Here is a 57,671-nt window from a genome sequence, read left to right on the forward strand (position 1 = left end):
ATAGCAAATGAGTACGCCGAAATAGCAAATGCGTTCGCCGAAATAGCAAATGCGTTCGCCGAAATAGCAAATGAGTACGCCGAAATAGCAAATGAGTACGCCGAAATAGCAAATGCGTTCGCCGAAATAGCAAATGCGTAGGCGCAGCCAGCCGTAGGCATCGCCAGAAATAGCTTACTCACTTGGTTTTCGCGTCAGTTTTACCCCACCCTAACCCTCCCCTTGCAAAGGGGAGGGAACAAGATTTCCGGTCTCCCCCCTTTACAAGGGGGGATTAAGGGGGGTAATAGTGCGATCAAAATCACAGCCAACTACTTTTTAAACAACCTCTTAAGCTGAGTGAGCGCTAAAAACGAAAAATCAAAGTTTTTAAGCATATTTTACAAGAAGAATTAGGGATTTTTAGATAGTAGGATAGGTTCATTGTGTTGCTCATGGAAAAAGCAACAGTTGCAGGTAATCAGGATTATTTTATCCCTGAATCAGTTGTAAAATTCGCACAACAACTGACAAAGCTAATAAGCATGTAGTATGTATATAAACTATATATCTCAAGCAATATGAGTGCAGAGTTATTAACTATTGCTGGCTCAGTAGGAAAAGCAGTATTTCCAGAACTTGTTAAGAAAATCAATAGTGCATTAAATCCTACAGACTTAGAAAAAGCTTTGAAAGCAGGCGTACAATCCGCTGAGGAGTGGGATTCCGATCGAGATTCTCATCAGCATTTCTTTTTTCATTGTACTCCAAAGGATGCGAGAGAACTTTTAGAGAGGTTTTTCAAAGATACAGGAGTTCAAGAAGAATTACAGAAGCCTTTTACAGAGAAAACAACCCCCAATCTACAAGTTTTAATTCAAATATTCCACAAAATTAAATCAGACAAGCCAAACTTAAAGTTTCACGATAAAAGTATTGAACATTGGCTGAAAAAGTTTGCAGATGCTTATTTTGAACACACTAATACATATTTAAAGTTTCAAATCGCTAAATCAGATTACCTTAAACAACTGTTAGGCTATTTTGATGGTGTTGAATTTGTCGGAATAAAGGTAAAAACAAAAGAAGAAGAAAAATTTGCTAAACTACCACAAATTTTTGTGATGCCTAATGTAGTTGAGCAGGTGGAAGTTAGAGAAAGCATCGGTTTAAAATTGAATCTAGATTTGGCTTTGGAAGAGACAGCCAACCACCAACCCCAGCAAAATTTACTTTGGGAACAACAAAGTAGTGGCAAGAAATTCTCAGCAAAAGAACTGCTGAAAGAAAGTACACGCAATAAATTTGTTGTGTTGGGAGAACCAGGAATTGGTAAAACAACTTTGATGAGTTACTTTGCTGTGATGCTGGCTGAACAGCAAACTGAAAAACTCGGTTTATCAGCAGACTTAGAGTTACTGCCAATTTTGATTAGAATTAGAGACTTAGGCAAAGCTTCAACGAAGAATATTTTAGAATATGTACGCAATTTTGCCAAAAGTATTCATGTTAAAGAATTGCCCAAAGGTTTCTTTGAACATTGGTTAGAAGATGGGAGAGCGTTAATTTTACTTGATGGCTTAGATGAAATCGCTAAAGCAAGCGATCGCTATGAATTTGTAAAGATAATTCACAGCTTTCTCGGACAATATTCTCAAAATCGGGCAATTATAACTTCGCGTCCAGCAGGTTATAGTCGAGAGTTTTTTGGTACAGATGAATTCCCTCATTATCATCTGGAAAAATTTGATGATAGTCAAATTGATTTATTTATTCAGCAATGGTATAACAGCAGACTGCCAAACAACCCAGAAAAAGCACAACAGCTTCAAGAAAGTTTAAAAAAAGCATTAGCAGCACAAGAACGCATTAAATTATTAGCACGCAATCCTTTATTAATGAAAATTATTGCTTTGATTCATTGCGGCGATAAGACACATTTGCCTAGATACCGATATGAACTTTATAACCAGGCAGTTGATAGGCTATTGAAGGGAGATGAAAACAATGATATTAAGTCTTGGAAGCTGAATTATATTCAATTGGACGATATCAAAATATTGATGCAACGCCTCGCTTACTGGATTCATTCTCAAAGGGAAAGTGGCGATAAAGAAGGCGGTACGCTGATTGATAGAGATGAGCTAATTACGCAATTAAGCAAATATATTCGTGAATTTCATTATCAAGTTCAAAAACATCAAGCTCAAGAGGAAGCAAAACGCTTAGTTGACCATATTACAGAACGCTGTGGTTTATTAAACGAACAAGGTCAAGATAGATATGCGTTTGTGCATAAGACATTTCAGGAATATTTGGCAGGTGAAGAAATACGCGATCGCCAATCAGGAGACTTTAACGAAGTACTAAATCATATTCGAGATTATCTACACAATTCCCACTGGCGAGAGGTGTTGTTGCTGTTAATAGCTCAACAAAATCAAAATAAATCGAAAAGAATTATTGAAGCAATTCTGCAACAAAAGACTCCTTATGAAGAATGGTTGCACCGCAATCTTTTATTTGCAGGGACTTGTTTAGCAGAAGATTTAGAATTATCTGATGGTAATTTGATTACAGATATTTTGCAGAAATTAGTTGAGCTTGAAGTTAGCGATTCTCAACGAATAGGTTACAAAGTTAAAGCACAGGTTTTTCAAATTTTTTGCAATTTAAATGAAACCAAGTTTCAAGCTCAAGCACTACAACTGTTGAAAGCATCAGCAAATTTGATAGATGAATGGCGACTGCGAGAATATCGGGCAGCTTTAGGTGAACAACAGGAAGTATTGGCAGAACTGCTGGGTTTACTCAAACATGAAAGTGATGGTATGAGTTACTTTGCTGCTTTTGCATTCGGCAACTTGGACAACGCCTTACCACAGGTAATTGAAGGACTGCTGAGTTTACTCAAACATGAGAGTCAGAGAGTGCGTGACTCTGCTGCTAAAGCATTAGGTAACTTGGGCAAAGCCTTGCCACAGGTAGTTGAAGCACTGCTAGGTTTACTCAAAGATGAGAGTCACAGAGTGCGTGACTCTGCTGCTTGGGGATTGGGCAAGTTGGGTAACGCCTCACCACAGGTAGTTGAAACACTGCTGGCTTTACTCAAAGATGAAAGTCACATAGTGCGTTTCTCTGCTGCCGAAGCATTAGGTAAGTTGGGCAACACCTCGCCACAGGTAGTTGAAGCATTGCTGGGTTTACTCAAACATGAGAGTAATGATGTACGTTACTCTGCTGCTTGGGCATTGGGTAACTTGGGCAACGCCTCACCGCAGGTAGTTGAAGCACTGCTGGGTTTACTCAAACATGAGAGTGATGATGTGCGTTACTTTGTTGCTATGGCATTGAGCAAGTTGGGTAACGCCTCGCCACAGGTAATTGAAGCACTGCTGGGTTTACTCAAAGATGAAAATCATACAGTGCGTTTCTCTGCTGCTGCGGCATTCGGCAACTTGAGCAACGCCTTGCCACAGGTAATTGAAGCACTGCTGGGTTTACTCAAAGATGAGAATTATAGTGTACGTGACTTTGCTGCTGAGGCATTGGGCAAGTTGGGTAACACTTCGCCACAGGTAATTGAAGCACTGCTGGGTTTACTCAAAGATGAGAATAAGTTTGTGCGTGACTCTGCTACTGAGGCATTGGGCAAGTTGGGCAACGCCTCGCCACAGGTAATGGAAGCACTGGTGGGTTTACTCAAAGATGATAATGGGAGTGTGCGTAACTCTGCTGCTCAAGCATTGGGCAAGCTGGGCAAAAACTCCAGCAATGTTACTGTTACTGTAGCCGAATGGATTTCACAACACCAGGATTCAGAATATGTAGGAAATGGGATTGATGCGCTGTGGAATTTGGTAGTAACAAAACAATAATTTTTGTTTTTTCACTGTAAGTCCCTAAAGAGTGCTGAGTATTCAGCACTCTGTCCATCAAGCAAACCATTCATATTCAGTTAAAAATCGAAGGTTGTGCGAAGCACACCCACATACTGCGTATCATTTCTGCTGTCGTTTTCCGGGTTGAGGATCACCCAAAAACCAGGAGTCACTGAGATGTTGTCATTTAGTCGGTAACGATAAAATGCTTCGATATGATAAGCGTTGTCTCGCTCTTGACGGATATCACTGTTAGAGACATGGGGGGGTATACCAAAGAGAATTCCTGGCAGATTGCCTCTACCACCCACATCGGGAAACGACACACCAACCGCCCCAAACCAGACATTGGCATTGTCACCACTGTTCACAAATAGAGAATCTGTTCCACCCCTGCCATTGGAAATATCACTCAAACCAGAACTCTTAGCATTTGCCCAAATATATCCACCCCAAGCGTGGACTTGGAAATTTGGGGAGAAGCGATAGTATCCCTGTGTGCCGACAATATCGTTGGAAGTAGCAATGTTGTTGCCAAAAGGAGCGTTTGACAAGACGCTACCCGTCCCAGCGGAGATATCGGGTACTCCACCAGGGCTATAGCCATGAGAGTAGGCAACACCGATCGCTCCTTGCTTACCATAATAGGCTAAGTGCGCCAGGGCATTGTAGCCACCATCAAACAAGCCGTTGCTCCCCGATGGCACATTGGGACTGTTTGCTAAATAGCCCAAGGTGAGAACCAAGTCTTTGGTAATGTTCCAGTTAGCGGCTGCACCACCGCCACCTCGCCGGAATAAGGGACTGTACGACCCAAATAGTGAGGGAACCCCATTACCGTCGTCAGCAATTGTGGGAGGAGTGACGGTAGTTGAAATGTCGGTGTAACCAATGCCTGTAGGCCCAACAACGAAGTTAAGGGATTCACTGACTGGGAAGTAATAACGGATGTGGGGGACAAAAAGTGTCTCGTTGCTGTCATAATCGAAGTTCAGGCGTGTCATCCCTGTGCCTGTGGCTGCGGCAATTTGGCTGACACCATTAGAATTGGCAAAGTTACCAAATTCTAGCCGGACTCGCAATAAATCTTTGCCAGTGAAACTGCTTTCAAAGTTGAGACGACCCCGATTTGAAAAGTAGAGATTAGATTCATCGCGATCGCCACCTACTCGATCGCCAAAGGTATCACTAATAGCGGTAATAATTTGAGCATTCAACCTAGTAGTTGTGGAAAACTGCTGCGCCTCTAATGTTGCTGTATGTGCCTCTACGGTATCTACTCGTCCGCGCAGAGTTGTCAGTTCTGTGGCAAAGTCTTGCTGCAACTTTTGCATCACTGCCAAATCTTGCTTATTAACTAAATCGCTAGTAGCTGTGGAAATTAACTCATTAATCCGATCCAAACAAGCATTTAAACCTGCGGCAAACTCATAACGGGTTAAGGCACGGTTCCCGCGATAGGTAGAATTGGGATAACCTGCAATACAACCGTAGCGTTCTACTAGTGATTGCAATGCACCAAATGCCCAATCGGTTGGTTGTACATCAGAAAACTGGGAAACAGAAGTGACTTGTCCCTGCAAACTCCTATTAGCATCTGCTGCATTCGGATCGTCTTCTGGAGGTGCTGCCCAAACTGCTGGAATTGCCAAAAATAGAAGAAAAAAGCTAGGAAAAATAATTTTTAGCATTGACTTATTAATTGAAAATGGTTGAATTATGATCTTGTAACGAAAGAAGTTACACTCGGAGCAAAGTATGAGCTAGTCAACATTAAAGTTAGATATTTTAAGTTAGGTTTTAGCTCACTCAAAGCAACGCTATGAGTTTTTGCTCATTGCTGCTTTTCATAGCCGCTTCTATAATTCTCATTACATTAATTCCGTCTTCGGCAGTAACAGCAATTGGCTGATTATTAACAATAGATTGGTACACCGCATCGTAATAGCCTAAATAGCTACCTTGTGAACTTTTGACTTTTTCCCGAATTATTTTTGTGTCTTTTTCAGTATGAAGTAAGCCATATTCACTTTCCGGCTCTGTATACCAATCAAGTGTGTTAGGCTTCATACCCGCCACTAAATACTCTTCTTGTTTATCGGCTCTGCTTTTAACAAAAGAACCCTTAGTGCCATGTATGATGTAGGCAGGCGCAGGCTCACGCACAAGGAAACTTGCTTTTAATTTGACGCGCAGTTTGTCGTAGTATAGTATCAACTCAAAACAATCATCTACCTGCGATCGCAACCTAGTTATGCGGATGTCTGCAAAAATAGCATCAGGCATCCCAAATAGATGCAAAGCTTGGTCTATTAAGTGCGGCCCTAAATTATTTAATGTTCCTGCCCCAGGACTTGGAGCTTCTACGTGTTGTTTATGGCTGAGGGTTGGTTTGTATTTTTGAAACTGAAATTCTGCTTCAATAATATCACCCAGCAAGCCTTCTTGGACAATTTTTTTGACTGTTTTAAAATCACTATCCCACCTGCGGTTTTGATATACAGATAATTTTTTGCCCTGTTTTTGCGCCAATTCTTTCAGGTTTTGGGCTTCTGCTACCGTTGTGGTGAATGCTTTTTCTACCACTATATGTTTATCTGCAAGCAATGCTTGTTTAGCATAATCGTAATGGGTATAAGTGGGTGTATTTACTACCACTAAGATTACTCGATCGTCTGCTAGCAATGCTTCCAAAGAAGGATAGCTTTTTACATGAGGATAATGTTGCTGTATCAGCTTTTTGCTTCTTTCCCAAGAACCTGCTAATTTAAATCCGGGATGTAAATCAATAAACGGCGCATGAAATACCATGCCGGACAAACCAGATGAACAAAGAGCCGTATTGATAGTTTCCATCTTTTTAGTGATTGACTGAAGCCAAAGTTTGTATTTAATTGTTGTCTGATATTTTTCTCCGCGATGGAGGATCATAAATGGGAATGCAGACTCATTAGACAAATTAGGAAATGCATAAAATCAGGCTTGGTGAGGCAAGGGGCTTAAGCCCGCAAGTTTTGCAAATGTATCCTAAATTGACCCCCTTAGTCCCCCCAAAGCATCGGAGGGAAACAAGATTTTTGCTCCCTCTCCTTAGTAAGGAGAGGGTTGGGGTGAGGTTTAAAGGGCTTTCTACAAAAGTGAGATTCTCTTCTTAAGCCCCTTGTTCTATACAACCTCACAGGTAATTGATATAAGGCTAAAACTATTTGTCAAAGTTATTTTTTTAAGGAACCGCAGAGGCGCAGAGGACACAGAGATCCGAATTACGCGCGGCGGTACTAGATGGATGCTAATTACATGTCTTCTAACTCAATTCCTTTGGTTTCTTTAATAAAAAAGAGAATGAAAAAGAATGAGGTAGCTGCTGCAATTGTATAGAGTCCATAGGCAGAACCTAGACCGAAATATTGCAGTATAGGAGGAAATGTTGTGGAAATGACGAAATTAGCAACCCATTGCATAGCAGCAGCAATCGAAAGTGCGGCGGCTCGAATTTTGTTATTAAACATTTCTCCCAACAGTACCCAAACCACTGGCCCCCAGGAAAAGCCGAAGCAAAATACATAGAGGTTGGCTGCAATGAGAGCCATAGTCCCGGCGCTTCCAGTGAGATTGGGGTTTCCAGCAGCATCGAGGGGAGCATTGCCAAAGAGATAAGCCATCGTCCCCAAGGTCAAGGTCATGCCGATTGACCCGATTATGAGTAAGGGTTTGCGGCCAAATTTATCTACGAAGGCGATCGCAATCAATGTTGTAATAATGTTGACGGCTCCTGTAATCACCGTGATTGACAAAGAATCTTTTTCGGAGAAGCCGACAGCACGCCACAAAACGCTGCTGTAGTAGAAGATTACATTAATCCCAACAAATTGCTGTAATACAGATAAGCCTATTCCTATCCAAACAATTGGGAGGAGTCCGCCACTTCTGCTTAAGAGGTCAGAAAACCTGGGTTGGCGTTCGCGAAGCACTGTCTGCCGAATTTCTTCGATTTTTGGCAGTACGTCACCTCCTAAAATCTTGGTCAAAACGTTAGCAGCTTCTGATTCTCGTCCTTTGGCAACCAAATAACGGGGAGATTCAGGAATTGTTAAAGCTACCATCCCGTAGAATACTGCTGGTGGGACTGCTGTCCAAAACATCCAGCGCCAAGCTGCAACCCCAAACAAAAACGGCGAGTCTGCTGAACCTGCTGACGTAGCGATAAAGTAGTCGCTCAATAAGGCAACGAAAATTCCCACTACGATCGCTAATTGTTGCAGAGATCCTAACCTTCCCCGCAAATGGGTGGGAGAACATTCGGCAATGTAAGCTGGGGCGATGACGCTAGCAACGCCGATGCCAATCCCACCCAATAATCGCCAAAAAATAAAATCCCAGATAGTGAAGGCCATCCCAGAGCCAATGGCACTGATAGTAAACAACGCCGAAGCAACCACCATTGCATTGACTCGACCATAACGGTCTGCAATCTGTCCAGCAAAGAAGGCTCCTACCGCAGACCCCAGCAATGCTAGGGACACTGCCAGCCCTGTCACCCAACTACTGGTATTAAAAGCTTTTGCTAGAGATAAAACCGCGCCGTTGATTACAGCAGTATCAAAACCGAATAAAAACCCGCCGAGTGCGGCAGCACCAGCAATCAAAATTACATAAAACGTGTTGGCTTTACGACGAATAGTAGTAGAAGACATAGTTTATATATTGGGAATTGGGAATTGGGAATTGGGGATTGGGGACTGGGCATTAGTTAGTTATTATGATGTCCGGGCAATTAAGCATAATACCCCCAAGCCCACCCCGCAAAAGCTGCGCTTTAGCTCCCCTCCCCGCCGGCGGGGAGGGGTTGGGGGTGGGGTTCTTTTATGATCGGTAATTTGGCGGACATGATATTATTTATTCTCCGCGTCCCCCAGTCCCATCTTCAACGTCTAGAACGTCTGCGTAACCGATCGATCATTACTGCCAAAATAATTACTAGTCCTTTGACGACTAGTTGCCAGAAGTAAGATAGGTTCAACAAGGTTAAACCGTTGTTGAGAATAGCAATAATCAATGCACCAAGAAGAGTACCGCCAATGGTGCCAATACCACCTGTAAAGCTGGTTCCACCTAGAATAACAGCTGCGATCGCATCTAATTCATAACCTTGACCCAATACGCCACTGGCACTATAAAGACGGCTGGCGCTCATGATTCCTCCTAAGCCTGCCAGTAATCCGCTAATACCATAGACGAATAGCAGCACCCGATTAACTTTAATCCCTGTTAATCTGGCTGCCCGTTCGTTACCACCCACAGCATATATCTGCACTCCTAAAACAGTTTGCCGCAGGATAAACCAGCTAGCTATCACAGTCAGTAGCGCAATTATCACTAGCCAAGGAATGGGGCCGATATATGTGTTACCCACCCAAGCAAAATTTATGTCCCGGTTAATCAGGGTTGTACCCTTGGCGATTAAAAAGGCAACACCCCGCAAGGCTGTAAGTGAACCCAGCGTGACAATAAAAGGTGGCACATCCAAGAAGGTAATGAGCGCACCGTTGAGTAAGCCTAACAGCAATCCTGCAAGCAACGCAGCAGGTACAGCCGCCCAACTTAAAGCCGGTAGTAGCGATACTAGCAATGCAACTACGGCAGAAACAGCCAATATTGACCCAACTGAAAGGTCAATACCGCCGGTGAGAATTACAAAGGTCATTCCTGTCGCCAGCACAATATTGATTGATGCCTGACGCAAGATATTGACGATGTTACCACCGGTGAGGAAGTTGGGAGAAAGGAATGCAAATAAGATGCAGATAATTACTAGAATTGGCAAAATACCTGCAACTTCCAACAGAGTGCTGATTGATTTCCGGTTGCGGGCTGCGGGATTGTTGGCTGATTTATTGATAGGCGGTCTGACTGTCTGACTCATAATGCTGATACCTCCGATGCTCCAGTTGCGTAGTGCATAATCTTTTCTTGGGTGATTTCTTTGCCAAGACTGCCATCCAGTTCGCCTACCAGCTGTCCTTCTCGCATCACCAAGACGCGATCGCTCATGCCGACAATCTCCGATAGTTCGCTGGAAACCATTAAAATAGCAACACCTTGTGCTGCTAATTCGCTCATTATTCGGTAAATTTCACTTTTAGCACCGATATCTACGCCGCGTGTCGGTTCATCTAACATCAACACTCTCGGTTTAATGGCTAACCAACGCGCTAGCAGTAGCTTCTGCTGATTACCACCAGAAAGATCCAATGCTCTAATTTCCAAATTGGCTAGACGGATATTAAAGTTTTCCACTGCGTCTGTTGACAACCGATTCACTGAAGGCCAGTTAACAATTCCACCCCTTGCATCCTGCTTGAGTGTATTGATAGCAATATTCTTGCGGGCGCTCATCTCCAGAAATAAACCTTGGTCTTTGCGGTCTTCTGGAACGTAACCAATTCCCGCTTCAATGGCATCACTGGGCGTATTAATTTCCAGTTTTTTGCCATTCAAGAATACTTCACCACTAGCTTTGCGGTCTGCACCAAAAATCAGCCGCGATAGTTCTGTGCGTCCGGCACCAACCAACCCCGCTAAACCCAGAATTTCTCCAGCATGAAGTTCAAAACTAGCCGGCTCAATCTTCTTGCGGGCGTCGCTCATATTTCTGACTGACAGCACCACTGGGCCAGGATTCATTTGCCGTTGATGTTCGTAAAAATCTTGCATGGAACGACCAACCATCATCTGCACCAATCGCTGTGGAGAAATTTCACTGCGTGTCAGACTGCCAATATATTGACCATCGCGCAACACGCTAATCCGGTCAGCTAACGCATAGATTTCTTCCATGCGATGACTGATGTAAATAATAGCAATGCCATCATTCCGCAGTTTGCGAATAACCTCAAATAAATGGTCGCTCTCGCGGTCAGACAATGCTGCTGTTGGTTCATCCATCACCAAAACGCGGCTTTTATCCTTCAGCGCCCTGGCAATTTCTACTTGCTGCTGTTCGGCGATGGACAAAGTACCAACTATAGTCTGCGCGGTAAAATTAGCTCCCAGGCTTTCCAACACTTCCTCTGCTTCTAGTTGCATCGCTTTGCGGTCTAAAAGCTGACCTCGCCGCAACTCGCTACCCATAAACATATTTTCGGTAACGGTTAAATTAGGTGCAACATTCAGTTCTTGATAAATCAGATTAATACCCGATTTGCGTGCTGTCGCCGGATCGGTAATTTTCAAGGGTTGACCATTGATGCGAATTTCTCCTTCATCGGCAATGTAAGCCCCTGCCAGGATTTTCATCAATGTGCTTTTGCCTGCTCCGTTTTCACCCATGAGGGCATGAACTTCTCCTGGGTAAATCGTGAGATTAACATTTTGGAGCGCAGATACACCATGAAACCGTTTTGTAATTCCTTGCATTTCTAACACTGGGGTGCTAGTTGGTGTATCAGAAAGTGAGGTTTCAATATTTGTTGTCATGAGCAAAACCTGTAAAAAATATTTAAAATTTGCGAACCGGAATTAGAAATTAATAATTTCATATTTGATGGAGCGCAAAATCATGTTTTAAAAGCTGATTAGGAGTGGAAAAGAGATATTTTCATCCTTTGTTGTTAACGTTATTTTATAAAGATTGTTGTGAAAGTCTGAGTGCTATAAATTGGACACTCAGACTCTTCGCTGATGCACATACATAGCGTTTTTTGATTTGGTACAGCAGAGTTTTAACCTCTTTCTAAACCCATCTTTTTATTAAATAAAAGACAGGCATAAAGATGAGGTTTGGTATTAATTTAAATTAAAACTGCCGGACATTCTAGGTATGTGCAAAAACTTTACAAATGCACCAAAGGACTTATATCAAAAGACATAATTTCCCATTGCACATTCACAATTTTTATTACTTCCAGCCTTTTTCTGTGCTGACGTTATCTTTTGTGATCAACTTAACTGGAATCAAAATGGTGGAACTGCTAGGTTTTTTCCCATTTAAAATGTCATTGCCAACTTGAACTGCTTTTTCGGCCATACCTCGCGGATTTTGAGTAGCAGTTGCTGCATATATACCATCTTTATTGGCGATCGCAGTTATTGCTTCTGGCGCACCATCAACCCCGACAATAAAGAAATCTTTACGTTGTGCTTGGTTAGCTGCTAGTTCTGCACCGACTCCACTGGGATCGTTGATGGCAAAAACCGCATCAATTTTCGGAAAGGTGGTGAGCAAATCAGTCATAACTCTGAGTCCTCCATCCCGACTACCCTCTGCATTTTGGTTTTTGGAGAGTATTTTGATATCGGGATATTTAGACAATACGTTCTCGCAGCCACTAACTCGCTGAGTCACCGAGTCCACTGGCGGCCCGTTAACTATGACAACATTACCTTTACCTTTGAGGCGGTCAGCAATATACTTGCAACTAACTTCTCCAGCTTGGACATTATTAGTCGTAATGGTGGCATCTACACCTCCTTCCGCACCTGTATCTACCGCAATGACAATTCTACCTGCTTGTTTCGCTTTTTCAATTGCTGGCTTAATGCCACTTTTATCAGCAGCATTGACGATAATGATGTCAGTATTGGAAGCCGTGAAATTTTCAATTTGATTAGCTTGTTGATTGAGGTCATAGGCACTGGAAACTACGGTAACATTGACATCCTTACCGCCGATTTTCTTGGCTTCTGCTTCAGTTGCTTGTCCCATGAGGACGAAGAAGGGATTACTTAAATCACCAACGGTAAAGGCAACTGATTTTAATTTTCCATTGCCAGTGGCAGTTTGAGTCTCTGCACTGGTATTGGTAGCAGGTTTAGTATCAGTGTTAGTAGCTGTGTTGCCATCGGGAGAACCATTTGTACAGCTGATAAGACTGCCACTGATGATACCTATTAGGCTAGCTGCGATTACGCTTCGCGTAACACCAGAAGTGAACGCAATCTTTTTCACATTCATATATCTCCTACAAGTCATTCTTACTTACACAAATTTGAAAACGATGTATTAAAAAAACAAGGTAAAATGTTCTAACCCTCCTGTATCAAGCCTTTTTCTGTGTTTTATAATTACGAATTACGAATTACGAATTACGAATTACAAATCACCAGCCTTGATAGCTGCTGAGGTTCTCTCTAGTAACCAACTTGACTGGAATCAGGATATTTGGTGACTCAGGTTTTTTACCCTGGATGATATCGTTGCCAATCTGAACCGCTTTTTGAGCCATTCCTGCGGGATTTTGAGCCGCAGTTGCAGCAAATACACCATCTTTATCTTCCATTGCTTTGGTTGCATCAGGCGATCCGTCAACCCCAACAATAAAAAATTCTTTACGTCTTGCTTGTTTAGCTGCTAAATCTGCGCCGACACCGCTTTGGTCATTAGTGGCAAAAACGGCATCAATTTTCGGAAAGGTTGTCAGCAAATCGCTCATGACTCTCAGTCCTCCATCCCTTGTCCCTTCAGCGTTTTGCTCTTTAGAGATGAGTTTAATATTCGGATATTTAGACAATGATTTCTCACAGCCACTCACTCGCTGATTGATTGAGTCCATCGGAGTACCGTTGAGGATGACTACACTACCTTGACCTTTGAGGCGATCGGCAATATATTGGCAACCAATCTCACCAGCTTGGGTATTGTTGGAACTAATCATCGCATCCACATCTGCATCAACGGCTGAATCTAATGCAATAACAACCCTACCTGCAAGCCTTGCTTGATCGATAACTGGTTTAACTCCTTTTTTGTCAACAGCACTGAGGATAATTAGGTCAGTATTGGCAGCCGTAAAATTTTCGATTTGATTGCTTTGTTGGTTCAAATCAAAGGCACTAGAAACTGCATTAACTCTGATATTACCCCCGATTTTTTGAGCTTCTGTCTCAGCTCCCTTCTGCACTGCATTATAGAAGGGATTGCCTAAATCACCCAAAGCTACGCCGATTGTTTGCAATTTTCTATTTGGCGTATTAAGACTCTCTGCACTTATATTAGTAGCCTTGTTAGTAGTATTAGTAGCGGTGTTGCCATTTTGAGCGCCATTTGTGCAACCAACAACCGCGAAACCTAATATGCCAACTATGAGCAAAATTCTCTTCATATTCATCTGTTTTTAACAACTGATTTAAATTTGATAAAGGTCATAACAAGATAAACTAGGTCTGAAAAAGTTAGACCTAACCTAGCGTTAATACTAGGTAACTTAAACTCCAAAGATTTTGTAATTTGACGTGATTGGAGTTGTTGCTATTAGCTTCACAAAAAAATGGTTTATCCTTCAAGCACAATTATGAACATTACACTACTTGAAATAATCACATTCTTTTTAGTAAAATTACTTCGTAGTGCATAGCCTGATAAAACCTTTTAAGTGCAACCTCGAAAAATTAGTTTTATTAAGCTTGTAAAACTTTATTTGTTTTGACTTTTTTCATTTTATCCCGACTGAGTACAAAAATTATTTTTGTTTATTGAACTTTACAAATGAAAAAGATTTTAAATCTTGCGAGATAGTCCAAACTCTTATTTACAAAGCATTCGCATAAATGAGCCTATTCCATATTAGGCTCAATGTAAAAAGCGTTAACATTTCTCAATCAATATCCCTCAAAAAAGATGCTGTTAAAGTAGAGAACTTTTTGATTTTAATGCTAGATTTTAAAAAATGTACACATCCTTTGGTTAGATTTTCAAATCAACTACAATCAGCCTGAAAAGCGTATTTATTTGTTATTCCTCCTCCATCACTTGAAGGCAATAGAGGAGTAAACAAGATAATATTTTTAAGCCTGATTAGGGATAAAGAACATTTGCATATCAATATTTTGTTCTTACTTTATCCCTTGAGAGAGAGAATTCTGAATTCTGACTCCTGAATTCTTCTCCAAGCAGTTTAAAACTTTAATGTTGCGGGTAAATATTTAGCCACCAAATCTTCATAGTATGGTTTTAATTTCTGCCAATCAGGAGGAATAGGGTTTTTTGAATACAAATCGTAGGGATTGAATAAACGTACCCATTTAAACATTTCTTTATCATGTTTATCCATCAAATGCTCATACGCATTCTCACGATGTTGAGGATAAAATGAGTGATAGCGAAACATATACAATGCAGGTTCGGGCAAATAGTTTTTCATGATCTGATAAAAATACTCATCATGCCCCCATGACATGTGTACATTACTTAATCCACAGTTAGGCTCATAAATGCCATATTTAGTGTTGTAATCGGGGTTATTATAATCAGGGTTTTCTTTGAAGAATTCTGAGAAAACAATTTTATCAGAAAATGCACAACCTACAGGATAAGTATCGCCTACAGTAGCCCATTGAGGTTCACCAAATAGACAAAGGACTTTCCCCATATCGTGAAAGAAGCCAGTAAGTACCATCCAGTCAGGATGACCATCGGCGCGAATGGCTTCTGATGTTTGCAATAGATGCTGTAACTGACCCATATCTGTATCAGGATCAGAATCATCTACTAATTGATTCAAAAATTCGACCGCATCCCAAACGGACATTTCTTTTTTATCAAACTTCAAAAATTCTTTTTCTTTTTGAAGTACAAAATTATATGTTTGATTAATATGATTTAACCGATAAAACTCTTTCACCGTATCTCTGATAGTCGTTTCGTAATTTCTATACTCTTCGGTGGTTTTACCTTCTTTAACTATGCTATCTGGATCGGGATAACGATTAAGTAAGTCTTCTTCCCATTCTTCTAGTGAGTGTAAGGGATTGTTTTCAACCTGAAGAATGGCATTATTTAGAGTTTGAGACATATCTTCCTACTTGTCGATATTGTATTTGTTAAATGGTACTTTCACGCTCTATTATGCACAGGTATGCAAGGCTGTATTGGACTTATTATTTATTTTTGCACACGTGTGCAAAAATGTGTGTTAACTTTCATTTCGTCTTTCAGACCTATTGTCTCATCCGATCTGTTTGCTTCAGATTAAAAACAGTGCTTTTATTTTTTGCACAACCGTGCATGAATTTACTAAATATAAGCTAATCTTTTAGTTTAAACACGTGTGCAAAAGATATGATTATGAATTTTTATGCCTGACTCAACCAGCCTAGTATCAATTTGTCAATTGTACAGTCGTGGCATACTTAACAAGATTAGCCAACTCTTGTAACTGGTTTATCGCTTCTGCACCCTCCAACTTCATTAATTCGCGATCGTCCCACAATTCCATCCAAGTAATACCGTAATCAGACACTAAAAACCGAATCAGGTGCTTTTCTCTTAGAGTAACCATAAATGAAGCACTCTTCATTTGGTCGCCGCATGTATAACAAGACGCAGTATAGCCACGCCGCTCAAGTATAATTGTCAAGGCTTGCAGGTTCATTACCAAGTCTTGGACGAATTCCTGATGCTGTTGCGCTAATCTTAGAAACACGAGTTTTCTCCTACCATTACAGTTATCTGCTTGCTTTGATATTTCTTGAGACTTACATATGTGATTTAGTTGCCAAAAGTTTGTGTTTTCCTAAATACGTGATTAATCTTAATATTCCGGTTGTCACCAGTAAGCTAAATTTCCAAAGCAGTTCTAATGTTTTGGACAATTATCTGGGGCGGCTGTGCAACATCCATACATAGAGTATCTACTGGTTCTTCAAGGGTATAAAACTGGCTAGCGAGAAGTTTTTCGCTCATGTAATGATTGCTACGCTCTTGTAAGCGCATTTGAATCAACTCATAAGACCCTTTGAGGTAAACTAATTTGGTGCGTTCGCTATCCACTACCAAAAATTGCCGATAGCTATCTTTTAAAGCCGAACACGCCAGCACAACATTTTTATTTTCTTGTAGCCAGTGTTTAATAGCTGTTTGCAAATCTTGTAACCAAGGCATTCTGTCATCTTCACTCAGAGGGATACCGCGCCGCATTTTCTCAACATTCTCTGGCGAATGGAAAGTATCAGCGTCGCTAAATTCCCATTCTAAGGAGTCTGCTAGTAGTTTTCCGATGGTGGTTTTTCCAGAACCAGATACACCCATGACGATAATAATCATTTTTTTCTTAATAAAAGTTCAACTAATTTGTAATTTGTAATTTGTAGTTGTAATCATGAATGGAGGTAAAAGCCAGGACTATTAACTCCTTTTCATGAGAAATGTGAGTTGTATTAAAATCTCTTGACAAATAACGATTATTTTCTATAATACATACAATTGCACACGTGTGCAATATTTAAAAGCTAAGATAAAATAATGAATAAACGAAGAATTTCAATTGAAGATATTGCCCGCAGAGCAGGCGTTTCTCATTCTACAGTTTCACGTGCTTTGCGAGATAATGCTCTCATTAGCCCGAAAGTGCGAGAAGAAATTAAGCGACTGGCAGAGGAAATGAGCTATGTGCCGAATGCTATTGCTCAAAGCTTGCAAAATAAACGTACTAATACTATTGGTGTAGTCGTAACTTCAATTTCAGATCCTTTTTATGGTGAGGTGGTAGAGGGAATCGAGAAGATAGCCAGACCCGCAAGTTTGAGTGTTTTATTGAGTGCTTCACACCGAGATTTTGAGCAGGAAATGGCAGCTATTGATACTTTTCATCGCCGTAGGGTGGACGGGATATTAATAGCCGACTCACGAATTAGTAAACAGCATACTAAACAACTCACACAAATTGCTGTGCCAACAGTTTTAATTAATAGTCAGACTGAAGACCAATCAGAAATATTTCACTCAGTAGCAATAAACGATCGCTTAGGTGCTAAATTAGCGACAGAGCATCTAATTAGTCTGGGACACACTGCTATTGGTTATTTGGGTGTAGGCGATCGCAGCAGGTCAAATAAGCAGCGCCTAGAAGGATATCAAATGGCCCTTGCGGAAGCTGGTATTCCCCAAAATACTGATTGGGTTTCAATTAGTGACGAATATGATACCAGAACCAGCGATGTTATCACTGGGCAAAAGATGCTATCTAAATTATTGGCTGCGGAAGTTACAGGCATTTTTTGTTACAACGATATGGTAGCGGTTGGCGCTTTGTTAGCTTGTCAAGAATTAGGTATTTTAGTACCGCGAAATTTAAGTCTCGTCGGATTTGATGGTATTGCTCTGGGTTGTTACGTTACGCCGGCGCTGACCACAATTAGTCAGCCAATGTTGGAAATTGGTGGCTATGCCATGCAAATGTTACTCGATTTAATAGAAGAAAAAACTGTGGAAAACCGCGTTTTATCTCCTTTTCTAGTACAGCGTGGAAGTAGTACCGAATTAATCAAATAATTTCATACCAATTTGTTGTAAAGATGGACTTAATTATTAAACAAACTGCCAAGTACGCCAAGTACGCCAAGAGAGAAAGAGTAGGCTGTTCAATATCATTCTTATTTGCACTCAGCAACACTAAAAATTTTAATCGGACAAAAATATGTTAACTAAAAAACCGAGTTTATCTCCCGATCGTTGCTTTTCTCCAGAACCAGTTCAAAGACGACTAGCCCATCAATTTTTTGATAGCATATCTGCGTTACCTCTAGTTTGTCCACACGGACACGTAGATCCAGCTTTGTTGGCTAATCCCGCAGCCCGTTTTGGTTCGCCCACGGAATTACTGATTATCCCTGACCACTACCTTTTGCGGATGCTCTATAGTCGGGGCGTATCTCTGCAAGCTTTGGGCATACCAAGCAATGATGGTTCACCAGGAGAGACTGACCACCGCAAAATCTGGCAATTGTTCGCTGACCATTTTTATCTATTCCAGGGTACTCCGTCTGGGTTGTGGTTGAAAGAGGAACTAACTAACGTCTTTGGGGTGGATGAACCTTTAAACTCTCGCAATGCCGGACGTATCTATGATTATCTGGAAGGTTTATTAGCCTCACCGGAGTTTTCCCCCCGTGCTTTATTCAAACGCTTTAACATCGAAGTACTTTGTACTACCGATGCCGCCAGTGATAACCTAGAGAATCAGCGATCGCTCCACGAAGAAGGTTTCACTCAAATTAGACCAACTTTTCGCCCAGATGCGGTAGTTAATCTGGATGCTCCTGGTTGGCGGGAAAATCTTAGCAAGTTGGAAAGCACTATCGGTAGAGAAATTAATACTTACGCCAATTTTGTGCAAGCGTTAGAAGAACGTCGAGCTTTCTTTAAAAAAATGGGTGCGACAGCTACCGATCAAGGTGCAGCCACACCTTATACTACACGTCTTTCTGACCAGGAAGCCGAAGCTATCTTTGCGAGAGCATTAGCCAGCAAGCTGAATTCAGGTGATGTCGAAAATTTTACCGCTCATATCTTCATGGAAATGGCGCGGATGAGTGTGGAAGATGGCTTGGTGATGCAAATGCATTGTGGTGTGATGCGTAACCATAACCCAGCTTTATTTGAGAAATTTGGAGCTGATAAAGGTGCTGATATTCCCGTAAAAATAGAGTGGACTCACAATCTGCACCCGTTGTTATCAGCTTACGGTAATGATCCGCGCTTCCATTTAATCATTTTTGGTATGGATGAAAGCGCTTATAGCCGCGAGATGGCTCCGTTAGCTGGTCATTATCCCAGTGTATTGCTTGGGCCGCCTTGGTGGTTTCACGACAGCGTAAATGGTATGGAGCGTTATTTCAATCAGGTAATGGAAACTGCGGGAATTTATAATACTGCTGGGTTTAATGATGATACGCGGGCTTTTGTTTCGATTCCGGCTCGTCATAATGTCTGGCGGCGGGTAGCTTGTAATTGGTTGGCTGGATTGGTAGCACGGGGATTGGTTGAGGAGGAGGAAGGGTATGAGATGGCTCGTGCTTTGGCTTATGACCTCGCTAAGGTTGCTTATAAGTTTGAGGGGGAAATTTAAACGTAAAGGGGCGCGGAGATACGTAGAGAATTCTACTAAGTGGGGGAATCATTTTGATTTTAAGTAAACTTTTTAGCTTGAAGGAGCGGGTAGCGGTAGTTACTGGTGGTTCTGGTGTGCTTGGTGGGTCTATGGCAAGGGGTTTGGCTCTGGCTGGAGCGCGAGTTGTGGTTTTGGGTCGTAATGAAGTCAGGGCGGGGGCGGTGGTGGCTGAGATTACTGCTGGTGGTGGAGAAAGTATGGCGGTGGTGGCAGATGTTAGCGATCGCTCGCAATTAGAAATCGCTAGGGATGTTATTATACAGCGTTGGGGTGAGATAGATATCTTGGTAAATATGGCTGGCGGTAATATTCCGGCTGCCACAATTACTCCTGATGGGAATATTTTTGATATGCCACATACAGCCTTTGAGGAAGTAGTTAGCCTCAACTTAGTTGGCACTCTCCTACCTTGTCAGGTTTTCGGTCAAGCAATGGTGGAAAGAAGTCAGCCCCACGGCTGCATTGTGAATATTTCTTCTATGTCTGCCATTCGGGTGATTAGTCGGGTGGTTGGCTACTCAGCAGCGAAAGCGGGGATAGATAACTTTACTCGCTGGTTAGCGGTAGAACTCGCCCAAAAGTATGGTGATGGAATGCGAGTAAATGCGATCGCACCAGGTTTTTTTATTGGCGAACAAAATCGAGATTTACTCTTAAATTCTGATGGTAGTTTGACCGAACGTGGGCAAAAAATTATTGACCATACCCCCGCCGGACGTTTCGGAAAACCAGATGAATTACTCAGCACCTTGATTTGGTTATGTAGTTCTGGTTCTAGTTTTGTTAACGGGGTAGTTGTGCCGGTAGACGGTGGATTTAGTATCTACAGTGGAGTTTAATAATGTCATGTATTCACTGGCTGTAAATAACGGAATACTTTCAGATGAGCAAGTTTCCGAGCTAGTTCATCAAGCTTTGGCAGACCGTAAGTTGGATGGACAGCGCATCTTGGTGTTAATTCCAGATAGTACGCGCACTGCTCCCATGCCTCAAATGTTTCGATTGCTTCATCAGGAGTTGAGTCAAAGAGTAGCGGCTTTGGATTTTTTAATTGCTCTGGGTACACATAATCCGATGAGTGAAGAACAAATCAATCACTTGGTAGGAGTGACACCAGAGGAACGAAAGACAATTTTTAAAAAAGTTCGCATCTTTAACCACCTTTGGAATGAGCCAGATACCTTTATTTCTTGTGGAGTGATTTCGGCAGACGAAATAGCAGAGATTAGCGGTGGAATGCTACATCAGTCAGTTGATGTACGTGTTAATAAGCTTGTAAAAGAATATGATTTAATTGTGATTTGTGGCCCAGTTTTTCCCCACGAAGTTGTCGGTTTCTCTGGTGGCAATAAATATTTTTTTCCTGGTATTGGTGGTCAAGAAGTAATTAATCTCTCCCACTGGTTAGGTGCTTTAATTACTTGTTACGAAATTATTGGTACGCTAGGAATCACACCAGTCCGGCGTTTGATTAACCGAGCCGCTAACCTGATTTCTACCCCAAAACTTTGTTTGGCGATGGTAGTCGCACCCAAAACCAATCAGCTAGCTGGACTTTATATAGATCAACCAGAGTTAGCCTGGGAAGACGCTGCAAAATTATCAGCTAAACTGCATATTAAATATGTAGATCGGCCTTTTAAACAAGTGCTTTCAGTGATGCCCCAAATGTATGATGATATTTGGACTGCGGCAAAAGGAATGTACAAGTTAGAGCCAGTAGTTGCTGACGGAGGTGAATTAATTATATATGCGCCTCACATTACTGAGTTTAGCTATACACACGGCGAAATCCTATCCCAAATTGGCTATCATGTCCGGGATTACTTTCTCAAACAGTGGCATAAATTCCAAGACTATCCTGCTGGAGTGCTGGCCCATAGTACTCATTTAAAAGGGATGGGTACTTTTGATCCGATAAAAGGAGAACAAGCACGGATTCGCGTGACTTTAGCGACTGGGATTTCTGCTGAACGCTGTGCTGCTCATAACTTAAACTATCGTGACCCGGCGACTATTCGACCTACTGAATGGGCTAACCGAGAAGATGAAGGCATTTTACTTGTGCCAAAGGCTGGCGAGATACTGTACCGTATAAGTTACGGCAATTTTCAGGCAACTAAATCGTAGGTTTCGAGTTTTAAAGACGCGATAAATCGCCGTCTCTACAAGTGTTTTGGTCTTATCTGAACTGTATTGAATCATAAACTGCGATATCTACGATGGGCTACGCCTACGCAATTGCAGTTTATAATTTTACACTTCGCGCTATTCTTGATCTGATGAAACGTCAGCGAATCAGTTTATAGCAGCGAACAAAAAAGCATGGGTGGGAAATTAATTGTATTTGAAGGGGTGGAAGGCTGTGGCAAAACCAGCCAAATGCAGCTTTGTTCTGAGTGGTTGGAAAGTCTCGGTGTTTCTGTGGTGGTAACTCGTGAACCAGGGGGAACAGAGTTAGGTTTACATCTTCGCCGCTTGCTACTAGAAAAGTCAGAGGATAAACCAGTTGCAGAAGTGACAGAACTCTTATTGTATGCTGCTGACCGATCGCAACACGTTGAACAAGAACTCAAACCAAATCTCGCAGCTGGGAAATATATTTTATGCGATCGCTACACTGACTCTACCATTGCCTACCAAGGATATGGTCGCGGTCTGAACATGAGTTTAATCAATCAGCTTAATAATATTGCTACTGCTGGTTTAGAAAGTGACCTAACTATTTGGCTAGATGTCGATGTCGAAGTGGGACTTTCCCGCAAACTCTCAGACCAAGTAGGACTAGACCGCATTGAACAAGAGACAATCGCTTTTCATCGCCGCGTTCAGCAAGGATACGCAGAGTTAGCAGCATCCTATCCCTCAAGAATTGTGCGGGTAGATGGCAGCTTGAGTAAAGAAGCTGTACAACAGGTAATTCAAGGAATTTTACGCGTACACCTGCACCTGTAGAGCTAAGGGACTTCCTGTGAAAAAAACATCCCATCCCTGCGGGACGCTTTGCGAACTTAAGGGCGCACAGATGTGCTTCCCTACAAATATAAAAATAATTTGGGATAAATTATTTTTTGTCAGTCCCTAATATAATGTCCCGATTTTTCCTCATTATGTAATCTTGTAATAAATAATACAATAATTTTCTATAGCGTAATTGGCGAGGATGGAACTTTTGCCGTTACGGGGCTTGCCAACTATGATAAAGTATCGGCTATGCCTATAGCGGCAAGCTACTTAATACTGAATAATTTTTAGTATTACAAGGAATTAATACTTAGAGCAAACAAGTTGTGTTTGAAATAACGTGATGCTGGAATTTGGGAAAAGCCTTTTTGCTTATAAACAGTTTATTCCCCACGGACATTGCTATCTTTGGAAACCGGAATTAGTGGGGTTGCATATTGTATCTGATAGTTTAATTGCCCTTGCTTATTATTCCATTCCCATCACCCTACTTTATTTTGTCCGCAAGCGCCAAGATTTGCCCTTCAACTGGGTATTTCTACTATTTGCAACATTTATTGTTACTTGTGGCACTACCCACCTAATGGAGATTTGGACGCTCTGGTATCCAACTTATTGGTTGAGTGGTTGCCTTAAAGCTATTACAGCCATAGTTTCATTGTATACAGCTTGTGAACTTATACCTTTAATACCAAAAGCACTTGCTCTCCCTAGTTCTGCACAACTGGAGGCAGCCAATCGAGAACTGGAGAGGGAAATTAGTGAACGCAAACAGGCAGAACTTGCACTACAAGAGCGGGAAGCGATGTTGCGGCGAATTAGCGATAATCTGCCCAATGGGGCAATTTATAAGGTAATTCGCGAAATGGATGGTAGCGATCGCTTTTCTTATATCAGTGCAGGCATTGAAAAACTGATGGAAGTCAAGGCAGAAGATGCACTCAAAGATGCAAGTTTGCTCTATCGCCAATTTATCCCAGAGGATGTACCACTTCTGTTGGCAGCAGTCGATGAATCCCTGCGGAATCTCTCAGTGTTTGATATAAAACTGCAAATCCAAACGCCCAGCGCTCGGCTTAAATGTTTACATTTTCGTTCGACGCCACGCCAGTTGCAGGATGGCCGCATGGTTTGGGATGGGCTGGTAGTGGATGTCTCCGATCTCAAATGTGCTGAAGAAACACTACGCAAGAATGAAGCCTTATTAGAAGAATCTCAGCGAGTTGCTCGTCTCGGTAATTGGGAGTTTGATATTGTCACTGGCAAAATTACCTGGTCAAAGCAACTATTCGACCTCTTAAATCGAGATCCTGCACTTCTTGAGCCGAACTACCAAGAAAATCTGCAACTGTACTGGTCAGAAGATGCAAGAAAATTAGCCCAAGCAATTGAGCGGGCAATGTCAACTGGCGAATACTACAAACTCATTCTGCGCGCATCTCCAACTTACGGGTCTACTATTTATATTGAGGGGATTGGACATGCAGAATTCAACGCGGCTGGAAAAGTAATTCGCCTCTATGGAACTGCCCAAGATGTTACAGAACGGCAAGTCGCAATCAACGAACGCAAACAAGCCGAGGAAGAACTCCAACGCAGTGAAACGCTGCTAGCTACTGCTCAAAAGATTGCCCATCTGGGCAGTTGGGAATGGTATTTAGAGTCTCAAAAACAAATTTGGTCAGCCGAAACCTTCCGCATCTTTGGTCTAAATCTTACTCAATCAGCACCGACACAGACTGCATTTCTTCAGATGCTTCACCCAGAAGACCGACCGGTGTTGCAGAGGCATCTACTACAAGCGATCGCCAACGGAAACCCTTTCAATCTTGAATATCGCATTATCCGACCTGATGGCTCATTGCGCTACCTGGAGTCGAGAGCAGAGGTAGCTTATGATACTCAAGGTAAGACTATTAGACTGTATGGAGCTATTCTAGACATTACAGAACGCAAGCAAGCAGAAATTACTCTCAAACAAAGCGAGATTCGCTACCGTGCCATTGTCGAAGATCAGACTGAACTCATTGCCCGATATTTAGCAGACGGTACACTCACCTTTGTCAACCAAGCTTTTGCAGTTTATTTTGGGCGATCGGCAGAGGAATTGATCGGCAGCCGCTATGAACCGATTATCTTTGAGGAAGATCGGCAGCGAGTTGCTCAATTAATCGGTTCAATTAGTGTCGATAATCCGGTTGTGATCGTTGAGAATCGCGTCGTTGTGGCTTCGGAGGTGCGTTGGACTCAGTGGCATAACCGAATGCTGTTGGACGAGCAAGGATGCTTTATCGAATTTCAATCGGTGGGACGCGATATCACAACTCTTAAGCAAATAGAAGAAAAACTTTTTCAAGAAAAAGAATTAGCTCAGGTGACGTTGCAATCGATTGGAGATGCAGTTATAACCACAGATTCCTTTAGCAGGATTCAATACCTCAATCCCATTGCAGAATCTCTGACTGGATGTACTGAAGCATCGGCACAAGGGTTGCCGTTAGTAGAAGTCTTTAGAATTGTGCATGAAATTACACGCGAACCAGTTCAGAACCCAATTGACCTAGCTTTACAGTCAAATCGATTTGTCGGTTTAACAAACAATGCCGTCTTAATTAATCAGAATAATCAAGAGATTGCAATTGAAAATTCAGCCGCGCCCATTCGCAATCGTCAGGGACAAATAATTGGCGCGGTTATAGTGTTTCATGACGTGACTCAGAACCGTAAGATTTCGCATCAGCTATCCTGGCAGGCAAATCATGATGCCTTAACCGGATTAGTGAATCGTCAGGAGTTTGAGCGGCGGGTTGAACAAGCATTGCACTCTGCCAAGTTAGACTACCAAGTTCATGCATTGTGCTACTTGGATCTCGATCACTTCAAAATCGTCAATGATACCTGTGGTCATCTGGCTGGAGACCAATTACTGCGTCAAATTACTGCCCTATTGCAGGAGAAGATTCGGAAAACTGACACATTGGCAAGGTTAGGGGGCGATGAATTTGGCCTATTGCTCATTCAGTGTATGCCAGAGCAAGCTTTACGAGTTACCAATGATCTACTTTCGTGTGTTCAAGAGTTCCGGTTTATTTGGCAAAAGCAGGTATTCTCAATTGGAGCAAGTATTGGCTTGATCGGTATTGACAAGAATAGCGAGAGCCTTACAGAGATTTTCAGCACGGCTGATGCAGCTTGTTATACCGCGAAGAGGCGGGGGCGCAATCGCGTATATGTTGCTGAGGCTGACGACTAGGAGCGACTGCAACAGCGCGGGGAGATGCAGTAAGCTAACCGCATTTCTCAAGCTTTGGAAAGCGATCGGTTTTGTCTCTATGCTCAACCGATTGTAGAGTCATCTGTAGTGCGATCGCTAACTTATATTGACTCACTAGCGATCGCTACTTTCTTTTCCATCACTTTGAATATACAAGCAGTTCTTGTCAACATTGCAATGTTTGGGAGAAACATTGCAATATTCCTCATCAACATTACAACATCTATAAGGAATGTTGTAATATTTCTCATCAACATTACAATAATCCTTATTAATACTGTAATATTCCTCATCAACATTACGCCATCCATAAGGAGTGTTGTAATATTTCTCATCAACATTACAATATTCCTTATAAATACTGCAATATTTCTCATCAACATTAGAATATTTCGGTATAACCTATTTCCCAGCCGGACACACTGACTGTACTTTTTGGGGAAGTTGCCGACACATCTGCTGGAATCCTTGAGGATTAACTTGCCACCAAGCAAATAATCCCAGACTTGTACCCCCTACAAGTAACGCCAACACTCCCCCCAGCATTACCAAACGTTTATCCCACTTCGGTTTTGTAATTAAAGTTGGTGGAATTTCTGGGTTGAGAGGTGGTTCCTCTAAAAGATCCAAATCTAAATTTAAATCTAGATCCAAATCTAACAAAGCTTGCGAACTTTCTGTAAAAGAAGTTGGTTCTTCTAGTTCCTCTAGTTCTTCTAATTCCTCTTCCTGTATTTCTGCTTCTATAATCTCTTCTGGCAACGCCGGAGTCACAGGTACTAAGTATTCTGGAGAGACACGGCAATAAGTGAGAACAACCGAAGTATTATCACGTCCATTTTTTTCGTTTGCCAAGTTAATCCAGTTGCGGACAGCATCTTCAACTGTCATTTGCCCTGTTAACACTGGTATTGCGTAATCCTGCCAAGATTGCTCTACCCAGTTATTATCACTTAAACCATCAGAACAAAGTAGCAAAATGCCATCTTCTTCCACAATAAATCGCTGAACTTTGAGACGCAAAGATTCTGAATCTCTTGTTCCCAAAGCTTGAGTTAAGGCACTCGCATCTGGTCTAAAAAGTGCCTTTCGATACAAGCTTTTAGCAAGGCGTGCTTCTCGCGTTGCCACATCATCATCTACTGTCAGTAGCTGGCAATAATTGCGAGTAATCCAATAGGCGCGGCTATCGCCAACATTAGCCAAGTAAAGCTCATGGGTATTATTTGATTGCCACCCAGTACTTGTTTGGACTCGTTGTGGAACTTGCAACGCCATGACAATAGTTGTAGCCATGCGTTCTTTGCCCTGGCGTTTTTGTTCGTTATTGCGGGCACAAATTACATTATTTACCACCCGTAAACTCGCTTCTAATTGTTCCTGCAACAACTCAGGTGGTACAAGTGCAGTTTGTTCTGTCACCTCAGTTAATAAAGCGCGAATTTGCAACTTTACAGACTGCACTGCCATCTGACTCGCAACCTCACCGCCTTCATGTCCGCCAATGCCATCGCAAACAATCGACAAGTGGCGCAATAAAGGTTCATCGAAAGCGGCGGGAAACTCTATCCCCTTGTGGGTGGAGAGAGGCAGTCGCCCCGCAGCTTGGGGCATTGGGGATTGGGCATTGGTAACTTCTTCCCCATTCCCCATTCCCCATTCCCCATGCCCAAAAACTCCATCCACAAGGGGATGGAGTTTTTCATCTAAATCACTCAAACTATTGGGATAGCAAGCATCTTCATTTTGCGCCATCATTGGGCCAATATCTGTAGAACCTGCCACCTTCAAGACTAATGGCAATTCTGCCGCAGCTGCTAGTAATAAATTATTGAGTTGAATATTAATCGCCTCTAACTCAATCTCAGTTTCACACATCTCCTGGACAATGTTCTGTAACCCCTTAGCTACTGATGGCTTTGCAGAAGCTACCCAAAACTGCCAACACTCCCCCAGATTTTGTAAACTCAACTTTTCATCATTTGGTGTTTGGTAGAGTTCCAAAAGTCGCACACACCAACCTTCGACTCTCAAGTTCTCTATTACTAGTAAACTGTGGCTAAGTCCCAATTCTGCTAGAGGTGTCCAAAGTTGGAGAATTTGCCACAACCAATAAACTTGTCGTACTGCCGTGGCTTCCTCCCAAACCTCAACAATAGTTGGATAGATATTTCCTGTCTTATCTATCGGTGCATTTTCCAATAAGAGAATATCAGTTGTATCTTGCTCAAGATTACTAACAAATCCATAAGCCTGGGGTAGATGTAACCGCTCTTGATATAACTGTAAATAAGGAATTACTTCGGTTGGCAATTCTTCAGGTACATCTGGGGGTAGTCCCGGTTGAGTATCCAGCCAAATCTGTTGTTTAATTACCTCATACCTATCTGCAACCTTTGTGCCTGGTGGAATGTAAGCAGACAATGAGCCAGTCGCCCAAAGATAGCGGTGAACTAAAGGAGTTTGGCAACTGGCACAAACGTTATCTCCCATAGGATTAATGGGGCTATTACAGCGTGGATTTATACAAAAAATTATCAGTTGAGTAGAAATCATAAAACAAGAGTCAGGAGTCAGAATTCAGGAGTCAGAATTCAGGAGTTAGAATTTAGAATACTCTACCCAAAAAGGGATAGAGTTTGAGAATTGTAATATCTAATTACTTGTTTTGCGCTACCGCTGCGCTATCAAACAGTCTACAGAATTTATACTGGCTCCTGAGTTCTGAATTCTTCTTGATACATAAACTTCGATTAACTTTAGCTGGCAATGAATTGAAGGCTAGAATAAACTGGACTTATGTACCGCTAGCTACACCTTGTTACTGAAATCAATCAAAATTGTTGGTATAAATACTCAGTTTTGTTTTCTGTAAATAACTTATGTCTGGCTGTATCTAATCGTAGAAATGCATTTACGTCAATGTAGAGACTAGGATGGCGCTATGCCAAGTTTTACCTTAATCTGGCTTCTGGCAGGAGCAGTTTTGTGTTTAACAGAACTGTTTTTACCATCGGCGTTTGTCGCCTTCATGATGGGAATTAGCGCTTTTGTGGTGGCGCTGCTGTCTGGAGTGGGTATGGGAAGTGTATGGTTGCAAATTGTGGTTTGGCTCTTGCTTTCCACAGTTCTAATCGTACTTTCTCGTCGGTTTTTGCAACCAAGACAACGCAAATCAAAAATTCGGGATGCAGTCACAGCTGAAACCTTAACAGAAATTCTGCCTGGGAAAACAGGGCGGGTGCGGTATGAGGGAAATTCTTGGCAAGCAAGATGTGACGATGACAAATTTACCATACCACCACATCAAAGAGTTTATGTGGTTAGGAGGGAAGGTACTACTTTGATTGTTGTACCAGAAAATTTGTTGAATTCTTAAGTATTTGTTATTTGTCATTTGTCATTTGTCAAAATTCAATAGTTTTTCTGACTCTACTTCCTCATTCACCTTCTCCACTCCGCACTCCCTTTATTAAAAATTAGGAGATTTACAATGGAACAGTTCTTTTTACTAGTATTTTTAGCTCTTGGTGGTTCTGCTGTGGCAGGTTCTGTGAAAGTCATCAATCAGGGCAATCAAGCTTTGGTTGAAAGATTGGGTAGTTATAACAAAAAACTGGAACCAGGACTAAATTTTGTTGTTCCTTTCCTAGATAAAGTTGTTTACCGAGAAACTATCAAAGAAAAAGTCTTAGATATTCCTCCTCAACAGTGCATCACCCGTGACAACGTTGGTATTGAGGTAGATGCAGTGTTTTACTGGCGCATTGTGGATATGGAAAAAGCCTGGTATAGGGTAGAAAATCTCCAATCGGCAATGGTAAATATGGTGCTGACTCAAATTCGCGCCGAAATGGGACAACTAGAGTTGGATCAAACCTTTACTGCTCGTTCCCACATCAGTGAGCTTTTATTACAGGATTTGGATGTTGCTACCGATCCTTGGGGTGTGAAAGTGACACGGGTAGAACTGCGAGATATTATTCCGTCTCAGGCAGTGCGAGAATCGATGGAATTGCAAATGTCAGCAGAACGACGCAAACGGGCAGCAATTTTAACTTCTGAGGGTGAACGCGAAGCTGCTGTCAATAGCGCCAGAGGTAAAGCTGAGGCGCAAATATTGGATGCGGAAGCTCGTCAAAAATCGACAATTTTGCAAGCAGAAGCTGAACAAAAGTCGCTCGTTCTGAAAGCTCAAGCAGAACGTCAGCAGCAGGTTTTGAAAGCCCAAGCGATCGCAGAATCAGCAGAAATTATTGCCCAAAAACTCCAGACGAATCCCAATGCCAATAAAGCAGTGGAAGTACTGTTTGCTTTGGGCTATTTGGATATGGGCGCAACAATTGGTAGAAGCGATAGCAGCAAGGTCTTATTTATAGATCCGCGTACTATTCCTGCTGCTTTTGAGGGTATGCGTTCCGTTATCTCAAATGGTCAGATTGACTCTAACGAATTGTTTTCTAAACAAATCCCAGGATTAGAAAATAACCGCCCTAGTTAGGAATGGGGAGTAGCATTGATGTCAACTTAAGTTAAAACCCTTTCCAAACCTTGTTCCCAGTCTCAGACTGGGAACGAGACAATTACAATTATCTACTGACAATATTTTTTCAGCTATTCCTTCTCATAATTCACCCATAGAGCTTAACTTCGCTAAAATCGGCATTATCGAAGTTGACATCAGTCAGGTCGCAGTCTTCAAAGGTGGATTGCCACAGATCAGCTTGATTCCAGATAGTATTGCTAAAGTTGCAGCGAAGGAAGACGCAACTACTTTCATTGTTAATTCCAGTAAAGTCGGAACCACTAAAATCGGCTTCTTGGCAACTACAATGGTCGCCCCAAAGAGTATTTCGCAGATTAGCTTTCCTCAAAATAGCACCACTAAGGTCAATAATGAGGATGGAACCCTCCAGGTTGATGTTACAGAGGTCAACACCTCTCATCAATCCTTCACGGGAGTCCTCAATGATAACTTTGGTGAAATCTCACTCTCCAGCAGCATATCTACTCAACAATTCTTCAACAGTAATTCTTTGTCTTTTGACCTTCATTTTTCAACACCATTACTCGCTTTGGTTCGGACAGTAGCACTATAGCTAGTGATATCGGTGAAGCCCTTATGTATTAAATTTTCAAACCCCGTTAAAATATAGTTAATCTTAGATAGTTTCCAATGACAGCCCAAGAGTTAGAAACACAGTTACTATCCCTAACACCAGCCCAAAAGGTGGAAGCAATTCGCATCTTAACCCAAGGTATTAGTAGCAACAATGATGGAATTACCAAAACCCCTGGTGTAATGGGTGCTGATGCTTGTATTGCCGGAACACGCATTCCTATTTGGTTGTTGGTAAGTTATCGACGACAAGGTGCTAAAGATGCTGATATTCTAGATCAATATCCTCAACTTAGCGCAGCTAACTTGGTAACAGCATGGCTTTATGCTGAAGCATTCCCTGACGAAATTGATACTACTATTCGCGAACAAGAACAAGCTGATGCAATTTTAGATGCTTCTTAAAATATCCTGTTGATGTATGGCAAGGTTGTTAGCAGATGAGCAATTTCCGCGTAAATCGGTAGAATTATTACGTAGTTTTGGACATGATGTTATCACCATACAAGAAGCGGGCAAAGCCGGAATTTCTGATGATATGGTGTTAGAGTTTGCGATATTAGAAAATCGGGCTGTATTAACCATTAATCGTCGTGATTTTTTAAAATTGCATAAGATTAAACCCGAACATACTGGGATAATTGCCTGCAAAGATGATTTAGATTGGAATCGATTAGCAACAAATATTGATGCAGTGATTTCTACGGAATCAACATTAACAGGAAAAGTTATTCGCGTTAATCGATTTTCTTCTACAACGCTATAAACTTTATGCGTGACCTATTTGATAAAATTACAATGGCTACTGAAAAGAATACGATGTCTATGAAGGGCTACGCGTATGCACGACTCGTCCCATTCTTCTCATAATGAAATAATCAAGTTTTGATAAGTTGTAAATTATGACCTTATCTATTGAGCCAACCACAGCACTAAATGTAGAAGAGTTCTTAAAACTACCAGAAACAAAGCCAGCAAATGAGTATTTTAATGGGCAAATCTCTCAAAAACCTATGCCACAAGGAGAACACAGTGCTTTACAAATTGAATTAGCTTCTGCCATAAATCAAGTTGCAAAACTACAAAAATTAGCTTACGCCTTTCCTGAATTACGCTGCACATTTCAAGGTCGTTCCATAGTACCAGATATAGCCGTTTTTGAATGGCAAAGAATTCCATTGCTGCCTAATGGAAAAATTACAAATAAATTTGAAATTCCCCCAGATTGGATAATTGAAATCCTCTCACCGGAACAATCACCTAACCGAGTTATCAGCAAAATTACATTTTCTATTCAAAATGGAGCAAAGCTAGGTTGGTTGCTCGATTCTGCTGATGAGTCAATCATGATTTTTGAACCAAATAAATTACCAGAATTAAAAGAAAAGCAAGATATTTTACCAGTTTTGAGTGTTTTAGGAAATTGGCAATTAACAGTTGCAGATGTATTTAGTTGGTTGAGTTTTGTTTGAATAAAGCAGTTTCTGCCCAATACAAAGGAGCGATAACGCTTGTATCTAAATAAATCAACGACGTTCCTCTGTACGTCCATTTATAGCATTGGTATGATTATTGACCAATCTCAGTACCTTGATTCACCTGGCATTGACTGCACAACCCAAAAAACTCTAGGGTGTGGTAAAAAACTTTAAACTTATGGCTTGATTCTAATTGGTTTTCTAAGTCATGAACTGGGCATTGATTAATCGGAATTGAGACACCACATTGCAAGCAAGTAAGGTGGTGTTTATCTTGCTGCGCTAGGCTATAGAGGGCTTCACCGTTAGCCAAATTCCGCACTTGTACCATGCCTTCTAGTTTTAAGGCTTCTAGAGAACGGTAAACTGTTGCTAAACCCATGCTCTGATTTGTATTACGTAGTTCTACGTAAATATCTTGGGCGGAAATGCCTTTTTTGATAGTTTTCAGCAGGTTGAAAATACGCTCTTGACTGCGGGTGCGTATAGCTCTCATAGACAATTATTTAAGTATGGCACTGTAGTTTGAAGCTGTTAGATGAGCTAATCGATCGATTAACTTTAACCGCTTCGTAATCTTATTTTCACTCAGTTGGAACAGAAAGTTATAGTATAGCGATCGCAGCATTCAGCAAAAGCCCGTGCAAACCAAGTATCTAGCCAAAATTTTCGTGACCCTTCGTCCTTCAGTTTTAGACCCCGCTGGTGTGGCAGTACAATCCGGTCTTAAGCAACTGGGATACGATAACGTTGACCAGGTGCGGATTGGCAAGTACATTGAACTCACCATCACCTCAACTGAAGAGAAAAAAGCGCGTAAAGACCTTGATACCATTTGTGACCAAATGCTATCAAATCCCGTAATTGAAAATTACCGCTTTGAATTAATTGAGGTCGAAACTCAAACTGGGGTATTTTAGGGATTGGGCATGGGGCATTGGGCATGGGGCATGGGGCATCAATAGTACTTCTTCTCCTGCCTCCACTGCCTCCTCTGCCTCCCCTGCCTCCCCTGCTCCCCCTGCTCCCCCTGCTCCTCGCTCCCCTAACTAATCATGAAATTCGGTGTTGTTGTTTTTCCCGGTTCTAATTGCGATCGCGATGTTGCTTATGTAACCAGAGATTTACTGGGCCAACCAACGCGGATGGTTTGGCATCAAGAAACAGATATTGCTGATTTGGATGTCGTGATTATTCCTGGTGGCTTTAGTTACGGGGATTATCTGCGCTGTGGTGCGATCGCACGTTTTTCACCCGTGATGCAGCAGGTTATAGAACACGCTCAAAAGGGTAAGTTTGTCCTCGGTATTTGCAATGGCTTTCAGGTATTAACTGAAGCTGGACTTTTGCCAGGAGTGTTAACCAGAAACCGGGATTTACATTTTATTTGCGATCGCGTCCCGTTGAAAGTTGAACGTACTAATCTATGGACGCACGCTTATACAACTGGTGAAGTTATCACTTTGCCCATTGCCCACGGAGAGGGGCGATTCTACGCTGATGCAGCCACTCTCGCAGAAATTGAAGATAACGGGCAAGTCATATTTCGCTATGAAGGGGAGAATCCCAACGGTTCACTGAACAACATTGCCGGGATTAGCGATCGCCGGGGTAATGTGTTGGGAATGATGCCGCACCCAGAAAGGGCATCAGACGCAATGCTAGGGGGTAGTGATGGCTTGAGGCTGTTTCAAGGCTTACTAGAGAAAGTAGCGGCATTAGCGTAGAGCAAATATCGGTCAAATAAGTTGAGCGTTTTGCGATCGCTGTCTGCAAGATAGAGGAACATTCTTCTACAGACAGCGATTTATTTTTTGATTGGGAACTTTGAAGTATTTTTGACAACCAAGCCACGATGGATTAAGGGTTTAAAGCTAGCGATGCCTGCGGCGGTCTACGCTTACGCATTTCAGATTGTGGTAGAAAAACATCAGGGTAAAATTACTTGCCAATCTGAGTTAAATCGAAGCACAGAATTTGTAATCGCTCGATCGATTTCTCATCCTTGAGTTAGTAGCTTTTGAAATTTTATTCGTTCATTATGAAGCTTGCGTGTTCTAATCTTTTAGTAGACTTACAAAAGTCCGTGTACACAAAAAAACTTCCAGCCAGTTTTGGCAAGTTTTTGAGAACAAAGAGAGAAACAAACTTATGGGACTTTTCGATCAAATTCTTGGTGCTGTCGCTAATCCCAATCAACAGGGCAGCTTAGGTCAAATAGGAAGCATTGTTAATAGTGTACAGCAGTTGAGCAGTAGCACAGGCGCAGACCCTTCTACCATCCAATCAGTTTTGTCAATTGTGGGTGGTCAAGTGCGTTCTGCTTTACAAGACAAACAAGCCACAGATGGTAATGAAGCCACACAAAATTTAGTCAGTCAATATGCTGGTACTTCTCCCAACCCCCAAGCCGTCAATTCGTTGTTTTCTCCTCAGATACAACAGCAAGTAGCTCAAGTTGCAGCCCAGCGCACTGGGTTGGATGCTGGTATAGTTCAACAATTGCTGCCTTTGGCAGTACCTTTGGTGCTAAAGTTTTTGCAATCAGGAGCCAATGCTCAAAATCCCCAAGCTGGCGGAAATCCTGTCCTAAATTCCTTCTTGGATGCTGATGGTGATGGTGATGTCGATATTGCTGATGCCATCCAAATGGCTAGTCGATATATGAGACAGTAACAGTTTTCTCCCAACTCCCCACTCCCTTCCGATAAACCAGACATCGGTAATTATACCTTGCTAGATTTTTAGCTAAGACATAGGCTGAGAACATGATAAATTTATAAATATAAATCAGACAGTCTATGTCTAAATTATTTGACTGTATTACTGACGAACTGCAAGACTTTATTGCTGCCCAATACATTTTCTTTGTTGGCTCTGCACCTTTGAGTCCCACAGGTCATGTTAACCTGTCTCCTAAAGGTCAGGACTGCTTTCGCATCCTTTCTCCCAACCGAGTAGCTTATGTAGACCTCACAGGTAGTGGTAACGAAACATCAGCCCATTTGCAAGAAAATGGGCGGATAACCTTCATGTTTTGTGCCTTTCAAGAACCTCCGTCTATCTTGCGTCTTTACGGTCAAGGAACCACGATTTTACCGAGTTCTCCAGAGTGGGACTCGTTGTATTCTCAGTTTTTGCCGATACCTGGAACTCGTCAAATTATCGTCGCTGACATTGAAAAAATCCAGACTTCCTGTGGTTTTGGCGTACCACTCTATGAATATCAAGGTCAGCGCCAGACTCTATTAAACTGGGCTAGTAAAAAAGGCGAAGAGGGAGTTCGAGAATATCAACAAAAGAAAAATCTTGTCAGCATTGACGGTTTAGCGACACCACTGAGTAAATTACCCTAACTTTGCCTGATGGATTATTCTATTAATCCATATATTAACGATTAAAGTAAAGGAGTCAGCAATCGAGAGACTCTCACAGCTAACTTGAACCAAAAAGGTTTTTTATCGTACTCATTAAGATCGACAGCAACACAGACAGCTAAATCATCCTCTAACATCTTTTTTACACTTTGGACAAACCCACACTCGGTAACAAAACCCATAACTTCAAAATTTAGGGAAAAAGAGCGATTATCTAAGTTAACAGTTCCTACCCCTGCTAGATTCTCATCAATGACTATAACTTTCTGGTGCATAAACCCATTTTTGTAACGATACAACTTGATACCGATTTTTTCCATTTCGGTGTAGTAAGAGAAGGAACATAAATAAACAAATAAATGATCGGGTCGATTTGGTAAGAGAATTCGCACATCAACACCTCGCATTGCTGCCAGTTTTAAGGCTGACAATGTTGCCTCATCCGGCACAAAATAGGGACTAGCAATCCAGAGTTGAGTTTGAGCTTGATTAATTAGTTCGACGAAAAAAAGCTTACAAGCTGGCAGATGATCTGCGGGGCCTGTAGGAAGTATAAATACAGTTTGATTTGTTTCCTGATTAATTTTTACCTGCCAATTAACTTCGAGAAGTTTTCGAGTTGCCCAATACCAATCTCGCACAAACGAATTTTGTAGGCTTTGTACACTTGGGCCTTCAAGCATGATATGAGTGTCGCGCCAGGGACTCAAGCGAGGATTTTTTCCTAAATATTCATCACCAATATTTAGTCCACCTACAAATGCTATTTCTCCATCCACCACCAAAATTTTTCGATGATTGCGAAAATTAAACTGGAACCGATTACCCTGACCTTTAGTGGTGTTAAATGCACTCACTGCAATTCCATGCTGTTGTAGAGATTGGATATAAGGGCGAGATAGTTTCTTGGAACCAATTTCATCGTAGAGAAAGTAGATACTTATTCCTTGCTTGGCTTTAGCAATCAACGCTTCTTTAAACTCATTACCTGATTCGTCATCATTAACAGTATAGAATTGAAACAAAATATAATTTGTCGCCGATGCAATCTTTTTCAGCATCGCTTCATAGGTTTGTTGACCATTAATCAGTAATTCGGCAGCATTCCCTGATGTGAAAGAAATGTCTGTAAAAGCCTCCGCTAAGGGTTGCAACTGGACTAGATTATCTGGTGGTGCAACCTGAAATTTAATCAGTTCGCTATAAGTCGAATGAAAAAGCTTATAGTGTTGTGCATAGACTGAGCGCAGTGTTTCAGCATATCCATGAAATTTAGTTCTTCCTAAAATCCAATACAATGGAATCGCTAGCCAGGGAAAGGTAATTAGAGAAATGCTCCAGGCAATTGCCCCTTGAGAAGAACGCACATTCATCACTGCATGGGCTGCATGTATAACTCCTACGACATGAACAACAACTGTAGCTGTGCTAAAAATAGCGAGAACACCAGCATCTACAAGCATCTTAATTTTTATTGAGTATTGGTATAACTAAATTCTGCCAGCAATGGCTTATGATCGGATGAACAAATTTGGTCTAGCACTTTCGCACTAGCTTTCTTCACACTGATATCTCGATAAAAGATATGATCTAAAGGGGGTGACAACAGGAAGCGTTTAATTTTCTCCTTCTCATCAGGTGCGAAAATTACAGGCGTTAATCCTAATTGAGTTGTTATTTGATTGAGAATAACTGCTCTTTTTCGACTCCAAGTATTGAAATCTCCTGAAAATATTAGTGGCCCCCGATGTATAGATAAGGCTTGCTCTAATTCATTTAGTTGGATTTTAAATTTATTTATATCTACAAAATTGATCAGATGAGTATTGATTGTCATGAGAGTTATGCTTTGCTCAGATAGCAGATACTCAGTGATTAAAGAAATCTTAGGAGTTTTAACAATCGGTTCATAATGTTTAGTAGTTATAACTTTTTTTGTAATCGGACTGATTGTCGATGCTGTAAATATTCCTGAATAAGTTTGATGATGAATATCTACGAAATTAGGAGCAAAACTCCAATTCATTTTCAACCATTTTGCCCATTCGTCTGCCTCTAACTTTAAAGAGAACTCTTGTAAAAATATGAGGTTTGGTTGATAAGTTGCAATTATTTGTGAAAAATCTTCTAGCCAAGTGTTATTATAGTTTTGTTTAGCAATATTCCAACTAAGAACTTTAATTGATTGACTATTAATTTCTGTTTGAATTGAATTATTTTTATCAATTGTGAGTTCTTGTAAGCGAAAAAATCTATAACCCGGAACAAATTTCGTAACTAGAGTGTTTACGTGTTCTTGAATATTAGGCATTACTAATATTAAAATGGATTTATTCTAGCTTAACGCTATTAAACAGTCGTTAGAGAAGAATAGCACGTTTGTAAAGCTATAAGCTATGCTCCATAAGCACTAGAGCTTGAACAGTGTCAGGATGGCTCGGGCGATTTTCCTGGATAGACCTTACAGTTTACCAGAGTGGCTTAAGAGAGCGATCGCAATCCTAAATGATTTGTAAAAAAATTCACGTCCTAGCTAACCTCATCTCCCCAAAGCATCAAAGGGACTATAGGAAGGTTATAACTCTTTCAAATTATCAATATCTAATAGGACTTACGCAAAACTATGATAAAACGAACCGCGTTCGCGCAGCGTCTCGTTAGAGAAGGACGCAAAGGACACGTTCGCCCTTGGCGTTCCCGAAGGGTAGGAATAAGAGTTTGAGAGAGTTTTTGCCTAAGTCCTGTCTAAAAAAGAATGTAGAGACATAGCATTGCTATGTCTCGGCATAAGGGTTCTAGATAACACATATTTAATTTCTGGAAATGTCTAGTAGCAATATCTCTTTGATTTGCATCTAGAATTTAAGTTTTTCTTATTTGTTATTTCACTAAAATTCATATTGGGGAATAACTTCTGTCTCATTCTTTGCTGCATTTATCCACTCTTGCATTGCTGGAAGTGCCAAAATTGACTCAACATAATCTCTAGAAATACTATCTAACTGCACATCATAGGCGATAAACCGCAGCACAACTGGAGCAAAAAATGCATCGGTAATCGTGAAATTGTCAAACAAAAAATTGCCACCACTTCCAAACTTTTGACGTGATTCTTGCCAAATATTAGTAATGCGGTCAATGTCTTGTTGTACGCCGAGTTCTAAACCTTTACCAGGATATTTAGTACGGCAGTTCATTGGCATATTCTGACGCAAGTTTTGAAATCCTGAGTGCATTTCTGCACTGACAGAACGAGCTAATGCTCTTGCGGCCTTATTCTCTGGCCACCATTGCAGGGTTGGAAAAGTTTCAGCTAGATATTCACAAATAGCGAGAGAATCCCACACTGTTTGCGTATCGTGCAATAACACAGGTACTTTTCCTGATGACGAGTATTGCCGAACCTTTGATGAAAAATCTGGGTTGTTGTAGAGAGAAATCCGAATCTCATTGAATTCCAAACCGAATTGCTTCATCGCTAACCAAGGACGAAGTGACCAAGATGAATAATTTTTGTTGCCGATTACCAAAGTAAGTTGTGTCATGTTTTTAATACCTATAAAGTTGTTCAATCCACATAAACACATCAGTTTCGGAACCCGAAGAGAAAGATTTTCCGGTTGCCGGGTCGTAAGCTTGCCAATAGATATTACCGTGGCGGTCAACCTTTTGCCAAACTTGTAATTCATTAGGATCTACTAGGAGTTTTTTGACAAAATTTGCCCAAATCAGATGCAGAGATTTCCAAAAGTTTGAGTGGATTTTTTTTGGAATGACGGACTACAATTTATTTCTATATCTTCTGTTGATAGACACTTAATGTTATTGTTCATAAAATTATTCCTGAAAGTTGCTCAGTAAATAAAACAGTAACAACATCTCAGTTAGGAATCAAATCATGGCTTGCATAGGTTCTATAAATGGGATTTATAGATATGAAAAATCACTAATACAACCTTTTTGCCACAATAAAGTCAGGATGTGTATACCCTTGTTCTCATCAATTGCCTATGAAACTCTCCCAACTCCGAGCCATAGTTGCAGTAGCAGATCGTGGTAACTTTAGTGAAGCAGCCTTAGAATTGCAGCTTTCCCAACCTGCAATTAGTCATGCGATCGCTACCCTAGAAGAAGAATTAGGTGTGCCATTATTTGCGAGAGGTCGTCACGGTGCTGTGCTGACACCTGCTGGAGAGCGCATTTTGTATCATGCGCGTCAAGCAATGCAGCATCTAAAAATGATGCAACACGAAGCAAACTTGCATAAAGGTTTACATGGTGGTCATGTACGAATTGCGGCTTTTCGGAGCGTCGCTACCCATCTATTACCAAAAGCGATCGCTCAATTTCACAATCAATTCCCAGAAATTGCTGTCACAATCATAGAATGTGGTGCTTTCACGGATGTAGAGCAGTGTTTGCATGATGGACGTGCCGATATTGGTATTACCTGTCTGCCAACTGGCGAAGAATTTGAAACCTGGGAAATTTTTCGGGATGAGTATGTAGCTTTACTACCACCAGATACCAAAATTAGTAGTTCGCAAATTACTTGGGAAGACATCGCAGCCTATCCGCCGGTTTTGCTTCCTTGTACACCCTGTGGACGCATTCTTCACAACCATCTGAAGACTTTGGCAATTCCAATCCATACTGCTAGCGACATTCAAGAAGATTCCACAGTCGTTAGCATGGTGAATCAAGGATTAAGAGCAGCTATTATGCCTCGTTTAGCCGCTGTACCCATTCCCCCAAAGGTGCAAGTATACAGTTTACCCGCACCGCTCGAAAGAGTAATTGCAACTGCAACTTTATCTAATGCTCTGCAAGTACCTGCGGTATTCACCTTTTTGGAGATGTTGAGTAAATTTGATTTTTATAGTTTAGCTAAATTCACTTATTGAATACATCCGAATTACGAATTAGTTAAACCAATGCCTCCTTTAGCGAATTCTTCAACAGTTTTTTGGCAGAATTCATGAGTTGCGATCGCCTGCAACATTGCCAATGGTAAAGTTAAATGATCCGCACCAGCTTGCAACGATGCAACTGCTTCTTCAGGAGATTTGATACTAGCTGCCAAGATTTCTGTATCGCTACCTTTGAGTACGCTAGCCATATCCCGCACTAAGGCAATACCGTCACCTAACAATCGAGTAGCTCGATTTACGTAAGCTATGGCAATTTTAGCTCCTGCTTCTCGTGCGACTGCTGCCTGTGCTGCACTATAAATAGCTGTCACCGAACAGGTAATTTCTGGTGATAGACTCGCCACCACTTCAAACCCTAACGGTGTTGCGGGAATCTTCAAAATTGTTTGTGAACCAATAATCTCGAAAGCTTTTCTACCTTCAGCTAGCATCCCAGCTTTATCAGATGCCATAAGTTGATAGTATAACGGGCCATTTGTCAAGGCAACCAATTTTTTGAGCGTGGTTTCTGGTGGAGTATCGCTTTGAGATAATAGCGTGGGATTTGTGGTAATACCTTTTACCCATCCCCAAAGCTTAACGGCTTCAGCTTCCGATGCGATCGCTGAGTCTAGATATAGTGCCATACTTAATTCCTCACTTTTACTATCTGCATTTCTCCTGCCATACACCCTACATCGTTCAGAAGCTCCGCACTGATATTTCTGCCGATTCTTATCAGATAAGCATTTTACTTGTTTATCTATGCTTTTTTATAGCGGTTCTCAATTGCGTGAAATACAGACCTAACCCCCAGCCCCTTCCCTGCGAGGGAAGGGGAGGAGCATCAATGCCTCTCTCCTTTTAGGAGAGAGGTCAAAATGTATTGCTTCCATTCGAGAAGCGCTATAAATACCTACCCTTGAAAGCCACTATTCATTCCCCTTTCCTGAAGAAATGCATCTAATGTAAATCTATCCGGTAGCGAAGTTTGTGCGCCTGGTTTTGTCGCTGTCAAAGCACCTGCTGCTGCACCCCAAACAACTGCTTGATGTAAGGAAAGTCCTTCAAAAAGTGCCGCCGCTAAACCACCATTAAAAGCATCGCCTGCGGCTACTGTATCAACTGCATGAACTGAAAACGCGGGTACAAAAAACTTTTCTTCAGCAGTGGCACAAAAAACACCCTTAGCACCTAGTTTGACGATCGCACATTCCACACCCCGTTGCAATAAAACCGCAGCTGCTTTGGCGGCTTGTTCTTCTCCATTCACAGGAAAACCCACCAACTGCGCTGCTTCAACTTCATTCGGTGTAATAATATCAACCAATGGATACAATTCATTTGGTAAATTAGATTGTGCGGGTGCGGGGTCAAAAATTACTTTTATATTTGTACCTTTTGCGGCTTTAGCAGCAGCAACCACGGCAGTAATAGGAATTTCTAGTTGTAAAAGTAGTGCTGTCGCTTCTGGTAAAAAGTGGGATAATCGCTCTATATCTTCTTGATTGACGCGCCCATTTGCACCAGGAATGACGACGATTTGATTTTCACCAGTCTGACTCACGGTGATAATAGCGACTCCAGAACTAACAGTTTTATCCACAAAAATGTTATCAGTCTGCACACCAGATGTTTGCAAATTGTTAACAAGTTCCTTACCAAAATCGTCTGCACCTACACGCCCTACTATCTGGGTAGGAATGCCCAATTTTGCTAATGCTACGGCTTGATTGGCTCCTTTCCCTCCCGAAACTTTAAAAAAATCTTCTCCTAGTAACGTTTCTCCTGCAACTGGCAACCGGGGTGTTGTTACTACCAAATCTATATTGATGCTGCCGAAGACGATAATACTCATGATGCTGATCTTAAAGTTATTCAGATTGATATTATAGGAGGCGATCGCAGTGGTTTACACTACGCTAATACAGTACTCAGGTATTGTACTAGGACATAGAGACATCGAACACAACCAAAAAAAATATACTTAGTTATACTGTAAGTAAATTTATCCCTTTGAGAACATTTAATAAAGAGGAGGCTATAAGGTGGTAAGACTTCAATTAACACATATTAAAAATAAGTTAAACGAAACACTGACTGGATTAATTGACATATCAGATCATTTGAACAAAGCTGAGTCAGAAAAGCAGAAAGTGTTACTCTCAAGAAGTTATGCCGCCTATAGCTTAATGAGTCTTGCATCATTGGAACCTGAAATTGCTGCTCAAGCAATTGTCGATGGCTATGGAGATAATGGAATTGATGCTATCTACTATGATGAAAGTGAAAAAATATTTTGGATAGTTCAATCAAAATGGATTGAATCTGGCAATGGAGAACCTGATACGGGTGAGATACATAAGTTTATACAAGGTATCAAAGATATAATTGATTTTAAATTTGAAAAATTTAATCTAAAAGTCAATAATAAACAAATTTTAATAGAGAAAGCATTGGCTGATTATAGCGTAAAAGTTAAAATTATTCTTGCTTATTCAGGTACAAAATTAGGCGATCATAATCGCCAAATAATATCAAATTTATTAGAAGAAAATAATGAAGCTAGCGAATTATTTTTTTGGGAAACATTTTCTCTATATGAAGCTCATAAAGCATTATCAGCAAGCTTGGAAGGTAAACCTGTTAACGCAGATTTAAATTTAACAAGCTGGGGACAAATAGAGGAACCTTACCAAGCAATATATGGACAAATCGATGCTCAAACTTTGGCGGAAATTTGGTTAGCAAATGGAGAGAGTTTATTTTCAAAAAACATCCGAAGTTTTGTTGGTTTAAGTGATGTAAATGATGGTATTCAAGATACTTTATTAAGCGCACCACATAACTTTTTATATTTAAATAATGGAGTTACAGTTTTATGTCATAAAATACACAAAAAACCTATGGGTGGATCAGATAAGTCAATTGGATACTTTCACTGCGAAGGAATCTCCATTGTAAATGGGGCGCAAACAGTTGGAACTATAGGTAATACTTATAAAAAAGATGCTGAAAAAGTTAATCAGGCTAAAGTATTTATAAAACTAATCTCTTTAGAGAATTGCCCTCCAGATTTTTCTCTTAGAGTGACCAAAGCTACTAATACTCAAAATAAAGTCGAAAATCGTGATTTTATTTCACTAGATTCTCTGCAAGAAAAATTAAAGATAGACTTTGCTTTAGCTGGCATTAATTATTCTTACAAAAGAAATGATAAAAAATCACCAGTAGATAGTAAGAACTGTAGTTTTGAAGAAGCAATTATAGCACTAGCGTGTAGTTTAAATGAAATCCGCTATACACTTATGGCAAAAGATAAAATAGGCAAGCTATGGGAAGATGTTAACAAACCTCCTTATACAGAGCTTTTTCATGAAAACATTACGGCAATAACGATTTGGCGCAAGATTCAAATAATGCGCGTGTTAGATACTAAACTAACTCAAAAACAAAATAGTAATGTTGACAAAGAGAAAGGAACTTGTATATACGGTAATAGATTTATTCTTCATATGATATTTACTTATGTGGGTAAAAGTAAATTATTTATTTCTGATTCAGATTTTGAAAAATATCTTGAAAATGAACTTCCTGAATTAATAGATAATGTAATTACCAAAACATTGGAGGGTTTAAATAGTAAATATCCTCAGAAATTAGTATATCAATTTTTTAGAAATTTAGAAAATTACAAATCTCTAAAAAATTTAATTTTAGAATATCTCCCTGTTCAGTAAACACCATAGTTTTGATTGCAGCCTTCTAACCAGATGCAAAAGCTGCTTCTAAAATAGCCCGATTTACAGAGCACATAACCAAAATCGCCAGTATGCTTGAAACTGCCTGTCTAGCAAGTTCAATACTTTGAGTTTGTCTGCGGGCGATGTAGAAAATATCAGTGAGTGTTGTTGCAGTCACGTATCCAACCACTTGTCCAGAATCGATCAAATTAAACAGGGCTTCGGCATCTTGCAGAAATGGCTCTCGGTCTAGCAAATAATCTAGAACGATGTTGGTATCAATCAAAACTCTCATTAAAGATATTTCTCCACCCAACATTCTTCTAGCATGAACTCCACTTGTTCATCAGTCGGCGCTGGCTTGTCGGTCTTCAATAAACCTTTCATCTGCTTGATGATGCGCGATCGCTCAGGTAGTTGGGTTGGAACATCTTGCAAGGATTCAATAATCGCACGGACAAGTTCAAGACGATCGCTCGCTGGCAGTTGACGGGCTTGCTCTTTAAGCTCTTGCAGGGACATAGAAAACACTCCGACAAATGCTGTATCTAAATTTTAGTATCAGCTATCAACCCTTAACTAAAGATAAATCTGGTGTCAGCCTTTGCAAAACTTGCTTCAATACCATTACCGTCCAATCTATATCAGCTTCCGTCGTCTCACGCCCCAATGTGATGCGAATTCCGCCCAAGGCAGCTTTTTCGGAATAACCCATCGCTAACAATATCGGGCTAGGACTAAGTTTACCACTATGACAAGCAGCACCAGCACTGATGCCGATGCCAGCAAGGTTTAGCTGTCGTACTAAGGTTTTACCGCTGAGTTTTTCCCCATCGGCGTTTTCTAGACACATACTGATATGGTGAGGTAAACGATCGCAGTCATCCCCTGTAGGAATTAAACCAGGAATTTCAGCTAATTGGGCAAAGGCGCGATCGCGTAATTCAATTAACCGTGGTGTTTCTGTAGCTAATTCTTGCGCTGCTAATTCTGCTGCTACACCAAACCCCGCAATTATCGGTACTGCTTGCGTACCAGAACGCAGTCCCATTTCTTGCCCACCACCACTCAATAAAGGCATCAATTCCACACCAGGACGCACATACAACGCCCCTGCACCTTGGGGACCATATATTTTATGACTAGAAAGGCTAAGTAAGTCTACTGAGAGTTGTTGCACATCTATAGGTAAACGTCCCGCAGCTTGTACGGCATCTGTATGGAACAAAGCACCATGCGATCGCACTATCTTACCCAGTTCTGCGATCGGTTGCACAGTCCCAACTTCACTTTGACCGTAAATTATAGAAACTAAGGCTGTGTTATGTCGCAACGCCGCCTTTAAATCCAAGGGATTAACTCTGCCTTTAATATCTACAGACAAGCGCGTAACTTCCCAACCCCACACTTCTAGCAACCGCACTGTCTCAGAAATTGCGGAATGTTCAACGCTGGAGATAATTATATGTTGAGGTACAGCATACAACCGAGCCACACCCATAATCGCCAAATTATCTGCCTCAGTGCCACCAGAGGTAAAAACGATCGATTCAGGGGTAGCGGCGTTAATTAAACCAGCAACTTGGACTCTGGCTTGTTCTACAACTGTTGCCGCCCGTTGTCCCCACTCATGTAAACTAGAAGGATTGCCCCACTGTTGAGTGAGGATTGTTTGCATAACTGCGATCGCTTCTTTTCGAATCGGAGTAGTGGCGCTGTAATCTAGATAAATTTGCATATAACCGATAATAGTGAGAACACATGTTAGTGATAGACTGCGGATTTGTCAGGATATACAGTTTTTGTGGACAAATCCTGAAAAAAATATCTGTAATTTTACATCTAGCAGTGAATTTTTTCCTTGACTTGCAAACTTATTTCTCTACTTAATTCTGAATACAAAATTTTGGGAATGATAAATATATCCACTCCCAATCCACTTTTAACAGATTACAGTGCAACTTCTCTCTAGACAAAGATATTTTTTATATATCTTTTTACTGATATTCTCCCTCCCTGGTTGTCAACGAGTTCAGTCCTACAATCAGCGTCCAGCATCCTTACCACAAGACCCGTTAATTCAAGCTTACTTTAACCATTCTGAGTCTTCAGAATACCAAGAAGCTTACCGTCAGCAAACTCGCCTGGGGGATGATTTAGAAAAACAGATTGTGGATGCGATTACAAATGCTAAATCCACAGTAGATGTAGCGGTGCAAGAATTACGTTTACCCAAAGTTGCCCAAGCATTGGTTGATAGACAAAAAGCTGGGGTAAAAGTCAGGATAATTTTAGAAAATCTTTACAGCCGACCTTGGAGTAGCTTAACATCTGCTGAAGTAGGTAAGTTAGATAAAAGAGAACAGGAACGTTACAACGAATTTCGCAAATTTATTGATATTAATCACGATAATCAACTCAGTCCAACCGAAATCAATCAAAGAGATGCTTTAATGATTTTGCAGAATGCCAAAATTCCCTGGCTAGACGATCGAGCCGATGGTTCAGCAGGTAGCAGCTTGATGCATCATAAATTTGTGATTGTGGACAATCGCCTCGTAATTATCACTTCAGCTAATTTTACATTAAGTGATACTTCTGGTGATTTTACAAATCCTAGTAGTTTAGGCAATGCCAATAATTTATTGCAGATTGACAGCCCAGAATTAGCATCTTTATTTATAGAAGAATTTAACATTATGTGGGGTGACGGGCCGGGAGGTCAAGCAGATAGTCGATTTGGTTTGCAAAAGCCGATACGTTTACCTAAACAAATAACTTTGGGTAATACCAAAATTACTGTGCAATTTTCGCCTACTTCTCCAACTCAACCTTGGAATAACAGTAGTAATGGTTTAATTGGTAAAACTTTAGATTCAGCAACCAAGTCTATTGATATGGCGTTATTTGTATTTTCTGAACAGCCTCTTGCCAATATTTTAGAAAAACGCCATCAACAAAGTGTGCAAATTCGCGCTTTAATTGAACCACAATTCGCCTACCGTCCTTACAGCGAAGCCTTAGATATGATGGGGGTTGCTCTGAGTAACAAATGTAAATATGAAATTGACAATCATCCTTGGCAAAATCCAATTACAACCGTAGGCGTACCTGTGTTACCCAAAGGCGATTTATTGCATCACAAATTTGGTGTTATTGATAGTCAAACAGTAATTACAGGTTCTCATAATTGGTCAGATGCTGCCAATAATGGTAACGATGAGACGCTTGTAGTGATTGAAAATCCGGTTGTTGCTGCTCATTATGTGCGAGAATTTGCTCGTCTTTATACCAAAGTCAAACCCGGTTTACCACCAGCAATTCAAGAAAAAATCAAATTAGAACAAACAAGGTGTCCCCAGATAAAAACTTCTTCATCAACTGAGTTACAAGCTATTCAAAAAGTCAATATCAACACTGCAAGTTTAGAAGAATTAGCAACTCTCCCTGGCGTGGGTAAGAAGTTAGCACAGCGAATAATTATTAGTCGTCAACAGCAAAAATTTACATCTTTACAAGACTTAGAGCGAGTTCCAGGAGTGAGTGCTAGAACTTTACAAAAATGGAGCGAACGTTTGACTTGGTAGGATAGCACAGTTGTGCTACCCTACGAGAGTCTATATTCTACTTAGTTAAAAAGATGTAAGATTACACAAATGCGATCGCTAGCTAGCTAAATCAACCAAACTGCGGAAATGCCCATTCTGAGAAAATCGTTCTGCGATTATTTTTTGATAAACCGCCTCATAGCCATCAGTCATGTGCTTAACACTGAAAAGATTTTCGACATACTGACGACAAGCATAGCGGTCTAACTCTACGACGCGATCAATCGCACTGATGCACTCTTGAATATTATTGCACAGGAAACCCGTCTTACCCTGAGAAATTACCTCCTCAGCAGACCCCAATTTCATCGCAATCACTGGCGTACCTGAAGCCATTGACTCAATCATCACCAATCCAAAGGGTTCCCGCCAAGTAATCGGAAACAGAGTTGCTACTGCACCACCCATCAGGGCATTTTTTTGAGCATGGTTGGCTTCGCCTAGATACTCAATTTGCTCTCCGTCAATGTGCGGTTTAATTTCTTTCTCAAAGTATTCCACATCAACGACATCTATCTTACCTGCCATTTTTAAATGCCAACCAGTTTCTTTGGCAATTTCTATGGCTAAGTGCGCTCCCTTCTCTGGAGATATCCGACCTAAAAACGCTAAATAAGGAGAATCTTCTGGTTGGGAGTGAAATTCATAACTGCTAACATCAATTCCGTTGTAAACCGTTGCTATAGAGTTTAAACCTAACCTTGGTTCTCGTTGTGCATTGGAAATATTGACGTAGGGTTGTTTTTTACCAAAACTAAACATCTTTTCGTTGTCAGGGGTAAAAGTACCGTGCAACGTGTGAACCGTAGGAGTTTTTACTAGATTTGCATAAGGCAGTGCCCCATACCCGATATGGGAGTGAATAATATCAAACTCTTCTGCGCGTTCATACACCGAAGCTAGATTTAGCATCTCGTAAATGCCGTAATCTTTGATAGTAGGATCGAGTCTGAGGGCACGGGGATGAACTGACGTTAGTTTTGCCAGACTAATAGAATCTCCCGATGCAAATAAAGTTACTTCGTGTCCGCGTCGGACTAATTCATCGGTCAGTAACCCCACTACTAACTCTACGCCACCATAAGCTGGAGGCGGAACTCTTTCCCACAGTGGAGCTAATTGAGCAATTCGCATCATAAACCTCCTAAAAAATAAAAATTGAATTAAAAGTTTTTTATTTCTGTTGTTTGAGTGCTTGTAATTGATTCACTTGGCATGAAGAAAGGAACTTTAGCTACTAAACTTCTTAACAAGTGCCTTTAAATTTTATGCTGTTACTTCTAGAAATTTTGTCTATCCTAGTACGGAAATTACCCACTCCTAAAGAGGTAGCTGAATTCTATGTTTATTAATTTTTATATGATTTATGGCAGTTTCCAATAGAAGTTTTTTTATAAATATGAAATTTTGAGTATCGTCAAATACTGCTATTAAAAGGTAATTTTGGGTAAAAAAGCTCTATTTATGACTGTCAATTATCTAATTTTAAAATGTTAATTAAACAATAAACTGTATAAACCTCTTTGGGAGGCTTTCCGTACTCTAAAGGATCATCTCTAGCCGCTCAAAAGGTAAATTTTCGTAAAGTAGGTACTTTTAAATCAGAAGCAGCAATTTTTCTTATAAGTTTTATCTAAGTTCTTAAAAACGAACAATTAAGCTGACTTTTAACGTTCTATGGAAAAGCCTGCAAAAAACCTAACCCCTAACCGTTGTGATGGGGAGCGTCCCAGTTTTTTGCAAGGAAGACGAAAATGTAAAATTAGAAAAAATTCAAGCAAGAAGAGAGGAATTAGAGATCAAGACTTTATCGTAAATTCAAGGGTTTAAGAACCTGCAATCTATATGTAGCAACCATTTCAGTCGGGGTTTAAATCCCCGTCTGAAATATCTTTAATTTTGAATTTTGTTAGCGCAGCGTAAAGCCTTCTCTTCTCCCAAAGGGAGACGCTACGCGAACGAGAGGCTTCTCTTTCAGAGACGCTAACGCGAACGGCATGGCAACTCTTACGCTAGCGCGAACGCTTAGAGCGAGTCCGCGTACTCTTACAGAGAAGCAAGCTACGCTTTTAGCGTCTCGTAGAGAGCGTCATTTTGAATTTTGAATTGTTAACCCTTCTGCCCCTTGCCTTCTACTTCCTAATACTAAGGTGACTGATTTAACACCCACTTCAACCACTGCCTAAAGGAACTTATAGTATTCAACCTTTGGACTCCAGGCGCACGAACTGCGGCCAGTCCATCAACGGCGACTAATGCGGCGTATTGCAAGCCTAAGAAACTATCAACTGCGGCATAAGGGCCACCTAAAGTAATCGCTCCCGCAGCATACATTTGACCTCGATCGCTACGCATTTCTACCAATTCAAAATTGTTCGCTACAGTCAATCGCCCCAGATGATTCACTGGTAAATTGTAATGTTTCACCAAATCTGCTAACAGGGGATTGGCATCCACCTTGGCATCCAGTCCAGTAGCATCAACAATAAAGTCAGCTAGCAATTTCATTTCCCCAAAGCTTTGCTCTCGAATACGGGTAATAGTCCGGTTTTGGGCATCTCGTTCCACATCCAGCACCTCACCGAAGGTAATTTGATACCAGCCTTCGCTTAACCCTTGGGCAGTAATTTGCTGCCAGTCTTGGCGGTCGGCGGTGGTAGTTCCACCCCAGTCTGCTAGTAAACGCTTGCGTTCATCGGGGGTGGCTTTTTCTAACATTGCCCGGAGTTCGCCGCCCCAACAGGCTTTCGGCCAGTTAAAGGGTTGAAATTCGTAATGATTTTTGACTAGGCGCTGGGTATTTTGAAATTTGTTACCTTGGGGTTTAGGCGATCGCATTAAATGCAAAACTGCAATATTCCGATTTCGTTTTCTAGCTTCATAAATTCGCTGCACAATCCGCGAAGCCACAATTCCTCGCCCCCGAATCAATACCGTACCACCATGTTGCTCTAGTTGCTCATAAACATGATCGTGAGCTTCATAAGCATTGACGACAGATTTAAAGTCTTGATATTTTTCCCTATAAGCTTGCAAATCTGGGAGAAACTGAATTGCTGGATATCCAGTAGCTAAATGTAAATAACGACTAACTAAAAAAGCATAATTTCCTGGGCCGCGAGAATAGGCTACGCAATATCTGCCATCATCAGTTTTGCGAATTACCCTAACTCGCCCATAGCGATAAATTTGATTCCAGCCAATGCGCTTTGTCTCCCTATCTATGGAATCAAAGACGTTACCCGCACGAGGAGTATAAGTTTCTGCAAATGTTGGTTCAGCAAAAACTTGCCACAAATACTTGAATCCTGACTTTATCTCTCCCTTGGCTAAGTCTCCCCAAGCTTCACGCAAAGCATAACTAGGCCAACCCCAAATATTATCGGGACAAGAGTCAGAATTAGAACGCAGTCTTTCATATAAAGGAATTTGCGAATTCAGACAGAGGCGCTTGTAACGGGCATAAGGTTCCGCCTCTAATCCCAAAGCTACAATTTTGTCAGCACGTACACCACTAATTCGCAACAAATCAGCCCATAAAAAGCTACCCAATCCCGCCCCGATCGCTAGATAATCAGATTCATCTACTGGTAATCCTGTAGCATGAAGTGCTTGCACAGAAACCTTTTGTGCCTGAAATGCCAATGGCGGGAAATTACTTGCCACGGGCATTAGCGGCTGAACTACAGGCAAACTGGGGTCTGGGCGATTGGTATTTGCGTTGAAGTGAATCGTTGAAGGGGGGCTAGTATCTGGTGCAGAGGCGCTAGCACCAAATGTCACTGCGATCAGATACGGGCCAATTTGCAACGTATCGCCATTAACCAGGACACTGCGCGTTTGTGGTTGACCATTGACATAGACACCGTTAACGCTACCTTGGTCAATCACTACTAAATGATCTTGTTCCCAGTCGATTAGGGCATGGTAGCGAGAAACTTCATTACTGTTAAGCAGCATCCGAGAAACCCGCATTCCCCTGAGTTCAGCAGGTAAGCGAGCAAATTCTCGACCAAAAGCGATCGGCATATTCAACAGTGGTTCTCGCCGTTCACCCGTCGCTGGTTCGTCCCAACTTAATTGGATTTGTAAGTCATTGGTCATTTGTCATTTGTCATTTGTCATGGAAAAAACTCTTCTCCAGTCTCTACTCCTAACTCCTAACTCCTACCTCCCAACTCCTAACTTCTAACTACCAACACACTCACAGCCGCAGCTAAAGATGTGCCACACCAATGACAGCCAATTTGTAGATTCTCTGCTGGGGAAACTTTATGACATTTGGGGCATTCTAAGCCATAAACTCCTGGCGGTGGTGCGGGGGGTATTGGTGGATGGTGGTGATGTCCGAGATTTAATGCTGGATTGGGTGGTAGCAAAATTGTTGCTGGAATGCTACCTGTGGAAACGCTTGTAACGTTGAGTTTTATTTGTCCCAAAGAGATGCTAGTGCCCTCAGTTAAAGGCATTTCACCTTGGACTAATTGCCTTCCATCGACAACGGGGGGATTTTGCGATCGCAAATTTCTGATATAAAAGCGCTGTTGCTGGTGATGAAAAAATATTTCAACGTGCAGTCCAGACACAGTAGGATGACTCAGAACAATATCGCACCGGAGGGGGTCGCGACCGATGCGGACAGTGCCATGATTTTGACTTGGCTGTTGTTCGTAAATGCTCTGAGTTTTATTTTGACCTGCATCGTGCCACTGTAAAGTTAGTGCGTTCATGGTTCTAACTTCGTAAATCGTATTTAGCTACTTCAACATCTTCCTGTGCGATTCCTAACATGATTGAGTAGGTGGAAGCAAGTATTTAGAAAAAACTTCAACAAGCTTTATCTATCCGACGCTAATTTATCAGCAATGCGTGTTGTTTCTGGCAGTCGATATTTGGGCGTGCAGCGTAATACATAGTCAATCGCTGTCGGTAAACTAATTCGATGACCACTGGAGATGTACAGTGGTTTTACTCCTGTGCGCGATCGCAAAACTGCCCCAATGGTTTCACCGTTATATATTAGTGGTTGCGTGCTGCCTTTGGTTTCTGCCAATTCTTCATGCTTACCTATCAACCTGGACTTAGCTACACCAATTGTCGGCATATCTATAAGTAACCCTAAATGGCTAGCTATACCTAATCTGCGGGGATGAGCAATTCCTTGACCATCACACAGAATGATATCTGGTGTTGTTTTGATCTTCTCCAAGGCATCGAGAACGGCTGGAATTTCCCGAAATGAGAGGAACCCAGGAACATAAGGAAAGGTCGTAGGACGATGTGCTAGGCTTGTCTCGATTACTTGCAAATCAGGAAAACTCAGGACTGCAACTGCTGCACGGCTAATGGTTCCATCAGCTTCAAAACCCATATCCACCCCAGCAACATACTGAATAGGTTCTTGCAGTTGATCCTCAGTAATTACTTGATTTTGCAGCGTTTCTTGGATAACTATGGCTTCTTCTAGCGTCGAAGGCCAAACATGATCTCGGTAAAATTTCATATTGAAAATTGGAATTTAACTGATTAATATTAATCCTGTTAATTTGGCAAGCACAAAAACACTAGTTTTTGATGTTGATACAGGGAAAATATATTTTTGTAAAAGTCTGTGAAAGACTATCTTTATACTAAATATTTTAGCCCAGGTTAGCTGATATTTTGCATCACAATGTTACTTAAGGCTGTCAAGAGGGAATCCTGAAAATATAAGTTTATTTTCCTAAATTTTCTCTTTTACTGGTTATGACACAGCCAAATATTCTAAAACTTGCAAAACAGGGAGATGCAGAAGCGATCGCATCTCTGATGAACCGCCACTTACACCCCAAAGGTATCGCTGCAACGGTTACTTTCCAAGATGCTTGCTTGGAGGTAATCCTAGAATCTGCCGAAGTACCAAATCAGCAAATTTTAGTTGCATTTATCCGCAAAGGTTTAACCGCTTTAGGGGCTGCATCTATTGAAATCGTGAAAGTTTACGGACAACAAACTGGTAAGGAGTTTCCAGCTTGGAGTAAAGAGTTTAATTTAGGCATAGCAGAAGCTGAAACAGACGCAGTAGATAATGAACAGTCTTCCAGTAATCCTCAAATTCTAACTATTTGTATTAACTTCAGTGGTGATACTGCACAGGGAATAACAAACCAAGATTTTGAATTTATAGCTAATCAAATCAGCACTGATATTTTATCATCTTGTAATGACGTTTTTATCCAAAAAGTAAGTATTAGTAATGGTAGTTCTGTAATTACAAAGGAACGTTAATGTTTAATTTGCCTCATGCAGAGGTGCAGAGAGAACCTAAAATCGGGGCTTTTGTAATAAGTTTAATAAATCTATATAAATTTTAAATATAGGGCTGTAAAGATTTTGAAAATGTTGCTTTTACCTGTAAATGGGGAATCCTGAGATAGAAAATATTATCTTAGTTTTTTGGATTTATTGGTTATGAAACAGCCGAATACTCAAGAAGCTCCTAAGCAAAAGCTACAAACGTTTTACTGGCCTTTATGGTTTCCTTATCCTACTTCTTGGTTAAAAGCATTGGTTTTGAATCTATTTTTGAGCGCTATTATATTTATACTCAAGAATCCTAGTACGTTAGGCTACCGTATCGCATATTTTGTACGCAGTCCAGAATTATTGACTATATTTACAATACTGTTAATCTTATCTCCAATTCCTATAATTTCTTTGACTCATCACTGCTTACACTTGCTTATTAGTCGGTTTATGTCAGAAATTCAAGCACCCGAAATAGGTAAAACACAAGGATTATTACCAGGAATAATGAGTTGGTGGGAAGGATTATACGCTTGGCTTGTAATTGCAATTTCTACACTGATAGCAGCTTTTTTCTCTACAATAGTCCTATCATTATTTGATCTGAGCTACGTCGAACCGATTGAATACTACAGACAGATGCAAAATATTAATAATAATATAATAGTAATATTTGGGCTGTTCTATATTTCTGCTGGCGCACTAACGTATCAAATTGAACATTTGGTAAGACACCGAATAATATCTGCTTATTCTGGCAATAAAAAAAAAGATGTAAGTAAATCCAATGCTGATTTAAATACAGATAAAGAACTTAATAGATTGCGTGGGGAAATGGGCGTACACAAAATGAAATCAAATATTTCATCGACTGAGGAAGAAACTACAATCATCAATAATCAACGGAAATATCGTAATTTTAATAAAAATTGGTTGCTTATTTTTTTAATATTTTCAATTGTTGTAGTAATATACTTTTCTTCAAAATTCAGAGAAATACTTCCCCTAACCTCTAAAATTACAACACAAATACCATCAAAGCCTGTATTAGTTACACCCTTACCAGTAACTTCAGAATCGCCGACTATGTTACTTCAAACTGATACATTCGGAGAGGCAGTAAGAAAAGCAATTAATGCAGCTAACCTGACTCAATCAGCAAAATCTCCAGATGAGTGGAAGACAGTTGTGAGTCAGTGGGAAGCTGCGATCGCACTTATGAAAACTGTGCCATCTTCTAGCCCAAATTATGTAGTAGCTCAACAAAAAATCAAAGAATATCAGATAAATCTCAACTACGCTGATAAAAATGCCCTTGGTAATAAGTAACGCGATCGCACCTCAAAGCTAAACTAGAAAAAGTAGTGCGTTCGTTCAACTATCCTTATCAAAATCAAACCCTATGAAGACTAAAACATTAACTGCCATTCTTCACAAAGAAGAAGATATGTATGTTGCTGAATGTCCTGAAGTCGGCACAGTTGACCAAGGTGAAACAATTGAAGAAGCTCTTGCTAATCTTAAAGAAGCTACAAGGTTATATTTAGAAGAATGTCCTTTGCTCGACACTGATACTAGTCCCAGGTTTGTAACAAGTATAGAGGTCAGCTATGCCTAGATTGCCAAGAATATCAGGCAATGAGGCAGTTCGTGCATTAGAGCGCTTAGGATTTATTCAAACTAGACAAACTGGTAGTCATGTTGTGCTTAAAAAAGCAACTCTCGACGGGGAAATTGTTTGTGTTGTACCAGTCCACCGCTAGTTAAAAGTTGGTACACTCAGTGGTGTTTTGAAGCAAGCAAAAGTCACACCTGAAGATTTTATAGAAAATTTGTAAGCGCGTAGGCGTAGCCCGTCGTAGACATCGCTCTTATTTTTACCTATCCTGATGAAATGTGATGGATTTATCTTTTAGAAGGATATGCGGTTAATTCTCCCTAGCTAAAATTTTATCATAAAAGTAATTTCGCCCCCTAAGCCAATCATGACAGAAGGAAAAACGCGGCGTAATTTCCTAATTACTAGCATTGCTGTAACTGGAGGTATTGTGGCAACTAATGCTTTTGAGCAAAATGCTACCAACACTGCAACACCGCCAGCAAATATGCTGGAACGAGTACTGGGACGCACGGAAGTAAATCTGCCTATCTTCGGGTTTGGAGCAGGACAAGTACCACTATCTGCCGGCGAAGGAAAAGAGGGTGATGCGACAGCGATTGTTCAAAGAGCGCTGGAACTTGGCATTCGCTACTTTGATACAGCAGCTAGTTATGGGCCGAGTGAAGATTATTTAGGCAAAGTGCTACCACCCTATCGCTCAAAGCTGTTTCTAGCCAGCAAGACCGATAAAAGAGATCGGGATGGTGCATGGCGAGAATTGGAGCGATCGCTTAAACGTCTCAATACAGATTATCTCGATTTGTGGCAGTTGCATCACGTTTCTTTTTCGGAAGAACTTGACACCATCTTTAGTCCATCTGGTGCAATTAAAGCTTTAGAAGAAGCCATAGAACAAAAATTGGTGCGTTTTGCTGGGATTACTGGACATCACGACCCTCAAGTAATTGCTGAAGGGTTACGTCGCTATCCTTTCCACACTACACTCATACCTGTGAATGCTGCCGACAAACACCACCCAAGTCCATTTATCCCAGTGGTTCTACCAGTTGCTCAAGAAAAAAATGTCGGTGTAATTGCAATGAAAGTTCTGGCTTATGGTCGGCTGTTTAAATCAGGTGCGTTGACAGGTATGGAGGAAGCTTTAGGTTACACACTGTCTCAGCCTGGGGTTCATTGTTGTGTGATTGCAGCGCAGACAGTTTCACAATTAGAGAATAATGTCAAGATAGCGCGGGCTTTTGTGCCTCTTAAAAAGGAAGAATTGAGTGCGATCGCTCAACGAGCTGCTAATGTCTGGGAAGATAGTACATTCTTCCGCGCTTGGACTTAGCCCAACTAAAAAATGTCTAAATCAAGCCGCAAACTATCAAATAAAGCCAAATTGTATGGTTTACATTGCCCAAATTCATTTTCCGATGGTCAATGGGGGTTTAACCATGACGAAGCCCAACTTTAGCAAAATGTCCCGACAAGAACTTAGAGAGTATATTTTAGCTCATCGTGAAGATGATGAAGCGATTGAAGCATTGATCCGCCGGGGAAATCCTA

The 57,671-nt window shown here is 41.1% G+C and carries 51 protein-coding genes (1 of these 51 running past the window's edge); 26 read left to right on the forward strand and 25 right to left on the reverse strand.

Features of this window, described 5'->3' with window-relative positions:
- Positions 1-560: 560 nt before the first annotated feature.
- On the forward strand, positions 561-3,857 hold the full coding sequence (locus tag HWQ42_RS10900) for a HEAT repeat domain-containing protein (protein WP_292811813.1): 3,297 nt from the start codon (positions 561-563) through the stop codon (positions 3,855-3,857).
- Between the two features lie 80 nt (positions 3,858-3,937).
- Here the strand turns inward: HWQ42_RS10900 and HWQ42_RS10905 are convergent, their stop codons facing one another.
- The 10 genes from HWQ42_RS10905 to HWQ42_RS10950 all read right to left on the reverse strand — a co-directional run bounded on the left by HWQ42_RS10905 (position 3,938) and on the right by HWQ42_RS10950 (position 16,899).
- Positions 3,938-5,551, reverse strand: a complete 1,614-nt coding sequence (locus HWQ42_RS10905) for an iron uptake porin (RefSeq protein WP_292811815.1) — start codon at positions 5,549-5,551, stop codon at positions 3,938-3,940.
- 118 nt (positions 5,552-5,669) lie between these two features.
- Entirely contained in the window at positions 5,670-6,791 is a 1,122-nt protein-coding gene (locus HWQ42_RS10910) for a Gfo/Idh/MocA family oxidoreductase (protein ID WP_292811817.1), read from the reverse strand.
- Positions 6,792-7,153: 362 nt separating this feature from the next.
- Positions 7,154-8,554 carry a sugar porter family MFS transporter gene (locus HWQ42_RS10915; protein WP_292731668.1) on the reverse strand — a complete coding sequence of 467 codons (1,401 nt, stop codon included), beginning with the start codon at positions 8,552-8,554 and terminating at the stop codon, positions 7,154-7,156.
- A gap of 230 nt (positions 8,555-8,784) precedes the next feature.
- Positions 8,785-9,783, reverse strand: coding sequence for a ribose ABC transporter permease (locus tag HWQ42_RS10920; RefSeq protein ID WP_292811820.1), 999 nt, complete (start codon positions 9,781-9,783; stop codon positions 8,785-8,787).
- Positions 9,780-11,336, reverse strand: a complete 1,557-nt coding sequence (locus HWQ42_RS10925; RefSeq protein WP_292811822.1) for a sugar ABC transporter ATP-binding protein — start codon at positions 11,334-11,336, stop codon at positions 9,780-9,782. Before HWQ42_RS10925 ends, HWQ42_RS10920 begins: the two co-directional genes overlap by 4 nt.
- Before the next feature lie 421 nt (positions 11,337-11,757).
- Positions 11,758-12,813 carry an ABC transporter substrate-binding protein gene (locus HWQ42_RS10930; protein ID WP_292811825.1) on the reverse strand — a complete coding sequence of 352 codons (1,056 nt, stop codon included), beginning with the start codon at positions 12,811-12,813 and terminating at the stop codon, positions 11,758-11,760.
- Between the two features lie 145 nt (positions 12,814-12,958).
- A complete protein-coding gene (locus HWQ42_RS10935) occupies positions 12,959-13,960 on the reverse strand; it encodes a substrate-binding domain-containing protein (RefSeq protein WP_292811827.1) in 1,002 nt (333 codons plus the stop codon).
- 792 nt (positions 13,961-14,752) lie between these two features.
- A complete protein-coding gene (locus HWQ42_RS10940; protein ID WP_292811829.1) occupies positions 14,753-15,649 on the reverse strand; it encodes an inositol oxygenase family protein in 897 nt (298 codons plus the stop codon).
- A gap of 306 nt (positions 15,650-15,955) precedes the next feature.
- Entirely contained in the window at positions 15,956-16,279 is a 324-nt protein-coding gene (locus HWQ42_RS10945; protein WP_292811832.1) for a DUF1815 family protein, read from the reverse strand.
- Between the two features lie 134 nt (positions 16,280-16,413).
- Positions 16,414-16,899 (reverse strand): gluconokinase, encoded by a 486-nt coding sequence (locus HWQ42_RS10950; RefSeq protein WP_292811835.1) that lies wholly within the window; start codon positions 16,897-16,899, stop codon positions 16,414-16,416.
- 198 nt (positions 16,900-17,097) lie between these two features.
- On the opposite strand from HWQ42_RS10950, the gene HWQ42_RS10955 reads away from it, so the two are divergent.
- From HWQ42_RS10955 to HWQ42_RS10980, 6 genes are all read left to right on the forward strand, one after another.
- A complete protein-coding gene (locus tag HWQ42_RS10955; protein ID WP_292811837.1) occupies positions 17,098-18,126 on the forward strand; it encodes a LacI family DNA-binding transcriptional regulator in 1,029 nt (342 codons plus the stop codon).
- A 145-nt stretch (positions 18,127-18,271) separates the two neighbouring features.
- Entirely contained in the window at positions 18,272-19,702 is a 1,431-nt protein-coding gene (gene uxaC, locus HWQ42_RS10960) for a glucuronate isomerase (protein ID WP_292811839.1), read from the forward strand.
- A 53-nt stretch (positions 19,703-19,755) separates the two neighbouring features.
- Positions 19,756-20,583 carry an SDR family oxidoreductase gene (locus HWQ42_RS10965; protein ID WP_292811841.1) on the forward strand — a complete coding sequence of 276 codons (828 nt, stop codon included), beginning with the start codon at positions 19,756-19,758 and terminating at the stop codon, positions 20,581-20,583.
- The gene (locus HWQ42_RS10970; protein WP_292811843.1) at positions 20,555-21,874 is read left to right on the forward strand and encodes a lactate racemase domain-containing protein; all 1,320 of its coding nucleotides are present in this window, start codon (positions 20,555-20,557) and stop codon (positions 21,872-21,874) included. The genes HWQ42_RS10965 and HWQ42_RS10970 overlap by 29 nt, the downstream gene beginning before the upstream one ends.
- 195 nt (positions 21,875-22,069) lie before the next feature.
- Positions 22,070-22,699 (forward strand): dTMP kinase, encoded by a 630-nt coding sequence (gene tmk / locus HWQ42_RS10975; RefSeq protein ID WP_292811845.1) that lies wholly within the window; start codon positions 22,070-22,072, stop codon positions 22,697-22,699.
- 352 nt (positions 22,700-23,051) lie between these two features.
- Positions 23,052-25,961 carry a PAS domain-containing protein gene (locus HWQ42_RS10980; protein ID WP_292811847.1) on the forward strand — a complete coding sequence of 970 codons (2,910 nt, stop codon included), beginning with the start codon at positions 23,052-23,054 and terminating at the stop codon, positions 25,959-25,961.
- 423 nt (positions 25,962-26,384) lie between these two features.
- Here HWQ42_RS10980 and HWQ42_RS10985 read toward each other — a convergent pair whose 3' ends face one another.
- Positions 26,385-28,538, reverse strand: coding sequence for a protein phosphatase 2C domain-containing protein (locus HWQ42_RS10985; RefSeq protein ID WP_292811850.1), 2,154 nt, complete (start codon positions 28,536-28,538; stop codon positions 26,385-26,387).
- Between the two features lie 388 nt (positions 28,539-28,926).
- On the opposite strand from HWQ42_RS10985, the gene HWQ42_RS10990 reads away from it, so the two are divergent.
- Both HWQ42_RS10990 and HWQ42_RS10995 read left to right on the forward strand, forming a co-directional pair.
- On the forward strand, positions 28,927-29,361 hold the full coding sequence (locus HWQ42_RS10990) for an NfeD family protein (protein ID WP_292811852.1): 435 nt from the start codon (positions 28,927-28,929) through the stop codon (positions 29,359-29,361).
- Positions 29,362-29,475: 114 nt separating this feature from the next.
- The gene (locus HWQ42_RS10995) at positions 29,476-30,483 is read left to right on the forward strand and encodes an SPFH domain-containing protein (protein ID WP_292731638.1); all 1,008 of its coding nucleotides are present in this window, start codon (positions 29,476-29,478) and stop codon (positions 30,481-30,483) included.
- A 130-nt stretch (positions 30,484-30,613) separates the two neighbouring features.
- Here the strand turns inward: HWQ42_RS10995 and HWQ42_RS11000 are convergent, their stop codons facing one another.
- Entirely contained in the window at positions 30,614-30,928 is a 315-nt protein-coding gene (locus HWQ42_RS11000; RefSeq protein WP_292811854.1) for a pentapeptide repeat-containing protein, read from the reverse strand.
- 230 nt (positions 30,929-31,158) lie between these two features.
- Between HWQ42_RS11000 and HWQ42_RS11005 the strand changes: the two genes are divergently transcribed.
- From HWQ42_RS11005 to HWQ42_RS11015, 3 genes are all read left to right on the forward strand, one after another.
- A complete protein-coding gene (locus tag HWQ42_RS11005) occupies positions 31,159-31,506 on the forward strand; it encodes a DUF433 domain-containing protein (RefSeq protein ID WP_292811857.1) in 348 nt (115 codons plus the stop codon).
- Positions 31,507-31,522: 16 nt separating this feature from the next.
- Complete coding sequence (locus HWQ42_RS11010) at positions 31,523-31,867, forward strand: DUF5615 family PIN-like protein (protein WP_292811859.1); 345 nt, start codon at positions 31,523-31,525, stop codon at positions 31,865-31,867.
- A gap of 136 nt (positions 31,868-32,003) precedes the next feature.
- Complete coding sequence (locus HWQ42_RS11015; RefSeq protein WP_292811862.1) at positions 32,004-32,573, forward strand: Uma2 family endonuclease; 570 nt, start codon at positions 32,004-32,006, stop codon at positions 32,571-32,573.
- A 97-nt stretch (positions 32,574-32,670) separates the two neighbouring features.
- Here the strand turns inward: HWQ42_RS11015 and HWQ42_RS11020 are convergent, their stop codons facing one another.
- A complete protein-coding gene (locus HWQ42_RS11020; protein WP_292811864.1) occupies positions 32,671-33,075 on the reverse strand; it encodes a Fur family transcriptional regulator in 405 nt (134 codons plus the stop codon).
- A 145-nt stretch (positions 33,076-33,220) separates the two neighbouring features.
- Between HWQ42_RS11020 and purS the strand changes: the two genes are divergently transcribed.
- From purS to HWQ42_RS11045, 5 genes are all read left to right on the forward strand, one after another.
- Positions 33,221-33,499 carry a phosphoribosylformylglycinamidine synthase subunit PurS gene (gene purS / locus HWQ42_RS11025; RefSeq protein WP_099102896.1) on the forward strand — a complete coding sequence of 93 codons (279 nt, stop codon included), beginning with the start codon at positions 33,221-33,223 and terminating at the stop codon, positions 33,497-33,499.
- A gap of 135 nt (positions 33,500-33,634) precedes the next feature.
- Positions 33,635-34,306, forward strand: a complete 672-nt coding sequence (gene purQ / locus HWQ42_RS11030) for a phosphoribosylformylglycinamidine synthase subunit PurQ (protein ID WP_292811866.1) — start codon at positions 33,635-33,637, stop codon at positions 34,304-34,306.
- Positions 34,307-34,417: 111 nt separating this feature from the next.
- Positions 34,418-34,588 (forward strand): hypothetical protein, encoded by a 171-nt coding sequence (locus HWQ42_RS11035; protein ID WP_292811868.1) that lies wholly within the window; start codon positions 34,418-34,420, stop codon positions 34,586-34,588.
- A 142-nt stretch (positions 34,589-34,730) separates the two neighbouring features.
- Positions 34,731-35,255 (forward strand): DUF937 domain-containing protein, encoded by a 525-nt coding sequence (locus HWQ42_RS11040; protein WP_292811871.1) that lies wholly within the window; start codon positions 34,731-34,733, stop codon positions 35,253-35,255.
- A 125-nt stretch (positions 35,256-35,380) separates the two neighbouring features.
- A complete protein-coding gene (locus tag HWQ42_RS11045; protein WP_292811873.1) occupies positions 35,381-35,935 on the forward strand; it encodes a pyridoxamine 5'-phosphate oxidase family protein in 555 nt (184 codons plus the stop codon).
- Between the two features lie 41 nt (positions 35,936-35,976).
- Here the strand turns inward: HWQ42_RS11045 and cls are convergent, their stop codons facing one another.
- The 3 genes from cls to HWQ42_RS11060 all read right to left on the reverse strand — a co-directional run bounded on the left by cls (position 35,977) and on the right by HWQ42_RS11060 (position 39,501).
- A complete protein-coding gene (gene cls, locus HWQ42_RS11050; protein ID WP_292811875.1) occupies positions 35,977-37,419 on the reverse strand; it encodes a cardiolipin synthase in 1,443 nt (480 codons plus the stop codon).
- Positions 37,420-37,427: 8 nt separating this feature from the next.
- Entirely contained in the window at positions 37,428-38,267 is an 840-nt protein-coding gene (locus HWQ42_RS11055; protein WP_292811878.1) for an endonuclease/exonuclease/phosphatase family protein, read from the reverse strand.
- Positions 38,268-38,844: 577 nt separating this feature from the next.
- Positions 38,845-39,501, reverse strand: a complete 657-nt coding sequence (locus HWQ42_RS11060) for a glutathione S-transferase family protein (RefSeq protein ID WP_292811880.1) — start codon at positions 39,499-39,501, stop codon at positions 38,845-38,847.
- A 465-nt stretch (positions 39,502-39,966) separates the two neighbouring features.
- Between HWQ42_RS11060 and HWQ42_RS11070 the strand changes: the two genes are divergently transcribed.
- Positions 39,967-40,860 carry a LysR family transcriptional regulator gene (locus HWQ42_RS11070; protein WP_292811883.1) on the forward strand — a complete coding sequence of 298 codons (894 nt, stop codon included), beginning with the start codon at positions 39,967-39,969 and terminating at the stop codon, positions 40,858-40,860.
- Between the two features lie 11 nt (positions 40,861-40,871).
- On the opposite strand, the gene HWQ42_RS11075 is transcribed toward HWQ42_RS11070, so the two are convergent.
- Positions 40,872-41,513, reverse strand: a complete 642-nt coding sequence (locus HWQ42_RS11075) for a transaldolase family protein (RefSeq protein WP_292811886.1) — start codon at positions 41,511-41,513, stop codon at positions 40,872-40,874.
- A gap of 269 nt (positions 41,514-41,782) precedes the next feature.
- A complete protein-coding gene (gene rbsK / locus HWQ42_RS11080) occupies positions 41,783-42,724 on the reverse strand; it encodes a ribokinase (protein ID WP_292811889.1) in 942 nt (313 codons plus the stop codon).
- Between the two features lie 190 nt (positions 42,725-42,914).
- On the opposite strand from rbsK, the gene HWQ42_RS11085 reads away from it, so the two are divergent.
- Positions 42,915-44,606: an AIPR family protein gene (locus HWQ42_RS11085; protein ID WP_292811891.1), complete on the forward strand. Its 1,692-nt coding sequence runs from the start codon at positions 42,915-42,917 to the stop codon at positions 44,604-44,606.
- A gap of 25 nt (positions 44,607-44,631) precedes the next feature.
- On the opposite strand, the gene HWQ42_RS11090 is transcribed toward HWQ42_RS11085, so the two are convergent.
- From HWQ42_RS11090 to HWQ42_RS11100, 3 genes are read right to left on the reverse strand one after another with little or no spacing between them, the layout of a single operon-like run.
- Positions 44,632-44,904, reverse strand: coding sequence for a PIN domain-containing protein (locus HWQ42_RS11090; RefSeq protein ID WP_292811893.1), 273 nt, complete (start codon positions 44,902-44,904; stop codon positions 44,632-44,634).
- The gene (locus tag HWQ42_RS11095; protein ID WP_292811895.1) at positions 44,904-45,131 is read right to left on the reverse strand and encodes a hypothetical protein; all 228 of its coding nucleotides are present in this window, start codon (positions 45,129-45,131) and stop codon (positions 44,904-44,906) included. The genes HWQ42_RS11090 and HWQ42_RS11095 overlap by 1 nt, the downstream gene beginning before the upstream one ends.
- A gap of 46 nt (positions 45,132-45,177) precedes the next feature.
- Positions 45,178-46,347, reverse strand: coding sequence for a cysteine desulfurase family protein (locus HWQ42_RS11100; protein WP_292811897.1), 1,170 nt, complete (start codon positions 46,345-46,347; stop codon positions 45,178-45,180).
- Between the two features lie 217 nt (positions 46,348-46,564).
- Here HWQ42_RS11100 and HWQ42_RS11105 point away from each other — a divergent pair, with 217 nt between their 5' ends.
- Positions 46,565-48,196 carry a DUF655 domain-containing protein gene (locus tag HWQ42_RS11105; RefSeq protein ID WP_292811899.1) on the forward strand — a complete coding sequence of 544 codons (1,632 nt, stop codon included), beginning with the start codon at positions 46,565-46,567 and terminating at the stop codon, positions 48,194-48,196.
- A 78-nt stretch (positions 48,197-48,274) separates the two neighbouring features.
- Here HWQ42_RS11105 and HWQ42_RS11110 read toward each other — a convergent pair whose 3' ends face one another.
- From HWQ42_RS11110 to nfi, 4 genes are all read right to left on the reverse strand, one after another.
- A complete protein-coding gene (locus tag HWQ42_RS11110) occupies positions 48,275-49,351 on the reverse strand; it encodes a glycosyltransferase family 4 protein (RefSeq protein WP_292812006.1) in 1,077 nt (358 codons plus the stop codon).
- Between the two features lie 1,011 nt (positions 49,352-50,362).
- Entirely contained in the window at positions 50,363-52,321 is a 1,959-nt protein-coding gene (locus HWQ42_RS11115) for an FHA domain-containing protein (protein WP_292811902.1), read from the reverse strand.
- A 77-nt stretch (positions 52,322-52,398) separates the two neighbouring features.
- A complete protein-coding gene (locus tag HWQ42_RS11120; protein WP_292811904.1) occupies positions 52,399-52,947 on the reverse strand; it encodes an FHA domain-containing protein in 549 nt (182 codons plus the stop codon).
- A 107-nt stretch (positions 52,948-53,054) separates the two neighbouring features.
- A complete protein-coding gene (nfi, locus tag HWQ42_RS11125; RefSeq protein ID WP_292811906.1) occupies positions 53,055-53,720 on the reverse strand; it encodes a deoxyribonuclease V in 666 nt (221 codons plus the stop codon).
- Between the two features lie 242 nt (positions 53,721-53,962).
- Between nfi and HWQ42_RS11130 the strand changes: the two genes are divergently transcribed.
- From HWQ42_RS11130 to HWQ42_RS11155, 6 genes are all read left to right on the forward strand, one after another.
- Positions 53,963-54,484, forward strand: coding sequence for a hypothetical protein (locus HWQ42_RS11130; protein ID WP_292811908.1), 522 nt, complete (start codon positions 53,963-53,965; stop codon positions 54,482-54,484).
- Positions 54,485-54,667: 183 nt separating this feature from the next.
- Positions 54,668-55,831: a hypothetical protein gene (locus tag HWQ42_RS11135; protein WP_292811910.1), complete on the forward strand. Its 1,164-nt coding sequence runs from the start codon at positions 54,668-54,670 to the stop codon at positions 55,829-55,831.
- Between the two features lie 73 nt (positions 55,832-55,904).
- Positions 55,905-56,120 (forward strand): type II toxin-antitoxin system HicB family antitoxin, encoded by a 216-nt coding sequence (locus HWQ42_RS11140; protein ID WP_194045281.1) that lies wholly within the window; start codon positions 55,905-55,907, stop codon positions 56,118-56,120.
- The gene (locus tag HWQ42_RS11145) at positions 56,113-56,265 is read left to right on the forward strand and encodes a type II toxin-antitoxin system HicA family toxin (protein WP_292811914.1); all 153 of its coding nucleotides are present in this window, start codon (positions 56,113-56,115) and stop codon (positions 56,263-56,265) included. The genes HWQ42_RS11140 and HWQ42_RS11145 overlap by 8 nt, the downstream gene beginning before the upstream one ends.
- A 222-nt stretch (positions 56,266-56,487) precedes the next feature.
- Positions 56,488-57,453, forward strand: coding sequence for an aldo/keto reductase (locus HWQ42_RS11150; RefSeq protein WP_292811917.1), 966 nt, complete (start codon positions 56,488-56,490; stop codon positions 57,451-57,453).
- A 106-nt stretch (positions 57,454-57,559) separates the two neighbouring features.
- Positions 57,560-57,671: the 5' portion of a hypothetical protein gene (locus HWQ42_RS11155; protein ID WP_292811919.1), read on the forward strand. The gene runs 98 nt beyond the window's last position; only the first 112 of its 210 coding nucleotides appear in the window; its start codon is at positions 57,560-57,562; its stop codon lies beyond the right edge, outside the window.

Source organism: Nostoc sp. JL23 (genome assembly GCF_017115065.1).
Lineage (GTDB): Bacteria > Cyanobacteriota > Cyanobacteriia > Cyanobacteriales > Nostocaceae > Nostoc > Nostoc punctiforme_A.

Excerpts from the sequence above, each read along its gene's own strand:
- HWQ42_RS11075 (WP_292811886.1), bottom strand. The coding sequence starts at position 41,513 with ATGGCACTATATCTAGACTCAGCGATCGCATCGGAAGCTGAAGCCGTT.
- HWQ42_RS11010 (WP_292811859.1), top strand. The coding sequence starts at position 31,523 with ATGGCAAGGTTGTTAGCAGATGAGCAATTTCCGCGTAAATCGGTAGAA.
- HWQ42_RS11115 (WP_292811902.1), bottom strand. The coding sequence starts at position 52,321 with ATGACCAATGACTTACAAATCCAATTAAGTTGGGACGAACCAGCGACG.
- HWQ42_RS10905 (WP_292811815.1), bottom strand. The coding sequence starts at position 5,551 with ATGCTAAAAATTATTTTTCCTAGCTTTTTTCTTCTATTTTTGGCAATT.
- HWQ42_RS11005 (WP_292811857.1), top strand. The coding sequence starts at position 31,159 with ATGACAGCCCAAGAGTTAGAAACACAGTTACTATCCCTAACACCAGCC.
- nfi (WP_292811906.1), bottom strand. The coding sequence starts at position 53,720 with ATGAAATTTTACCGAGATCATGTTTGGCCTTCGACGCTAGAAGAAGCC.
- HWQ42_RS11070 (WP_292811883.1), top strand. The coding sequence starts at position 39,967 with ATGAAACTCTCCCAACTCCGAGCCATAGTTGCAGTAGCAGATCGTGGT.
- HWQ42_RS10940 (WP_292811829.1), bottom strand. The coding sequence starts at position 15,649 with ATGTCTCAAACTCTAAATAATGCCATTCTTCAGGTTGAAAACAATCCC.
- tmk (WP_292811845.1), top strand. The coding sequence starts at position 22,070 with ATGGGTGGGAAATTAATTGTATTTGAAGGGGTGGAAGGCTGTGGCAAA.
- HWQ42_RS11045 (WP_292811873.1), top strand. The coding sequence starts at position 35,381 with ATGTCTAAATTATTTGACTGTATTACTGACGAACTGCAAGACTTTATT.
- HWQ42_RS10955 (WP_292811837.1), top strand. The coding sequence starts at position 17,098 with ATGAATAAACGAAGAATTTCAATTGAAGATATTGCCCGCAGAGCAGGC.
- HWQ42_RS11090 (WP_292811893.1), bottom strand. The coding sequence starts at position 44,904 with ATGAGAGTTTTGATTGATACCAACATCGTTCTAGATTATTTGCTAGAC.
- HWQ42_RS10910 (WP_292811817.1), bottom strand. The coding sequence starts at position 6,791 with ATGATCCTCCATCGCGGAGAAAAATATCAGACAACAATTAAATACAAA.
- HWQ42_RS11130 (WP_292811908.1), top strand. The coding sequence starts at position 53,963 with ATGACACAGCCAAATATTCTAAAACTTGCAAAACAGGGAGATGCAGAA.
- HWQ42_RS11120 (WP_292811904.1), bottom strand. The coding sequence starts at position 52,947 with ATGAACGCACTAACTTTACAGTGGCACGATGCAGGTCAAAATAAAACT.
- HWQ42_RS11060 (WP_292811880.1), bottom strand. The coding sequence starts at position 39,501 with ATGACACAACTTACTTTGGTAATCGGCAACAAAAATTATTCATCTTGG.
- HWQ42_RS10985 (WP_292811850.1), bottom strand. The coding sequence starts at position 28,538 with ATGATTTCTACTCAACTGATAATTTTTTGTATAAATCCACGCTGTAAT.
- HWQ42_RS11100 (WP_292811897.1), bottom strand. The coding sequence starts at position 46,347 with ATGCAAATTTATCTAGATTACAGCGCCACTACTCCGATTCGAAAAGAA.
- HWQ42_RS11015 (WP_292811862.1), top strand. The coding sequence starts at position 32,004 with ATGACCTTATCTATTGAGCCAACCACAGCACTAAATGTAGAAGAGTTC.
- HWQ42_RS11020 (WP_292811864.1), bottom strand. The coding sequence starts at position 33,075 with ATGAGAGCTATACGCACCCGCAGTCAAGAGCGTATTTTCAACCTGCTG.
- HWQ42_RS11150 (WP_292811917.1), top strand. The coding sequence starts at position 56,488 with ATGACAGAAGGAAAAACGCGGCGTAATTTCCTAATTACTAGCATTGCT.
- purQ (WP_292811866.1), top strand. The coding sequence starts at position 33,635 with ATGAAATTCGGTGTTGTTGTTTTTCCCGGTTCTAATTGCGATCGCGAT.
- HWQ42_RS10935 (WP_292811827.1), bottom strand. The coding sequence starts at position 13,960 with ATGAAGAGAATTTTGCTCATAGTTGGCATATTAGGTTTCGCGGTTGTT.
- HWQ42_RS11135 (WP_292811910.1), top strand. The coding sequence starts at position 54,668 with ATGAAACAGCCGAATACTCAAGAAGCTCCTAAGCAAAAGCTACAAACG.
- HWQ42_RS10920 (WP_292811820.1), bottom strand. The coding sequence starts at position 9,783 with ATGAGTCAGACAGTCAGACCGCCTATCAATAAATCAGCCAACAATCCC.
- uxaC (WP_292811839.1), top strand. The coding sequence starts at position 18,272 with ATGTTAACTAAAAAACCGAGTTTATCTCCCGATCGTTGCTTTTCTCCA.
- HWQ42_RS11000 (WP_292811854.1), bottom strand. The coding sequence starts at position 30,928 with ATGAGAGGTGTTGACCTCTGTAACATCAACCTGGAGGGTTCCATCCTC.
- HWQ42_RS10915 (WP_292731668.1), bottom strand. The coding sequence starts at position 8,554 with ATGTCTTCTACTACTATTCGTCGTAAAGCCAACACGTTTTATGTAATT.
- HWQ42_RS10900 (WP_292811813.1), top strand. The coding sequence starts at position 561 with ATGAGTGCAGAGTTATTAACTATTGCTGGCTCAGTAGGAAAAGCAGTA.
- HWQ42_RS10980 (WP_292811847.1), top strand. The coding sequence starts at position 23,052 with ATGCTGGAATTTGGGAAAAGCCTTTTTGCTTATAAACAGTTTATTCCC.
- cls (WP_292811875.1), bottom strand. The coding sequence starts at position 37,419 with ATGCTTGTAGATGCTGGTGTTCTCGCTATTTTTAGCACAGCTACAGTT.
- HWQ42_RS10930 (WP_292811825.1), bottom strand. The coding sequence starts at position 12,813 with ATGAATGTGAAAAAGATTGCGTTCACTTCTGGTGTTACGCGAAGCGTA.
- HWQ42_RS10925 (WP_292811822.1), bottom strand. The coding sequence starts at position 11,336 with ATGACAACAAATATTGAAACCTCACTTTCTGATACACCAACTAGCACC.
- HWQ42_RS11110 (WP_292812006.1), bottom strand. The coding sequence starts at position 49,351 with ATGCGAATTGCTCAATTAGCTCCACTGTGGGAAAGAGTTCCGCCTCCA.
- HWQ42_RS10950 (WP_292811835.1), bottom strand. The coding sequence starts at position 16,899 with ATGATTATTATCGTCATGGGTGTATCTGGTTCTGGAAAAACCACCATC.
- HWQ42_RS10995 (WP_292731638.1), top strand. The coding sequence starts at position 29,476 with ATGGAACAGTTCTTTTTACTAGTATTTTTAGCTCTTGGTGGTTCTGCT.
- HWQ42_RS11055 (WP_292811878.1), bottom strand. The coding sequence starts at position 38,267 with ATGCCTAATATTCAAGAACACGTAAACACTCTAGTTACGAAATTTGTT.
- HWQ42_RS11145 (WP_292811914.1), top strand. The coding sequence starts at position 56,113 with ATGCCTAGATTGCCAAGAATATCAGGCAATGAGGCAGTTCGTGCATTA.
- rbsK (WP_292811889.1), bottom strand. The coding sequence starts at position 42,724 with ATGAGTATTATCGTCTTCGGCAGCATCAATATAGATTTGGTAGTAACA.
- HWQ42_RS10990 (WP_292811852.1), top strand. The coding sequence starts at position 28,927 with ATGCCAAGTTTTACCTTAATCTGGCTTCTGGCAGGAGCAGTTTTGTGT.
- HWQ42_RS11140 (WP_194045281.1), top strand. The coding sequence starts at position 55,905 with ATGAAGACTAAAACATTAACTGCCATTCTTCACAAAGAAGAAGATATG.
- HWQ42_RS11095 (WP_292811895.1), bottom strand. The coding sequence starts at position 45,131 with ATGTCCCTGCAAGAGCTTAAAGAGCAAGCCCGTCAACTGCCAGCGAGC.
- HWQ42_RS11040 (WP_292811871.1), top strand. The coding sequence starts at position 34,731 with ATGGGACTTTTCGATCAAATTCTTGGTGCTGTCGCTAATCCCAATCAA.